Raw genomic sequence first — 41,114 nt, forward strand, 5'->3', positions numbered from 1 at the left:
GCGTGCGCCGGCCGATTGGCCAGTCCAGTTTCCCCGGCCGGATGCTCCCGACAGCCGTCCTGAGCCCGACGCATACCTATCCTGAACAGCCACCGACGCGCGAACCGCACCAGACTGCGCCACGTAGCCCCTGAACCTTATGAGATTGGGATGGGTTACAACTGCGTTGGTGATGTTGACCGAAAAGCTATAGGTCGGATCGCAGGTGCCTCTTTGAGTTACAAAGGTAAGATCCCATGATCCGTCGTAAGCCGTGCGCGCTTGCGCTGCCGAAGCAAACGCGACAAGGCTTGCCATGATGACGGCCACACGAGGCCAAAGCCTTTTCATAACAGCACCTCCGTGACAGATTGCGACCAACCGCGCTTTCGAAAACGGCTCGTGTTGCGTTGACAGCAAAACATACTTCGACTTGATGCGGTCGACATTCTCGCGCGATGTCACCGTGACACTCCTCGTTAAGGCGCATGTGCTTCCGTCGCGAGTAAAGCGCGGCAAATCTCGCCAAATTGCTGCTAGCCAGAAGGCGTGGCTCCGCGCATTTCAAGCACGGACGATCAATGGACGGCTGGCATTTCTCAGCCGATCGGATACGATTTGCCGGGGCCGGAGAAAGGCCGCGCGAATGACGAAAAGCTTGGCTTGGTGAATTCAATCGGGAGGCCGAACGCCGGAGGCTCATAAATGGTGCCGCATTCGGTGAATGTCGCGTACTCGGATGATGGCTCTCAGATCGTGTGGAAGGACGACGAACGCGTCTTTCGGCGTGGCTGGCGATTAGGCGATGATGGCGAGCAGCGCGCCGTGCTGATAGTTGCTCCTGTCGCCGACCACCCGTCTCGTTCAAGCCTCGAGCGCCTCACGCACGAATACGAACTGAAGGACGAACTCGATGGTACGTGGGCAGTACGGCCGCTGGAGCTTGTGCACGATGCCGACCGGACCATACTGCTGCTCGATGATGCGGGCGGCGAGCCGCTGGATGGCGTGCTCGGCGCGCCCATCGAGGCGGGACGCTTCTTGCGTCTCGCCATTCCCGTCGCGGCGGCCTTAGGCAAGCTTCACCAGCGCGGGCTCGTCCACAAGGACATCAAGCCGGGCAACATCCTGCTGAACGAGGCGTCCGGCGAAGTGCGGCTGACCGGTTTCGGCATCGCTTCGCGCCTCGTGCGCGAACGTCAGTCACCTCGCCCTCCAGAGACCATCGCCGGCACGCTCGCCTATATGGCTCCGGAACAGACCGGACGGATGAATCGTTCAATCGATTCCCGGAGCGACCTCTACGCGCTTGGCGTAACCTTCTACCAGATGCTCACCGGTGCATTGCCGTTTACCGCCACGGATCCGATGGAATGGGTGCACTGCCATCTCGCCAGGCGCCCGGCGCCCCCGATCGAGCGGAAGGAAATCCCCGGCGTCATTTCGGCGATCGTCATGAAATTGCTCGCGAAGCGAGCCGAAGACCGCTATCAAACGGCAGCCGGCCTCGAAAGCGACCTTCGCAGCTGCCAAACAGAATGGGACGAACGGCGTCAGATTGACGACTTTCCACTCGGCGAACACGACACGTCCGACCGGCTCGTGATCCCTGAGAAACTCTACGGGCGGCGACATGAGGTCGACACCTTGCTCGCCTCGTTCGATCGTGTCGTCAACGGTGGCGCCCCGGAACTGGTCCTGGTCTCCGGCTATTCCGGCATCGGTAAATCGTCGGTCGTCAACGAGCTGCAGCCGGTGCTGGTGCCGCCGCGTGGCCAGTTCGCTTCCGGCAAGTTCGATCAGCTCAAGCGTGACGTTCCCTACGCGACGTTGGCACAGGCGCTTCAGAGCCTGATCCGGCCGCTGCTCGGCAAGAGTGACGCCGACCTTGCGCCATGGCGTTACGCCTTGCAGGAAGCACTGGGGTCCAATGCGGGACTGATGGTGGAGCTCGTTCCTGAGCTGAGGGTTCTCGTCGGCGAGCCGCCGCCGGTCCCCGAGCTTCCGCCTCAGGACGCGCAGCGGCGCTTTCAGATGGTGCTTCGGCAATTGATCGGTATCTTTGCTCGGCCGGAACATCCCCTGGCACTGTTCCTCGATGACTTGCAGTGGCTCGACGCAGCGACGCTCGACCTTTTGGAAGACCTGTTGAACCGGTCCGAACTCCGTAATCTTTTCCTCGTCGGTGCTTTTCGCGATAACGAAGTCACGGCGGCGCATCCGCTCATGCGCAAGCTGGAGGCGATCCGGGCAACCGGAAGAGTGCAGGAGATCAAACTTGCTCCGCTCACAACCGAACATCTGGACGAACTCGTCGCGGACACGCTCCGCTGCGACGCTGAGCAGGCCGGTTCGCTTGCAAATCTCGTGCACGCGAAGACCGACGGCAATCCGTTCTTCGTCGTCCAGTTTCTTCACGTGCTCGCCGACGAGGGGCTGCTGGCCCTTGATCAAGCGCGGGGGCAATGGTCTTGGGATGTCGGCGGCATCCATGCCAAGGGGTACACGGATAATGTGGTGGAGCTTCTGGCCGGGAAGCTGACGCGGCTACCGCTCGACACGCAAGACGCGTTGCGACGGCTGGCGTGCCTCGGCAACGTTGCCGATTTCAATATCCTTTCGGTCGTTCTCGGAACGGCCGAAGAGCAGGTGCACGCGGCTCTCTCGGAAGCCATGCGTCAACAACTGATCGATCGCGCCGTGCGCTCATACAAGTTCATTCACGATCGGGTGCAGGAAGCGGCCTATGCGCTGATTCCGGAAAAGTCGCGCGCGGAGTCGCATTTGACTATCGGCCGGTTACTGCTGGCGCAGGCTTCACCGGAAAAGCGCGACGAGGCGATCTTCGAGATCGTCAACCAGCTCAATCGCGGGGCAACTCTAATCATATCCCACGAGGAACGCGAACGGCTTGCGGAGCTGAACCTGGCCGCTGGCAAGCGCGCCAAGGCGTCGTCGGCCTATGCCTCCGCGCTGACCTATCTGACCACCGGTGCGGCGCTGTTGCCGGGGGACACATGGGAGCGCCGGCCCGACCTCGCCTTTGACCTGGAGCTGCATTCGGCCGACTGTGAAGTCTATGCTGGTGCAGCGCAGCTTGCCGACCAACGTCTGGCGGCGCTGGCACAGCGCGCGCTCAGCGCAGTCCAAAAATGCCTCGTGGCCTACCGGCGGGTGGATCTATGCGCAATGCTAGGGGCGGGCGAAAGGGCGGTGACAATTGCCCTGGAGTGTTTGCGGCATGTAGGCATCGATTGGTCAGCGCATCCCACCGAGGCGGACGCACGTCACGAGTACGAGCGCATTTGGTCATTGCTCGGAGATCGCTCGATCGAGGATATCGTTGACCTGCCGCTGATCCAAGACCAGAAGGCAAGGGCGACGCTCGACCTGCTCAGCAGCCTGGCTCTGCCGGCCATGTACACCGACAAGAACTTGCACGCACTTAGCGTCTGCGCTGCCACAAATCTCAGCCTCGAGCACGGCATCAGCGAGGCGGCGCCGTTTAACTACGTGGCAGTGGCGATGCTCGCCGGCCCCCGCTTCGGCCAGTACATTGAAGGTTATCGGTTTGGAAAGTCGGCCTGCGATCTGCTGGAACGTCGCGGATTGACAGACTTCGGGGCGAAGACCTATGTCGCCTTCGCGATTGTGGTCCCGTGGACACGACCGCTAAGGGAGGGCATCGAACCGTCACGTCGCGCCTTCCAGTTGGCGAAGGATCACGGCGATCCGACATATGCCTCACTTGCCTCCCGGGGTCTCAGTAGCATCCTTCTTGCATCGGGCCATCCACTCGATCAATTCGAGCGCGAAGCTCAGGACGCGTTGGCATTCGTGCAGAAGTATGGGTTCTTCCTCGACAGGCTTTCCGCGCCGATCGCGCTTGCCCGGACCCTGCGCGGGAAAATTGCGAAGTTCGGTTCCCTCGACGATGGTGAATTCACGGAGCGCTCCTTCGAAGACCGCATCACGGGTCAACCCGCTCGTGCCTTTTTGGAATGTTACTACTGGATCCGAAAGCTCCAGGCGCGCTTCTTTGCCGGCGACTATGTTTCGGCGCTCGAGGCAGCGGAGAAGGCGGGGACATGGTACGCAACTTCCCGGGCGCTGTCGCTCTTTCCGGCCGAAAAAGCCGAATGGCATTTCTATGCCGGCCTGTGCCGAGCCGCTCGGTGTGAGCCCTTCGGCCCCGAGCCGTACGCCGAGCATCGAGACGCGCTTGGCGGCCACGAGCGGGAGCTGCAGGCCTGGGCGGCGAATTGTCCTGAAAATTTCGAGGATCGTGCAGCGCTGGTCGCTGCCGAGATCGCCCGGATTGAGGGACGCCCGGTCGAGGCCATGGACCTTTACGAGCGCGCCATTGCCTCGGCCCGCGCAAACGCCTTTGTCCAAAACGAGGCGCTGGCCTACGAGCTGGCTGCCCGCTTTTACGCGGCGCGCGGCCTCGAGGAGGTTGCACATCTCTACCTCAAAAATGCGCGGCATTGCTACTTGCGATGGGGAGCAGATGGAAAGGTGCGGCAACTCGACCAGCTCCATCCGCGGCTGAGACAGGACGAGCGTGCGCCGGGTCCAGCGGGCACGATCGAAGCACCGGTCGAACATCTCGATCTCGCGACGATGATTGAAGCCTCGCAGGCACTTTCTGGCGAGATGGTTCTCGAAGAGCTCATCGACAAGCTCTTGCGCGCTGCACTCAAGCACGCTGGCGCGGAACGATGTCTTCTGATTGTTCCACGAGATGAAGAGCTGCAGATAGAGGCGGAGGCGATCTCTAGTGGCGAGAACGTAACCGTGCATCTGCGGCAACGGGCCGATATCGCACCGGCGCTGCCGGAGTCGCTGGCCCGTTATGGAGCGCGTACTCATGAGACGGTAATCATCGACGATGCGTCATCTCGACACCCATTTTCTACCGATGCCTACTTTGTTCGGAGTCGTGTTCGCTCTATTCTTTGTTTGCCGTTGATTAGTCAGAGAAAATTCATCGGCATTCTCTACCTTGAGAACAGCCTTGCGCCGAACATCTTCACACCCGATCGCGCGGCGCTGCTGGAGGTGCTTGCGTCGCAAGCAGCCATCTCGCTTGAGAATTCACGGCTGTATCGCGATCTCGAGGATCGGGAGACGAAGATACGGCGTTTGGTTGACGCCAATATCATCGGGATCTTCGTTGCCAACCGCCAGGGGCAGGTTATTGAAGCCAATGACGCGTTCCTCCGTATGCTGGGATATGACCGTGATGACCTCGCGTGGGGCCGGGTGCGCTGGAACGAGCTGAGTGCTCCGGGATGGCACGAGCGTGACGCAATCACGCTGGAACAGCTAAACTCAATCGGGATAGTTCAGCCTTTTGAGAAGGAATATCTTCGGAAGGACGGTAGCCGCGTTCCCGTGCTTATTGGTGCCGCGCTCGTCAAGGAAGGCGGCGACGAGGGCGTCGCGTTCGTGCTCGATTTGACCGAGCGTAAACGGGCTGAGGAGGCGCTGCGCGAAAGCGAGCGGAGTTTACGCTCGGCGATTGACGGGATACCCGGTCTCGTTGCGAGCTTGGCCCCGAATGGCGACGTCGAAGCCGTCAATCGCCAAATCCTTGAGTATTGTGGTGCGTCACTGGAGGAAATGAAGAACTGGGGCACAAACGGAACGATTCATCATGAAGACCTTCCCCATCTCGCTGAAATCGTCACAAGGTCGATAGTCGCCGGCGTTCCATACCAGACCGAAGCACGCATACGACGCTTTGACGGTGAATATCGATGGTTTGACATCCGCGGCATTCCGGTTCGCGACACCTTCGGTGCCATTTCTCGCTGGTATGCACTATTGACGGATATAGAGGAACGAACGCAGGCGTTGGCGCGATTGCAGCAGATGCAGTCGGATTTCGCCCATGTGAACCGCGTGAGCATGATGGGAGAATTGGCAGCCTCGCTCTCTCACGAGATTGCGCAGCCAATCGCCAGCGCGCGCAACAACGCCCGGGCGGCCCTGAATTTTCTGAAGATGCAGCCGCCGGACCTAGGGGAGATCGGCGAGGCACTCTCCTGTGTCGTCGGGGACACAGATCGAGCCGGAGAAATCATCGATCGCATCCGAGAGCAAATCAAAAAAGCGCCGCCGCGAAAAGAGCGGTTTGATCTCAACGCGGCGATCAACGAAGTGATCGCGTTGGCGCAAAGCGCGATCGTCAGGAATGGCGTTTCGGTCCAGACCCGGCTTGCGGAGGGGTTGCTTCCGGTTCTGGGGGACCGCATTCAGCTGCAACAAGTCTTGCTGAATTTGATTCTCAACGCGGCTGAAGCAATGAGCTCGGTAGAAGAGGGAGCAAGAGGGATGTTGATCAGCACCGATCAGGACCAGGTAGGCGCCCTCGTGGCCGTGCGCGATTCAGGGCCGGGCATCGATCCTGCGCATCTCGATAGGATCTTCAATGCCTTCTATACCACGAAGTCGAGTGGGACAGGCATGGGGCTGTCGATATGCCGCTCTATCATCCAAGCTCACGGGGGCAAGCTGTGGGCGGGAGCGAACGAGCCCGGCGGCGCCGTATTCCAGTTCACCTTGCCAGATACCGAAAGAGAGCTCCCGACTATCCTTCAGGCGAGCCACCGGAGTTGAAAGCCGCGCTAACACATCGCATCAGTTGGTCCTCGTCCACTGGCTTGCGCAGGTAACACAAGACGCCGTCGCCTAGCGCGCGAGCCCGGTCGACGTCATTGGGAAATGCCGTCACAAGGATCGTCGGAATTGCGTGGCCCGCATCGATAAGGCGCCGACAGAGTTCGAGCCCGGTCATGGCGGGCATATGAATGTCGGTGATCAGGCATGCTGTTTCGGAGAGGCGCGGGGAGGCGAGAAATTCGGTTGCAGACGAGAAAACGTCGACCGTATGGCCCAGGGATCTCATGAGCCTGCACATTGACTCACGAAAGAACCGATCATCGTCGACGACCGAAACTAGTACCTTTTTCATCATGCGCTTATGCCATTCGCAGGCCCCTTCGTGCGGGCAGCTAACGGTGCCGTAGATCCGCGTGGGATGGCTTGACTTGCGTCAAGAATGCCATCGATGCAATGCCGATGCGCCTAAACTTTGGCTTATGCCGACGGCGATTGCGAGTCCTGGCAATCATCGGTCGGGATGGAGAATTCCCCGCTGGACGACGTGATCGCCGGGATCATACCCGGCGACCTCAGGACCACGTCCGGGCATTGTAAGCCTTCGTATCGCCGTCCCGCCCCTTTGGATGCCCGACTTCGACCTGCGCTCAATTGAGGTGCTGGTAACGATCCTAATAGTCTGCATGCGTCCGAAATGCGCAGGGGCGAAAAGGAGAAAACAATGGCTTATCGCTTGGAAACTCACAGGTCTGACAGGGCCACTCGATGCGCAATGTGCGACGGCAAGTTCGGTCTCGTCCGGCATTATTCGTGGCGAACCCCGCTTTGTTCCAGGGAGTGCGTCGATCGCTTCGCAACTCGCCGCCAAAGTGACCGTAATTGGTTGGGCTGGCTCCAAATGCCCTTCGACCAGTCGACCGAGCACCGCGCGAGGGCGTCATGACGCTTCAGATCTCACCACGAGGCAAACAATATCTGAAGACCGCGCAGACTTTGCTCCGTACCGCCAAAACCATGACTGACATGGCGATTGCAGGTCAGCTAAGGGCTCTTGCCGACGATTATGAACGGCGAGCTGAGAAGGCTTCCCGCGATGATGCGGACAAGGCACTCGCTCGATCGGCTGTCAGCGCTGAAGGTGAGTGGCTTGCATGAGGTGATGGGCGTCGCTCAGCCGCGATCGGGCGAGCCACAGATCCTAAAGTCGATCAGCGCGTTCGGGAGCGAGCTGGGTCAGGTCGTAAACTTTGGTGTACCCCGCACGCATGCTTTGGGAACAATGGGACTGTTCAGGTTCCGCGATTAGGACTAGAAATGCGCGGTCTGGCCGAAAACCAGGACACAGGCTCATTTTCGCGGTCCCTTCGAGCAGCAGCGATGCCTGATTCCACCTCCACCGTGTTGGTCGTCGACGACGACCCGGACCTCCGCGCGTCTGTCGGGCGGCTACTGCGATCGCTCGGCATCGATGTTCAGCTATTTGCGTCCATTTCCGAGTTCCTCAAGTCCGATCTCCCGGATTGCCCCACCTGCCTTGTGCTCGACATCAGAATGCCCGGTCAAAGCGGTCTCGATCTTCAGCGCGAGCTCGTCACGGCAAATAGGGAAATTCCGATCATCTTCGTCACAGGACACGGCGACATACCGATGTCCGTGCAGGCGATGAAAAGGGGCGCTATCGAGTTCCTGACTAAGCCGTTCCGCGACCAAGATCTCCTCGACGCGATTGAGCTCGGTCTCTCTCGTGATCGTGCACGGCGGGAAAATGAGAAGGACTTGGTCGCTCTCAGGGAGCGCTTCGGATCGCTGAGCCCCAGGGAGCGCGAGATCATGATTCAGGTCGCCCGCGGCCGTCTGAGCAAACAGATTGCCCATGATATCGGCATCGCCGAAGCCACCGTGAAGGTGCATCGCAGCAGGGCGATGCAGAAGATGCAGGCCGGTTCGCTTCCCGAGCTCGGCCGTATGGCCGATAAGCTCAAGCTCGTACCTGATAGGCCGCAACGCTCCTGAGCTGTGGAACGATCTGTACATTGGGGGACTAACAATCTGCCGTTCAATCGTCGAATCCATGGCGGATGCCTGTTGGTCAACCCGAGCCAGCCACGCCGGGCTCTGTTTCAGTTTGCGATCCCTGCCCGACCGTCATGATCAACCGATTGTCTAGCAACAATTTGCTGCGATTTGCTGCGCTTCACTCCCGGCGCCTCGGCGCATGCCGGTAAAGTAGCCCAATACGCCGTGCAATAGAACGACGCGCTCAAACTCGATGGTGATGCGAATGTTTGGAACTGTCGCAACGACCAAGATCAAGGAAGACAAAAGCGCAGAATTCGAGGAGCTCGCGACTGAGCTCGTCAAGAAGGTCAATGAAAACGAGCAGGGTTGTCTGCTATATCGGCTCTACCACGGTGAAATGCCGAATACCTATGTGTTCATGGAGCGCTACGCCGATCAGGCAGCAGTCGATGCCCATCTGAGCACAGAATATTTCAGGACACTCAGGGGGGCGATGGCTGAATTCATGGACGGAAAGCCGACCATCCACCGGTTGAAGCAGGTCGAGACGTAAGACGAACTACGAGGCGATGTCCGCTGGTGACTCTTCGCAACATATCGCGCGGCGCGCCAATTTGGTCGCGAACGGAGAAGCAGACGCGGCCTCGTCGTGTCGTTTATCGACGCGCGGCCTAGGATAGACCAGGTTGCTTGCCACGAGACGGCGCGCCTGCGCGTTTCCGAAATTGGGCTAACGAAGTAGTTCGCTGCTCAAGTAATGGCTCTCGCGTATTTTGTTGATCCGGCCCGAGCATCACAATGCGCGGCCCCAACTCCTCCACTCGGCTTGTAAATCTAGGTTTAGGCAACGCAACCAAATCTGTCAGTGCTCACCACCCGCGTGGAATAGCTCGCGGCGCTCCAAATCGTCAGATTACGGTCAGTGGCATCTTTGCGGGATTAGCCTGCCAAAGCACGCGAGGTCATAATGCGCGCATCAGCTTCGACTGCAGCTTTCGGACGCCTGGAGCAATTTCATCCCGAACCGGAATTTGACGCCGGACGCACCGCTCAGCCTTTTGAGGTGGTTGCACCACTCTCCCAGAAACGAAGTGGATCGGTCGGCGCCGCCCTAGCCGACGTTTCCTTCGGACCATTCCGCCTGCTTCCGACGCAGTTTCTTCTGCTCGAAGAAGACAAACCCGTGTGCCTCGGAAGTCGTGCTCTGGAGATCCTGATTGCTCTGCTTGAACGCCGCGGTGAGCTGGTCAGCAAGCAGGACTTGATGGCCCGGGTCTGGCCCAACGTCTTTGTCGAGCCTGCGAACCTCACGGTCCATATGTCCGCGCTGCGTCGCGCGCTGCGTGACGGTCGGGACGGGCATCGGTTCATCGTCAACATCCCCGGCCGCGGCTACTGTTTCGTCGCCTCTGTCGATGTGTCGGGACACGAGAACTGAGCGCGAGTGGTGAAGCATCTGCAGAGGCACGACCGTGATCGCGACAATGTCAGAGCAGCCGCACACAGTAGCGAAAATTCCGGTCAGCTCCTGGAGCTTCGCCATTCGCGTTTGGCTGGCTACGATCATCGCCTTGTTCGTGAGCTTTTGGCTGCAGCTCGAATCGCCGACGACTGCCGCGCTTACGATTGCTGTTCTCGCCGAACCAACCCGCGGCCAGGCGTTGGACAAGGCAGGTTTTCGATTGCTCGCCACTGTGGTGGGCGTAACGGTGTCAATCGCAATCACAGGCCTCTTCTCGCAGGCGCGAGATCTGATACTCCTGGCGTTCGCGGCGTGGCTTGGCATTTGCGTCTTTGTGGCAAAGCTCTTGGACGGCTATCGGGCTTATGCAGCGGTGCTGTCCGGATATACTGTCGCATTTATTGCGACACAGCAGATCGACAATCCGCAGCACGTGTTTGAATCCGGTATGGCGCGTGGCGCCGCAATCGTGGTCGGCATTTTTTCGATCGCCGTGATGAACACGTTCATGTTTGCTCCAGACCGTCAACCGCGCATGGTCGCGCAGTTGGCGGCGATCCATCGCCGCATCCGCGTCTATGCAAGCGCTGCCTTCCGCGGCGAACCAGACAACTCGATGACATTCCTGACGCTACTGCGAGAAATTGTGGCGCTGCGGCCGGAGATCGCAAGCCTGGCGCCGGAGTCGAGCAGCGGCTCGGTCAGGAGCGCTGCCGCCCGCAGCGCCGCGGTCTCGCTAATCGCCGAATTACAGGCTGCGCGGACCTTGAGCAGCGGTTCTGCTCGCGAGAACGCTCGAACGGAAGTTTCGGCACGGAACGAGTTTGTTCGACGGGACGAAGATGTTCGACAAGAACTGATCGCTCTGAGATCAGTCAAGTGGCCGCTGCGATTGTGGCGTGCACCCTTGTATCGCTCCTATCGAATTGCCGCCGAAAGCGGTCTCCGTGCCTCTCTATGGTTTGCAATCGCCTCGGCCTTCTACGTTTGGGTCGGGTGGCCTGCGGCGAGCGTTTCTCTGTCCTTCGTGGCGCTGATGGTCGGATTGGGGGCCACAACTCCGAACCCGCGCGGCTTCACCGCGGTTGCGCTTGTTGCTGCGCCGATCGCAATTGTTCTGACCGGTATACTCGAGTTCATCATCCTCGATGGCGCCGACGCCTTCCCCCTGCTGGCTATCGGTCTTGCTCCCCTCGTGGTCGGCGCAGCACTCCTCATCACCTCTAAAAATCTTCTGTGGTCATCACTTGGTCGCGCCATTCTACCTTTCACCATGCTCATCCTGGCGCCGAGTAATCCACAGACCTACAATCCGCAGGCGTTCCTCTTCACCTCTGTGTTCATTGTCGCGGCAGCCGTGTTCCTGTTCGCAACGCAAACACTGATTCCTCCCGTACCCGATGACAAACGCAGGAAGCAGCTTCTGGCGGAGGTCCGCCGCGAGCTGCAGGAGCCGTTCTTGCGGAATGGAGAGGCGTTGGAAGAAGCAACGTTCCGGGACGCTTCGCGGATAGGGCAATTTCTCGCCGCTGGGGGAGAACAGGACAGTCGCGCCCTCGCAGAAATGCTCTCTTGTTTCGATCAATCAGCAATATTCCGGCTTTGCGATGCGAAGCTGATGCAATTCGCCGATGGGCCACTTGCAGACGAAGTACGCGGGGCGATCGCCAAGCGAGATGCGGCCACCCTGCGCGCTATCGCGCACAGGCTTCGTGAACGGGCTACGCACAACGACTCGATCCAGGCAGAAATTGCGGCGTGCCTTTCCCTGACAAGCAACATCTTCGATCGGAGCCAAAATCGCGATTTGTCGGAGGCAACCTGATGGCGCACACCTTTGCAGAGCTGGTGGTCGGAGGCGTCTTGTTAGCGCCGTTTGTAACCTACCTGGTGGTAGCTCTTGTCGTCATCCTCGCACTCCGACCGCTTCTGCATGTCGTCGGCTTTGCGAAGGTGTTCAGTCACGCCGCAATCGCTGAGCTGAGCCTATATGTGACGGTTCTCGGCCTATTGATTCTGTTATTCTAGAGGAGGGCGCCATGGATTCTGTCGTTTATGATGAGGCTGTTCGGGAAGTCCCGATGCAGGAAAGCCTGGCGCGCTCGTCGTCGGTTGAGGCCGAGGAACCGGTTCATCAAACGAACCAGTTCGACGGGATCGCCCTAAGGGTATCGGAAGGGTACCCGGATGACGAACAGATCGTCCTGCCTCCACGTAAATCAAAGCCACCGCGGCGAAGTCATGGCTCGCGAACCGTGCGGCATCTGTTGCGCAAGCTGGCGACGGTCGGGATCGCCGCCGTTGCAGCGATCGCCGCTCTCGTGACTTGGGACCAGTACAATGCCGGACCATGGACGCGCGACGGGCGCGTGCGGGTGCAGGTCGCGAGCGTCGCGCCGGAGATTTCCGGAAGAATCAAGGAGCTGGGAATCGTGGACAATCAGTTCGTTCACAAAGGCGACCTTTTATACGTCATCGACCCCTTCGATTTCGACGTTGCGCTCCGCACCAACAAGGCGGTCTTGCAGCAAAGGATGGCGGACCGCAACGTGAAGGATTTGCAGTCCGAACGTCGGCGACGTTTGTCGGATCTGGCGAGCAGCACCGAAGAGAAGCAGGTCTACGAGGGAAATGCGCTACAGGCGAAGGCGGCCGTCGAGTCGGCTCAGGAGCAAGTCCGGCAGGCGGAGATCAATCTGCAGCGTACCGAAGTGCGCAGCCCGGTGAATGGGATTGTCACGAACCTCCTGCTTCGAGAGGGAGACTACGCGCATCAAGGCGCCGCCAATATTTCGATCATCGATAGGGACAGCTATTGGGTCGACGGCTATTTCGAGGAAACAAAGCTGGCCCGGCTGTGCGTGGGTGACCGTGCTGAGGCCAAGCTGATGGGCTACTCTGAGCCCGTCATAGGTCACGTCGCAACGGTGACGCGTGGCGTCAGCGTTTCCAATGCAGCGGCTGCGACACAGGGGCTGCCCAACGTCGATCCGGTCTACACCTGGGTACGGCTGGCCCAGCGAGTGCCGGTCCGGATCGCGATCGATTACGTGCCTGCCGGTGTGCCTTTGGTGTCGGGTTTGACCGCAACGGTCACGATCCGGGACGGCCAGGACGGCGGGAGCGGGACGCGTTTGCAAAGAATCCGCGCGGAACTCGAGACCAGCTTCTTCGGATTGATCGGCGAAGCTTCGGTGCGGCCGGGCTGCATTCCGAGCCCTTCATCTCCGTAGTCCAGAAAGCGGCTATTGCAGCGCACGTGACCGTGTCAGCTCTCCGCCGAGTGTGGTGCTGCCTCTCTCGCTAAGAGAGGTGGCACCTCTGCCGATTCTGAAATCGTCACTCTCGTTTTCTTTAAGCCAAGGTTTATGTGGGGCAACCACAGCCGTACTTGAAACGACCCGCGTGCAATAGAACGTAGACCTGAAGAATGTGAGTCTCCTCGCAACAACTCGCTTTATGGAGTGCGCCGATGAGGAGAATCGCTGTTCTCATAGTTTCAGCCGCGATTAACGCATCTACGATTCCTGCGGTCGCGGCGGGCTGCGCTTCAAACAACGACGACTCTTGCGCTCGCTTGGCGACGGTACAAAGCCAACTCGACAACGCCACCGACAAAGAGAAGCGCTGTCGCGCTTACGCCGCCTCATTTTATGAGTCGGTGATGTTGAGACATGCCGCTGCCAATCGCGTCGACGGCGCGCAAGTGTTGGCTGCAATCGATTCAGTGATCAACGCGTTCAACGACCTGTTGGCGACGAAGTGCGGCGGTTGAGCCTCACTATTCCTCGGAAAGTCGTGATCGGCGAGGTGCTCAAATGATCCTGTTTCCTTTCTTGGCTACCTGGATGTGGTTCCAGATCGCGGCAGCGTCACCCCCTTCATCTTCGTGCCCTCTCCTTGAGGACTCGAGCGACGCGAGCCTCTCGCTGATCCCCATACCATTCAATGGAGACTGAACATGACCCAGGTCTATTTCCACTGCTCCAACACGAAGAAGGTATTCGTCGATCGCCGAGGCGCCATGGTGGATGATCTTGCCGAGGCGCGCGATCATGCGACCCGCGTCGTGCAATGCTTTACCAATGAGAGCAGTCTCGAAGACTGGCGAGACTGGATCTTGCACGTCAGTGACGACCAGGGTGACGAGCTCTTTGTTGTCCCCTTCACGTTCGTGCTCGGCAAGCCGCACTGAGGTCCTCATGACAGTTCAGTCACTCTCCAATAGCGCGCTGTATTGCTCGTTCTGCGGCAAGAGCCAGCACGAAGTCAGCAAGCTGATCGCGGGTCCCACGGTCTTCATTTGTGACGAGTGCGTCGAGCTCTGCATGGATATCATCCGTGAGGAGAACAAGTCCTCGCTGGTGAAGTCGCGCGACGGTATTCCGACGCCGAAGGAAATCTGCAAGGTGCTGGACGACTACGTGATCGGCCAGAGCCATGCGAAGAAGGTTCTCTCGGTCGCGGTGCACAACCACTACAAGCGCCTCAACCACCAGACCAAGCACAACGACGTCGAGCTCGCGAAGTCGAACATCCTGCTGATCGGTCCGACCGGCGCGGGCAAGACGCTGCTCGCGCAGACGCTCGCCCGCATCCTGGACGTGCCCTTCACGATGGCCGACGCGACGACGCTGACCGAAGCCGGCTACGTCGGTGAGGACGTCGAGAACATCATCCTGAAGCTGCTCCAGGCCGCCGACTACGATGTCGAGCGCGCGCAGCGCGGCATCGTCTACATCGACGAGATCGACAAGATCAGCCGCAAGTCCGACAACCCGTCGATCACCCGAGACGTGTCGGGTGAGGGCGTGCAGCAGGCGCTGCTGAAGATCATGGAAGGCACGGTGGCTTCGGTCCCGCCGCAGGGCGGCCGCAAGCATCCGCAGCAGGAGTTCCTGCAAGTGGACACCACCAACATCCTGTTCATCTGCGGCGGTGCGTTCGCCGGCCTCGAGAAGATCATCTCGGCGCGCGGCCGGTCGACCTCGATCGGCTTCGGTGCCTCGGTGATCGCACCGGAAGATCGCCGCACCGGCGAGATCTTCCGCCACGTCGAGCCTGACGATCTCGTCAAGTACGGCCTCATCCCTGAGTTCGTCGGCCGTCTGCCGGTCGTTGCGACGCTCGAGGACCTTGACGAGACCTCGCTGAAGAAGATTCTGACCGACCCGAAGAACGCGCTGGTCAAGCAGTATCAGCGCCTGTTCGAGATGGAGAACATCGAGCTGACCTTCGCCGACGAGGCGCTTGGCGCGGTTGCCCGCAAGGCGATCGAGCGCAAGACCGGCGCGCGCGGACTGCGCTCGATCCTCGAGGCGATCCTGCTCGAGACCATGTTCGATCTGCCGGGCCTGGAAGGTGTGGAAGAGGTCGTGATCTCCCGCGAGGTCGTGGAAGGCACGGCGCGTCCGCTCTACATCCACGCCGATCGCTCCGATCGCGCCGTGGAAGGTAGCGCCCTGGCATGCTGACTCGACCGAACTAATCGAAGGCTGTCTCCGAATATCCGAAGGGATTTTCTCGTGATCAAGATCATCGCCGTGCTCTGCAGTCTTGCTGCTCCGGCAAGTTGCCACGAGCAGACCGTCACCACTTCTGACTTCGCTGATGTCTCCATGCAGTCCTGTCTAATGGGCGCGCCGCAGCTCGCTGCGTGGATGAATCAGCATCCGACCGAACGTCTTGCGGCGTGGCGCTGCGTGATCGGTCAAAGGGAGGGCAGGGGAGCTTAGGGAACATCCTGCGCAGCTAAATGCCGCGCTGCCATGTCGGTCCCATCGATCTGCCATAAGCGGGTCGACCTTCGACTGAACGTGCAGGAGCTGGCGGCTTATCGGAATGCAGCACTAACCTCATCGATGGCCAGCCTTGTCCGCAGGGGGAAATGCCCCATGCCCGGAAGAAGGGGCATCTCCGCGTGCAGTCGTTCGGCGAACTCTACTCCCATCTCCCCGTTGATGTAGAGATCTTTCTCGCCACAAATAACCTTCAGGGGCGTCTTGAGCTAGGCAAATTTCGATTCGAAGTGATCCTGGTCTCGCGTAAAGTGCGAGTAGTAGTGGGAGAGCGCATCTGCCGATGTCATCGCTCCCCGGATCCATCCTCGGAAAATGTCGTCCTTGAACTCACGCGCAACTTCAAAATGCTCTTCCTCGGGCAAACCTCTGCAGGATTTCGTTGCGATTGCTGCTCAGGTTGTCGCGGACCCGATCCAGGCACGACCGCGATCATTCCGCCTGCACCTGCACCGGCGAGCCCGGGCCGTCGACCATACCGGGCGCGATCACCAGATAGCGGCGCTGGACCTTGTCACCACCGCGCACGAGCTGCCGGATCGGTCCGATCGCAGTGACGACCGCCGCGCCCGCCGGATTGGTCATGAAGCCCTGCAGAGGCTGCAGCGCACCGCCGCCTGACGCCTCGTTCGCCAGCGCCAGCACGTAGGGCTTGCCGGGCTCAAGCCCGGTGACCGAAGCCTCGAGCACTTGCACCAGGCCTTGGTCGGAGAGCGAGACGCTAGTGGGCGCCTGGTCCGGTTTCTGCCCGGGCGGCGCGAGCCACAGCTGCGTCGACATCCCGGCTACGCCGAGTGGCTGCAGGTTCTCCGTTCCCGCACGATCAGGGGTTGCAGGCATCATCGTCATCGCGGCGTTGTCGCTCACGCTCATCATCGAGCTGGCATTTGGCACGTAGACCACCGCCTGCGCCGCCTGTCCGATCGGGCTCGTCGCGATCACCTTGTTCGTCAGCGTATCGATCGCGGCGATGCGGTCCTCGTTCTCGAGACCGACATAGACCCGCGTGCCGTCACCGGACGGCCAGACGCCGTGGGGCAGCTTGCCGACCGGAATGGTTGCCACCTTCGAGAAGTCGTTGGTGCGATAAACCTGGACCTCGTTGAGGCCGCCGATCGTGACATAGGCGAACATGCCGTTGGCGTTGCGCACGATGTTGACGTGGTTTGTGATCGGCCCCGTGTCGATCGTCTTCAAGAGCGCGAATGGCGGCTGGGCATCGAACACCTCGACCTTGCCGGTGTCTTTCAACGTGAACCAAACCTGGGCACCATCCGGTGTGGCGGCAATGTTCGGACAAAACGGACTCGCCTGCGGGACCTTGCCGACGATCTTGTGGTCGGCGACAGTGATAACTGCGGTCTCGGGCGTGAACGACGAGCAGACATAGCCGTACTTCCCGTCCGGCGAAAAGATCGTCATGCCCGGTCCGTTTGCCACAACGATCCGCGTCTTTTCCTGGTAGGTCGTGCCGTCGAGTACCGCGACATAGTTCTCGCCCCGCACCACCACCCAGACTTCATTGCCGTCCGGCGTGAAGAACGCCTCGTGCGGCGAGCGCCCGTGCTTGACGGTGTTGGTTGCGGTATCGATGAAATTCACGGCGTTCGAGCCGATTGCGACCGCGGCAAGTGTGCGATGATCGGGCGAAAAACCCAAGCCGTGCACCAGCAACTGGCCGCGATAGAGTGGGCTGAAGCTCGCCGGCAGCGGATCGCCGAGCCGGATAACGCCGAGCAGCCTGTTGTCGACGGGATCGGTGACCGAGACTGTGTTCGAGAACTGCTCGGCGGCGTAGACGCGATCGCGGTGGCTGATCGGGATATCGGGATTGGAGGCAGCGCCCGGGACTTGTCCGGCATCGGCATGTCGCGTCGCCACGAGAACGATCGATACCAGGAGGCTCCCCAGATAAGCGGCGCGTTTCATGTCACGGCTCCACGCTTCGATCGGAGGGTTGGCGCTGATCGACAGCGAGGCGCATCACCGCGATCTCCTGTTGCTGAGTCACGATGATCTCCTGGGCCAACCGCCTGATCTGCGGATTGCGGCCGTGGCGAAGCACGGCAAGCGCCATGTCGATGGCACCCTGATGATGCGGCACCATCATCGCAACAAAATCGGCATCAACGTCGCCGGTCGGCTTCACCGCCATATCGCCCATCATTCTTTTCATGGCGGTGATGGTCTCGGCCAGGAAGGAAGCTTCTGCACCAACGTCGGAGGTAGGCCTCGCGCAAATCTCCGGATGTGACGCCGGAAGCGATTGGGCGGACGCGAAGAAGATAGTTCCAACGGTGCACACGACCGCGAGCGTGGTCACCGTGAGCATGGCCGAACCGCGAGTGAGCGAATTCATCCCGACCTCCCGAGTTCATTTTCAAATCGTCACGGCGCAAGCCTGGCTCAGTGGCCATTCGGCGAAAACGTCCTTTAGTCACGTTGCCGTCATGTAGAGGGCGGCGCGACGGAGCAGCCACTGCACCGGGCGCGCCGGATCAGCTCTCGCGCGTCATGCGTAATACGACCGGGATCGTGGCAGCGCCTGGTCAGATGCAAAAAAAGTCGGCGAGGATAGCTTCACTGCATCCCTCCCTGCAACACCAAAGCTAGTCCAATTCCTGGCGGTAAGGGGTCACGATTTCGTTTCATGGCACTTTTCGGACGTCGTCGGTCCGAGGAATATTCGGTAGGTCGCCTGTCCCGATAAACTCTATCTCTCGATGTTTGCTGGACGGAAGCTTCGCGCGCTGCCCTTCCCTTTTTGACGATTCGCAGCATCGTTCGAAATCACCTGAAGAAATGCCTGCTCCGCGCGGCTGACGTATCGCTCCTTGTGTCGAAGGGCGACGAAGCGGCGATGCAGAAGAGGAAATTTGACGGGAACGAGGTTGCCTGCCTTGATCGAATTCGCAACCACCAATCTGGATATCACGGTGACCCCGGCGCCAGCCTCGGCCGCGGCGCGAACCGCTTCATTCGATGGGAGCACCAGCGCGACGTTGAGATCCTTGCTCGTTAAGCCAAGGCCGGGCAGCGCGCCCTCGAAGACCGATCGCGTACCTGAGCCTGGCTCGCGCAACACCCAAGGTCCGCGCTTCAATTCCTGCGCCGATCGCGGCGTTCTTGCCGTCCAGGGATGGGTTAGCGGCGCAACAAGGATGAGTTCGTCTTCCGCAACGGGAACCATGACGAGGGTTGGATCATCAATTGCCGCTTCGACCAAGCCGAGATCGGCGCTGCCTTCGCGAACCATGGCTGCGACATTTTCCGAGTTGCCAATCGTCGTGCTGACGATGACGCCGGGATATCGCAACCGATAGCTCTGGATCGCCACAGGCAGCCAATAGTTCGCCACGGTTTGACTCGCAGCCAGCGCCAACGAGCCTTGCGTGAGGTCGGCAAGGTCGGTCAACACCTTCGCGGCGGCGGACGCACGGGCAAGCACCGCCTTTGCTTCCTTCAGGAATAGCCGCCCCGCCTCCGTCAGCGCAATCCTACGACCGATCCGATCGAACAGCTTGGTCGCGTATCGCTCTTCGAGCGCGGCGACTGCGGCGCTCGTCGCCGATTGGGTCAGATTAAGCTGGTGCGCGCCTCGGGTGACGTGCTCGCATTCAGCCACGGCAACAAAAATGCGAAGCTGCTCAAGGGTCATCCGGCAATCCTGTTCCATCACCCAAAACCAACGCTCATTCCGAACAAGCGCGATAGGAAAAAATCTGTCTCGTTCAGCGGTGGCATTTCCGGTGGCCTCGCCGTGCTGGAGTTTAATCGATTTTATCGATTAAAACATCAAAAATTACTCGTTGGATCGATCGCTGGTCATGCGCCATCTTCGCTCGCATCGAAGCCGGACGAAGGAAACCTCGTCCAGGACGGACCAACACCCAGCGAGATTGACCAATGGATACGACCAGGAAGTCCGAAGAAATCAACCAGCCGCGCCGGCGCTTTTTCAGCACTGCAGCTCTGACGATCGCTGCCGCTCAGTTGGCCTTGAACAGCTTTGCCGAGGCGCAACCAAGCAGAGCGGAGCAGGAAGGTGCGCGCGCGATCAAGGCGGGGACCAACACGTCGTTTGGCCCTTTGAAGCAGATCGACGCTGGCCTTCTGAATGTCGGATACGCAGAAGCTGGTCCCGCCGACGGTCCACCGGTCGTTCTCCTGCATGGCTGGCCCTACGACATTCACAGCTTCGTAGATGTCGCGCCATTGCTGGCGCAGGTCGGCAACCGCGTGATCATTCCCTATCTGCGCGGCTATGGCACGACGCGCTTTCTTTCCAGCGAAACGTTCCGGAACGGCCAGCAAGCGGCGGTCGCGACGGATATCATCGCTCTCTTGGACGCGCTCAAGATCGAGAAGGCGACCCTCGCCGGTTTTGATTGGGGAGCGCGGACTGCCAACATCATCGCCGCGCTCTGGCCGGAGCGCTGCAAGGCCATGGTCTCCGTTAGCGGTTATCTGATCGGCAGCCCAAACATGGTGCCGTTGCCGCCAAAGGCCGAGCTCGCATGGTGGTACCAATATTACTTTGCCACGGAAAATGGCCGGGCCGGCTACGACAAATACCGGCACGAATTTGCGAAGCTCATCTGGCAGCACGCTTCGCCCAAATGGGACTTCGACGAAGCCATATTCGATCGCAGCGCAGCGTCCCTGGATAATCCGGATCAAGTCGCCATCGCAGTCCACAATTATCGCTGGCGAATCGGCCTCGCCAAGGGCGAGCCCCAATACGACGATCTGGACAGGCGACTTGCGGAATCTCCCGTCATCACGGTGCCTACCATCACGATGGAGGGCGACGCCAATGGTGCGCCACATCCGGAGCCGAGTTCCTACGCCAAGAAATTTTCGGGCAAGTACCAGCACCGGACTATCAGGGGCGGCATCGGACACAATCTGCCGCAGGAAGCGCCGCAGGCCTTCGCCAAGGCAATCGTCGAGGTCGCCGAGATCTGACCGGCGTAAGAGAGAACCTGCGGAGCGGACACATCCATCCCGCAGGGCATCGTCCCCAAGCACGATGAGCGTGGCCTAATCATTCAATGGTGCGGCGAAGGTCAACCAATCGTTCGCCACATGACCCAACAAATGGAGAATCGAAATGACCGTTCAAAAATCACGACACCCTGTTCTCGTCTTCGCAACAATGGCGCTCGGCATTGCGCTTGCCTCTTCCCCTGCTCTTGCAGCTCACCCAACGCATGCCGCGGCCAAGTCCCTGGAGCGTCCGCACGCTCAGGTTTACGGGTCGAACAGCATGTTTGCGCCGCGGGCGCTTAGGCTGCAGCCTCAAAATCATGTCGATGATCCATGGGCAGAGCTATGGTTGGGATGACGATGGTTGCGGCGGCGAAATTCTCAACAAGTTCGATGGAATAAGACGCGTCGCGATACGTCTCACGCTCATTGCAACACCACGGAGTTCAGAGTGTATTGGCCATCATTTCAGGGCATCCTGACGACGCTCTCCTGCAAGCTTCTGAGACCGGGTCTCGCCACGGCGATCTTCGGTGCGGCTGACGATGGGCTGCGGTGCAGTCTGGTGGATCAAGCCGCTCCGGAATCATTGAGGTCCATTGCTAACGGGATTCGCAGGCGGGCTCGTCCGATCTAACACTGCGATCGTTCCGCCCTACATTCATCATCAGTACCAGCGTCAACTTCGGCGAGGTCAAAAAGCCGACGCCTGCAGATGCATCTAAACGGCAGACAAGGTCTGCCTGCGATCCCAATTTTCCCGAGTCTCAAAGAGACGACGCCGCTTTGGCGATGAATTCTGCAACGACATCGGGCTGAGAAAGCATCGGCACGTGCGAGCTTTCCAGCACGAGGGTCTCGGCACCCATTCGCTTCGCGGAATCGCGCTCGACTCCAGGAGGAATGGTCTCGTCTTGGGCTGCGACGATGTACCAGTTTGGTTTGGAGCGCCAAGCTGCCTCGGTGACCTTGTCGCCGAAGCACTTCACGGCCAGCGGGCCTTGGGTCGCGTACACGATATCGGCCTCGTCCGACGGAATGTCCTGTACAAAGTGCTTGCGAACCCCCTCGGGAGTCAATGCGACATAGCCTTCGCCGTAAGGCTTGATTTCGGCTGCGCCCGGCGCGGGCGTATAGTCCTTCCACCAATCAGCGAACGACTGACCGCTATCTGGCGCGCCAGCCGCGACATAGACAAGACCCTTCACCTGAGCATGGTTGCCGGCTTCCGTAATGACGGCGCCGCCCCAGGAGTGACCGACCAGGATAACCGGACCTTCCTGCATCCCGATGACTCGGTGAGCAGCAGTGACATCGTCAGCCAAGGAGCTGAGAGGATTTTGAACGGCGATCGCCTTCAGCCCGCGCTTCGTGAGCAACGGAATGACCTTTGCCCAACAAGAACCGTCGGCAAAAGCGCCATGCACAAGAACGATGTTTTTGATTGCCATGATACTACTCCTCCGCGTTGACCGTCATTTCCAAAGCATGCCGACCAATGTGGCGGTCGTGTACCGGCACTATCGAACAGCAGCGAGCATTCGGGCAGTTAAAAAAAGTAAAACGTCGCAGGCCTGGTTCAGGCCGCCTAGTCCGGGCGGCAGGCTTGGCAATGTCCGAGTCATTCGCGGCTGAAGCGATCCAGCAACCTAATTCGGTCACGTCCGCTGTGCCGCCGAAAGCGGAAGTAAGCTGGCATTCGCCAAGCGCGCATCAATCTGCATTGGCTACGCGCCAATGAGCTCCGCGCCTTAGACAGGCGGCTGGAGCTCCGCGAAGACTTTCTTCAGTCTCGGCGCCGCAAAGTCGAGGAAAGCACGGACCTTGATCGGCAGAAACCGGTTGGCTGCGTACACGAGATTAACCGGCAGCGGTGCCGGCTGGTATTCGTCGAGCAAGCTCGTGAGGGCTCCGCGTTCAAGCGCGGTCTGGAAGTGATAGGTGAAGGCGGAGGTAATTCCGATGCCGGCGCACGCGGCGTCGCAGGCGGCCTCGGCGCTGCCGACCACGAGCCGCGCATGCACGGGCACCGCGACCGCCACTTTGTCCTTGAAGAATGTCCAAACATCAGGGGACATGAAGCCTGCATAAGTGATGCAGTCATGCCCGGCGAGATGGTCCGGCGTGCGCGGTGTTCCGTGCGCTGCGAGATAGGCGGGACTGGCGCAAACCATGCGACGCATCGTACCCAGGCGCACCGCCATCAGGCTGCTGTCGGGAAGAGTGCCGATGCGGAGCCCGATGTCGATCTGCTCCTGAAACAGACTCTGCACGCGATCTGCGAGGAGAAGACTGGCCTTGATATCGGGGTAGGCCTTGAGGAAATCCGCCAGGATCGGGATGAGGTAAGCGCGGCCAAGTCCGACCGGAGCTGTCAAGATCAGCTCTCCGGTCGGAGCAGAATATTCGCCGGAGGCGGCGCGCTCGGCCTCGGTCACATCCGCCAGAATGCGCTTACAGGCAGCAAAATAGGAGCTGCCCGCGTCGGTCAAGACCAGTTTGCGGCTCGACCGGTTGAACAGCTTCGTCCGCAGATGGGACTCGAGCTCGGAGACCTTGCGGCTGACCGTTGGCAATGGCGTTTTCAATTGCCGCGCCGCGGCCGACAGGCTGCCGGTTTCGACCACGGCCAGGAAGGTCGACATCGCGTCCAGACGGTCCATCGGCTCCTCTTCCATATTTTGGAAGGATAGCTCTCGATTTTGCCAGATGGCGTCAGATTTCGGAAGGCCTTAGGTGTGGACGGCATAACGGAGAACGTCCATGAGCACCACCAACAAAGGCACCGCCCTCATCACCGGCGCATCGGCAGGCATCGGCGCTATCTACGCCGACCGTCTGGCCAAGCGTGGTTACGACCTGATCCTGGTCGCCCGCGACAAGACTCGTCTCGCCGGCCTGGCGCAACGCTTGAGAAACTCGACCGGCCGCTCCGTCGACACCGTCGCAGCCGACCTCAACGACAAGGCGGATCTCGCCAAGGTCGAGGCGATCCTGCGCGCGAATGCGGACATCACGCTCCTGGTCAACAATGCCGGCGTCGGAGCCACGGCACCGCTACTCAACGCCGATATCGAAAAGATGGACGACATGATCCGTCTCAATGTCGGTGCGCTAACCCGATTGACCTATGCAGCGGCTCCGGGCTTCGTCACGCGCGGCAAGGGCACGATCATCAACATCTCGTCGATCGTCGCGATCTCTCCGGAAACGCTCAATGGCGTTTACGGTGGCAGCAAAGCCTACGTGCTGGCTTTCTCGCTCTCGTTGCACCACGAACTCACCGAGAAAGGCGTGCGCGTCCAGGCCGTGCTGCCTGGCGCGACTGCGACAGACTTCTGGGACGCCGCCGGCGTGCCGCTCCACCATCTCCCTGCCGCGATCGTGATGTCCGCCGGTGACATGGTCGACGCCGCATTGACCGGTCTTGACCAGGGCGAGGTCGTCACCATTCCGTCTCTCGCCGACAAGGTCGACTGGGACAGCTACGAGACCGCGCGCCGCATGATGTCCGGCAAGCTCTCAAGCGCGGTCCCGGCTCCCCGATACAACGTCGGCGCCACCACCCCCACGTCGAAGGCTGCTGTCACATCGACGCACTGACCCAACGCCCACCGTAACCAGGAAGTAGAACCAAAGGAGATGCACCCATGAAACGTCTAGTCTTGTTTGCCGCCCTTTCGGCCGCCATCGCAAACGGAGCCGATGTGGCTGCGGCTGCCGAGCTTCCGACTTATGAAAGGGCGGGCTTTCCGATCACCGCGCTCCAGATTTCCATTCTGGGCTCCGCACACGTTCAGGAGACCCCCTCCGTCCCCACGCTGACGCTGCGTGGCATGCCTGCCTCTCCCAATCAGATCGCGGTCTTGACGGCGGGTAAAGGGAGCAAGCCGCAAAGCCCACAACAGAGAGCCGAGGCGACGCGCTAGAGCCCGCCGGATCGGAGGGCAACCAGGGATCGGGAGAGGGCCGTGCAGTTTGATTTCGAAATGCCGGCGATCGCGCTCGAGGATTGGAAAGGAAAGCCATGAACGAGCTATTGGCGAAAGTTCTGGATGCGCATGGCGGCCTTAAGCGCTGGCGCAGCTACGACAAGGTTGAGGCCACCATTGTCAGTGGCGGCGGCTTCTTTCCCTTGAAAGGCGTACTACAGGATGCAAATCCGCGCCGCATGACCGTATGGCTGCACGAGGAGCGATCGTCAGTCGCCCCTTATGGGGCGGCGGATCAGCGGACCATGTTCACTCCCGATCGCATCGCCATCGAGAAGCTCGATGGTGCAGTCGTTGCCGAGCGGCGCATGCCCAGGGATTCCTTTGCCGGGCACCAGATGCATACGCCCTGGGACGCTCTGCACCGTGCCTATTTCAACGGCGAAGCGCTGTGGACCTACCTCGCCACACCCTTTGCCTTTGCAATGGACGGCTTCCACGTCGAGGAGACTGTGCCCTGGCAAGAGAGGGAGGAGACATGGCGAGTGCTGCGTGTCCATTTTCCGGGCTCGATCGAGACGCATTGCCAAGTTCAGGATTTCTTCTTCGACGAAAAATTCGAGCTTCGCCGCCACGACTACAGCGTCAATATCGCCGGCGGCTTTCCCGCCGCACAGCTGATGCTGGAATATACTGAGGCGGGCGGCATTCGCCTGCCGAGCAAGCGTCGCGCATACACGCGCGGTCCCGACCGGCGCCCGATCCTGGATATGCTGATGGTGTCAATCGACATTAGCGAGGTCGCCTTCTCTTAGGCTGCTCTTAAGCAATCTCGGCCGACCCGGATGTCACGCGCTTTTTATCTCTTCGTTACCTCCTGAGGGGCTTCAACGTCGGCGCCAGGGACACCAAGTCTCCACAAGAAATGATGGCCATAATTCAATAGGAGCATGCTATGGGTGAGGTTATTCGATTTGTTTCAAAATCCGAGCGCGAGCGTATCCGCCTCATTCGAGAAGCTCGTGCGATATATGAAAGCGTCTTCCCGTCAGATGCTCCCGACAGCGAGCAGGGCGACCAAAGGCCGGCGGTTCACGCGATCAGTGGCGGGGATCTGCTGTCGTGATCAAGATCATTGCCGTGCTTTGCAGCCTGTCCTCTCCGACAAACTGTTACGAGCAGACCGTCACCACCTCGGACTTCGCTAACGTCTCCGTGCAGTCGTGCCTGATGGGGGCACCGCAGCTTGCCGACTGGATGAAGGAGCATCCGGCCGAGCGCCTTGCCGGATGGCGGTGTGTGATCGGCAAACAGGGAGGCCGGGGAGCTTAGGGTGAAAAGGCGGATCACGTCTCATAACGGATGTGATCGATGCACCGGCCTACGCATTCGCTAAGATTTGCTGAGATTTACATTGCTTCACTCGCGTCGACGTTCCTTGTCGGATACCAATTTGCCTCGCGGAGACAGACAGCTTCGCAACTGCTTGGCCTCGGCGCCCCCGTCCCTTCGCCGTGGCTCGCCGCGGCCGGTCCTTCCCCTCCCGAGGACCGGCCGCCCCCTTCGCAAGGCCTGGATAGGTGACCGCGCCGGATCGGAGAGAGGCACGGCGGCTCGTTGGATCGGGGAAGTCCCGATCGCCGAGCACAAACCGGACGGAGATTTTGCTCCATGACCCATGATCATTTCTTTTCCGCCGCGCTTGCTCGCTTACACACCGAACGGCGCTACCGCGTGTTTGCCGATCTCGAGCGCACCGCCGGGCGTTTCCCGTATGCGATATGGCATTCCCCGGACGGCCCACGCCCGGTCGTGATCTGGTGCTCGAACGACTACCTCGGCATGGGCCAGCATCCTAAGGTAATCGGCGCCATGGTCGAGACCGCGACCCGCATGGGTGCTGGCGCGGGCGGCACCCGCAACATTTCCGGTACCAGCCATCCGCTGGTCGAGCTCGAGCGGGAACTCGCCGACCTGCACGGCAAGGAAGCGGCGCTGGTCTTCACCTCGGGGTACGTCTCCAACGAGACCGGCATCCCGACGATCGCCAAGCTGCTTCCAAACTGCGTAATCCTGTCGGACGCCTGGAACCACAATTCGATGATCGAGGGCGTGCGGCGTGCCGGGGTGGAAAAGAAGATCTGGCGCCACAACGACATCGGTCATCTCGAAGAATTGCTTGCGGCGGAGGCACCTGAGCGGCCGAAGCTGATCGTATTCGAGGCGCTCTACTCGATGGACGGCGACGTCGCACCGGTGAGCCGCATCTGCGATCTCGCGGAGCGCTATGGCGCCATGACCTATATCGATGAGGTCCATTCGGCTGGCATGTACGGTCAGCGCGGTGCCGGCATCGCCGCGAGGGAAGGGGCCTTGCATCGCATCGACGTGGTCGAGGGCACGCTGGCGAAGGCCTTCGGCTGCCTCGGCGGTTACATCGCGGCGAGCGCCGACATCATCGATGCGGTGCGCTCCTATGCGCCGGGATTCATCTTCACCACCGCGCTGCCGCCGGCGGTCTGCGCCGCTGCTACCGCTGCAATCCGGCACCTCAAGACGTCGCAATGGGAACGCGACCGCCATCAGGACCGTGCCGCGCGGGTCAAGGCTGTGCTCAACGCAGCAGGTCTGCCGGTAATGCCAAGTGAGACACACATCGTGCCTGTCATGGTGGGTGATCCGAAGAAGTGCAAGGAAGCGAGCGACCTCCTGCTCGCCGAGCACGACATCTATGCGCAACCGATCAACTATCCGACCGTTCCGCGTGGTACCGAACGGCTGCGCATCACGCCGACGCCCTACCATGATGACGCACTGATCGATGCGCTCGCTGAAGCGCTGGTCGATGTATGGGAACACCTTGGCTTGCCGCTGCGACACCGCGCGCTCGCGGCGGAGTGACTCCCCATCGGGAATTTCGCGAAATGTCTGGGCTCAGCGCCTCAATTTCGCTGCGCGGTCCACTAGCCCGAGCATCGCGCGTTTCCTGAATAGCCACTCCACGTCCCGCGGCCAGAATTGCCCGAGAGCCTGCCCGCGCCGGAGGCGAATTTATCCTGAACGGTCACCGACGCCCGGACTATGCCGGAACGCGCCACGTAGCCTCTGAACCCGACTAGATTCGGATGTGTCACTATTCCATCCGTGATGTTGACCGTGAAATCATAGGTCGCGTCACAAGCGCCTCTTTGCGTCACGAAAATGATGTCCCAGGATCCGTCGTATGCGGAGCGGGCTTGAGCGACGGAGACGAAGGCGACAAGGCAGCCCGCGGCTGCCACACAGGTGAAAAGTTTTTTCATTGTTTGCTCCAAGTTGTCATCGCCCACATGGTGGGCCGCATCGTATCGCGGCAGGTCCGAGTCGGATCAAAAGCGCTTGTCTGAAAGCCGGCCAAGTCTCGGGTGGGCAGACCTAAACTTAGGTGTGCTCTTCTGAGCCATTGGGCTGTACGCGATCGACCTCTGTGCAATGGCTTGCTTCTCCTCTCGTGCCTACGCTCCGGGTGTTAATCGCCCGATCCATCGAGCGGCAAATCGAGGAGTCACAGCGATGAGAATCATGGACGCAACCGCATTGTCAGGTTGGGCTCGCAGGACGGCTGAGTCAGCCTCCGACCTCGCCAGCGTCGTTCGCAACCTGATTCTGGACGTGCGCGACAGTTACCGGCCCGAGCTGCACTACATGCGCGGCCCTGGTCCGAAATGGCGCGCCAAGCATCAGCCCTGGCTGAAATTCGATCCTCTAGCAGTCCCGCCAGGCGGGCAGCACCACGTGTCGCTGTAGGTACGCCGCCGCGACGCGGCCCCGCCCGACTCGATAGTCAGGCCGAGGTTACGGTATCATGCTCATCTCGCGGGCCGAATCCTCGGAGCGCCTCCGCATCTCCGATCCAATCTCCGCTCGCGCTCGTTGGGCGGAAATCCGAGGTTGGATGCTGCTCATTGGCGCGGCTCTTTGCATCGCATTGGTGGCTATGCTGAGCGGTTCGGCGCATGCCGGCGAAGACCGCAAATTGCCAATGAAGTTTAGCTGGGTCGCCTGCCAGCCGAATTGCCGGGGCTGGATCAGCGCTGTCGGCATCGTGACCTCCGCCAGTCCAAGAGATTTCGATGAATTCGCGCGCGGCCGACAGCTCGGCGGCGTGGCCATCGTGCTGGTTTCCAGCGGCGGTTCGGTCAACGACTCGATGGCGCTTGGTCGGCGCTGGCGCAGTCTCGGGGCGCTGACCACCGTCGGCGTCAGCGTTCAGACCAACACCGCGCAGAGCGATCCTGTCAACATGACGCCCGTGGCCTATTGCGAGTCGATGTGCGTGTTCCTGCTTCTGTCGGGCAAGACGCGTTACGTGCCAGAGACTGCCCATGTTCGCGTGCATCAGATATGGATGGGCGACCGCGCCAACGACGCCAGGGCCGCGAGCTACAGCGCAGATGATCTAACAATCGTGGAACGCGATATCGGGCGTCTCGCCAAATACACCTTCGAGATGGGTGGCGCGGGCGACCTGTTGTCGCTTTCGTTGAACGTGCCGCCCTGGGAGGATCTGCATGAGCTGTCACGGGACGAGTTGCGACTGATCAATCTCGTCAACACCAATATGGTTGACCAGCCGGTCAGCCCCAGCGCCGCGGCGGTCGAATTCAAGCCCAAGCCAGTGCAAGAGCGCTTCACAAGCGGTGCCGTTGCGACTGAAACATATTCGGAGGCGGCGAAATCGATCAACTCGGCTGAACCCGCCGGGCGGATGGGCGGCGTGAGGGCGGCAGCTGTCGTGCCCTGGCAAGAGTAGCACGCAGCCCGCAAACCCTAGTGAATCTTGATCACTTCCAGAGGAAGTCGCAACTCTGCGGCCCGCTCGTCGCGATCCTTTTTCCGGTGTGAGCCGCTTCAAGAAGGCGGTCACGTGGCGTCGTTCCTGGTTGATCGCGTTCCGTCATATTTTGCCCCGTCTCCTTATACCTAACCTAAGTCATGAGGTCGGGCCCGCAAAGGCTCAGTGACGTAAGATTACGGATTTATGACGGCGATCAGAGGAAATCCTTGCCCTGTGCAGGGCTTCGTTCGCGGTCCGTTCGGTGGGATCATCCCCTTGAGGACTCGAGGAAGCTTCGCCGGGAGAGAGACTGCGGGCCTGGCGAGTTCGGAAGTGTTGGGCGGCGGTGCGCGATAATAAGGGCCCAGCGCGGCGGTGTTGGAGACTCTGGGGGCGGCGTCATCTCTTGCTACCGCAATCAGCGAGCCTCCCGGCACATTCAAACTGCACTCCGACGACGGGCATCGCGAATTTCAGTCCTCGAATGGGACGTCAGAAGTTTTTCGACGCAATCGGTGCAGACCGAACATCGCCCGGACCCGTTAGCAAGGATCGTGGGATCCGCAAAAAACGCCCTTGCTGATGCTCTGCGCTGTTTGGGCTCCTGCGCTCAGAACCGCTCGAAGCCGAACGACGAGTTCGCAAGCTCGCTTGCCGTCCACGGCGATACTGTTGAGGATCTCTCGCACTTCTTCCAGATCCGGCGGTTGAACGCGCAACCATCGTGACCCAGCCTGTGCACCCATGACCATCGCCGCGATCGCGTCGATGATCTCGTGCAGCTCTGCATCAAAGGGCCGCGCGATATTCGCCGGTGTCTGCAAGGGTGTTTCGTCTTCGGCGCTTACCCTTTCCTCTAACGGGATGTCGCGTTGGACTATTGGTTGTGTGATAGTCATCGGCGTGCTCCGAAGTTTAGTCCTTGAACTGCCATTGGACGTCAGGTTGCGGTCGTTGCCTTGCTTGCGATCGCCTGCAATGCGGCAGCCATGGCGTTGACGGTCGTATCGTTTGCACCGTCCACGCCATGGTGGTGCGCAAGAAACGCTGGATCGTTGTAAGACAACCACGTGGTGCCCGATGCGTCCTGCCAGACCAGGGTCTTCAGCGGCAGATCTATGCCGATCATCTGATTCGACTGCATCAGCGGTGTGCCGGTCTTTGCATGGCCGAAGATCAAGAGTTCCGTGGGCCGCAGCGGGAGCCCCGCGGCGGTCGCGCCCGCGGCGTGATCAATATGGGCAAAGACGGTCATTCCCCTGGCGCGGACCTCGGCCTCGAACCGATTCATCGTTTCCTCGGGTCCGTTGCGACTTTCGATCGTAATCAATCCATTTGTGGTCATGGCTTTGCGGCCCAGAGAATGTTCGATGACTGACCCTATCCTCACGGACTGCATTTCTCCTTGAGCCAGTTCTGAAAAGTCCTGAAAAGCACTGTGCGGGAACCGCAGATTGTCCGGCAAAGCCGTCCGAAATGGCCTTAAAATGCCCGAAAGGAGTACAGATGCGAGGCCAGGACCGACAGCCCGTTTACAGGTCGGGCGCTTGGGAAATCGATCTCGCTCGCCGCGAGATGCGGCTGAACGGCGTTCCGGCTGACCTTGGGAGTCGGGCGTTTGAAATCCTTGAGACGCTGGTCCAGTCGGCGGGCGAGCTGATCGATAAGTACGATTTGATGAATCGTGTGTGGCCCGGAGCAGCGGTTGAGGAAAATACGCTGCAAGCTCAAATCTCCGCCATACGCAAAGCGTTGGGTCCCGACCGGGGACTCCTGAAAACGATCGCGGGTCGCGGCTACCGATTGCTGGGAGATTGGGTCATTCAGCAGGAGGCCGTCGCCGCGGTGGGCATGCCGACTACCGAACCAATTCAAAGCCATGTAACAAATCTCACGGCCCCAACCAATGCATTGATCGGCAGAGCGGCTGCCGAAATCCAGCTATCGGAGCTCCTTTCGACCTATCGAATGGTCACCATGACGGGACCAGGGGGTATCGGAAAGAGTGTCCTCGCGCATGCGGTTGCGCGCAGCCTGCTCGCGACTTTCGGAGGCGATGGTCTGCTCGTGGAACTGGCCTCGCTATCGGACCCCGCGATGGTGCCGCTCGTGGTCGCGGCAGTTCTAGGCCTCACGCAACGTGGCGACGAGGTTTCCGTCGAAACGATCACGCGTGAAATTGGTACAAAGAAACTTCTGTTGGTGCTGGATAATTGCGAGCATCTCATCGAAGGGGCTGCGAGGCTGGCGGAAGCGCTCGTACGTTCCTGTCCAAATACAACGATACTGGCGACGAGCCGCGAGGTACTGCGCATCGATGGCGAGTACGTCTATCGCGTTCCTCCACTCGATATTCCGGGACAAGAGAAAGGTGGAGATCGGGATGTCCTCGGATATAGCGCAGTGCAGCTTCTGGTGGCGAGGACAAAGGCGTTGAATGCCGACTTCTCGCCGAGCGCGGAAAATCTTCAACTAGTCGCGTCGATTTCTCGTCAGCTCGATGGCATCCCACTTGCCATCGAATTCGCGGCGGCCCGCATCGCGACGCTTGGATTGCAGCAGGTCGCGGCGCGCCTGCACGATCGCTTCAATCTCCTGACCAGCGGCTTTCGAACGGCACTGCCGCGGCATCAGACTCTGCTCGCGACCCTCGACTGGAGTTATGAGTTGCTTTCGGAGACCGAGGCCCGAGTGCTACGCCACCTCGCGGTATTCAATGGCAATTTTTCCCTCGATGCTGCTGCCGCGGTGACGGCAGATATGGACGCGACGGCCGCAGACATGCTGGCTGGACTGGTCGTTAAGTCGCTCGTCGCCGCAGACTTTCAAGCCGGGGACGATCACTATCGTCTCCTGGACACGACGCGCGCCTACGCGCTCGAGAAACTGCGGGCTGTGGGCGAGTATCGGGAAGCCGCACGTCGTCATGCGGAATATTTCCGGGCTGCCCTCCTTCGGGCCGAAGCCGAGAGTAATTCCTTGCCGCAAGCCGATTGGCAGAAACGCTACGGCCGATATCTCGGCAATGTCCGTGCGGGCCTCGACTGGGCATTCTCTGCGGACGGCGATTTGCAGGTCGGCGCTGCGTTGACTGCCGCGGCAGTACCTTTATGGGTCCACCTGTCACTGTTCGGCGAATGTCGCGAGCGTACCGAATTGGCGCTCGCGCGGCTGGATGATGGCGCTACCGGCGCAACACGCCTGCGCATGCAGCTCTCGGCGGCGTTAGGCTGGTCGCTGACCTACAGCCAGGGACGTGCGAGAGAGACGGGTCCGGCCCTGGCGAACACCCTCGAATTGGCGGAACGGCTCGACGACAAGGACTATCGCCTGCGTGCGCTGTGGGGCCTGTGTGTCGATCAGTTCAACAATGGCGAATTTCTCAAGGCGCTCGAATTCGCTCAGCGCTTCACCAGGGCGGCAGAGGACACGGCCGATCCGACCGACTCGATGCTGGGCGATCGCCTTCTCGCCGTCTCGCTGCACTTTCTCGGAAACCAGAAGGATGCCCGCAATCACATCGATCGAGTGGATGTGTCTCTCGATCGCCTGGTAGGAAGGCCCAGGATTTTCCCCCTCGATCTTCGCATCTCGACGCACTATTTCCGTGCCCGCATCCTGTGGCTGCAGGGTTTTGCGGGTCAGGCGCTACGGCTTGTCGAGCGCAACATCGAGGAGGGGCGCGCGAACGGCCACGCCTTGACTTTCTGTAGTGTGCTGGGACAGGCCGCGTGCCCGATCGCTTTTTGGGCCGGCGATCTCGACGCGGCGGAGCACTACGGTGACGTGTTGTTCGAGCACACCGAACGCCACGCGATACGACTATGGCGGCTTTGGGCTGGTTGTTTCAGGGGGATGGTCATGGCGAAACGGGGTAACGTCGACGCCGGACTGGCGCTCTTGCGCAGTGAAATCGGTCGTGCGGGTGACGCCAGGCTCCTGCCGCGCTTCCTGCTTCCGCTGGGCGAGCTCGCGGTCTGTCTCGGTGAAGCAAATGAAATCGATAACGGACTTGCAGCGGTCGATGAAGCCTTGGCGCGCTGCAAAGCCAGGCACGAAGAGTGGTACGTCCCGGAGTTGTTGCGCATCAAAGGCGAACTGATCCTGAAGGGGTCACCACACCGATCCGCCTCGTCAGCAGAAGCATACTTCTCCGACGCGCTCCATCTGGCAAGGCAGCAGGGCGCGCTCTTCTGGGAGTTGCGAAATGCAGTTAGCCTCGCGCGTCTCTGCGCTGCACAGGACAGGAAGGCCGAGGCGAGGCAAATCATTGCACAGGTATGCGAGACGCGCGGAGACAGCCTCCAGATTGCCGACGCTCGCGAGGCAAGAGCGCTGCTTGATGGACTTGATACCAAGTAACGATCGGGCAACGTCGGGTTCGAGGTTTTCCGCCAAGCCTCGGCAAAACTCGCCCGACATGGAGCGGTTGTGCCGGCAAGCTAGACGGGCGCATTCGCGCTGTCAGGCGCTTCGTGGGGAATGGGAGACCAGCAGCTCTTGGGGGAAAGCGGACACTAGGCCGGACCCGCAAGCTGGCATTCTCAGATCACGGGACTGATAGCGCTCTCAAAGGAGAGTCAGCGTTGTTGTCCATCCGCAACGGCGTCACTCAACAAGAACCTTTGTAGCACCGGCACTCGTTTCGAAAGCAACAGGCCGCGACCGTTCGCCGCATTCGATTGCAATTCGGTTGGACAGGGGCGTGTGATGGCGGCTTGAGCATGATCAGGCAAAGCACAGCCGTTTTGGGAAAGACGTCGAACCTGTTGAGCGGGTAGAACGTGCGCCGAACGCTCAACGAAATGCCCCTCAACGGTGAGGACAGATCCATGGGCAGCAAGCCAATCCTGCGCGATCGTTCGCAGAACAATCACCCAGACAGGTCCCAGCCACAGCAAAGCGATATCCCGATCGGCGAGTGTCCGCATGCCGATGCGGAAATGACACGCGTGCTCAAGATGGTGCCACTGCGCATGGCTTCAGACCCATCCAGCGGCGTGATCACCTTCTGGAGGCATGATCCCCTGCACGACGTCGTCCGGCCCATGGCCGACCACGTCATCATGACGTTCCCTGCCGAGCCGGTGAAGTTCGAGCGCCGTGACGGTAGAGCGTTTGTGCACGGAATGACGCGTCCCGGGGCCGTGACGGTCATTCCGGCCGGTTCAACTTCACGATGGGACATCTACCAGCCTTTGAGTGTCCTTCAGCTCTATCTTCCGCAGACAACGCTCAATCGCGTTGCCCACGAAGCCGGCACAACCGCGCCCGGCGACCTTGTCGAGCGAACTGCACATCCTGACCCCATCACATCCCGCCTGCTCCTGAGCGCGGCCGACGCCCTGGAAGGCTGTGCAGCGCTGGATACGCTGTTCAGACACCAGCTGACGGATCTTCTGGCTACGCGCCTGCTCACGGCGTACGGCGGCTCACCCGCAACGATCCAGCCGGTCATGGGCGGACTGTCGCCCAAGGTGCTGGGTCGCGCTCTCGAACGCCTGCGTTCGGACAGCGATGCGGACCTATCGCTTGCCGCGCTGGCTTCGGATGCAGGCTTGTCGCGCTTCCACTTCTGCCGCGCTTTCAAGGAAAGTACCGGGCTGTCGCCGCATGCCTGGCTGCGCCAGCACCGGCTCGAGCAAGCCAAGAGCATGCTGCGTGACACCGACGTGTCGGTGGTCTCGGTCGCAGTAGCGCTCGGCTATTCCTCCCAGACCGCCTTCGCCGCAGCGTTCAGAAAGCTGACCGGTGAAACGCCGAGCGACTGGCGAAGACGCATGCGGTGAACACCTTTTTGCGCCGACGCTGGGCTGGTGAATGGCAAAGGCGAGGTGCTTACAAAAAGGAACAAGAGATGAAAACATTTCTCAGCATCGGAGCGGGCCCGGGAATGGGCTTCGCGACCGCCGAACGCTTTGCCAGAGAGGGTTTCCAAGTGGTTTTGGCCGCTCGAAACGTCGCTAAGACACAGGAGTTGACAGAAAGACTAATAAACAGGGGGTACAAGGCCAACGCTCGCAAAGCGGACGCAGGCGATCCGAGGAGCGTCGCGGAACTGATCGCTGAGGTTCAGCAGCAGCACGGCTCAATCGACGTCTTGCACTACAATGCCGCATCCGCGCGCAAGGCGACCCTCTCTGAACAGTCGCGCGACAGCTTCAACAGTGATCTTGCCGTGAACATCGGAGGGGCGCTTGTCGCTGCTCAGGCGGTCGCTCCGAAGATGGGGGAGCAGGGGTCCGGTGCGATCCTGTTGACGGGAGGTGGCTTCGCGCTCGCTCCCAGCCCGGACTATCTCTCGGTCAGCATCGGCAAGGCCGGGATTCGTGCTTTGGCTCGCGGACTTTTCGAATCGTTCCGAGAAAAGGGAATTCACGTCGCGACGGTGACCGTCTGTACCTTTGTTTCCCCGGACTCGCAGGAGGCCTCATCGGTGGCCGAACAGTTTTGGCAGCTGTACAGCCAGCCGAAGGACTCCTGGACCGTCGAAGCGAGCTACCCCCCTGCGAGCGCATGACAGGAAGGCGATTCCAGGTGTTGCGACATCACCACTAAGGCCTGCCGGCAAGAGGCCAACACATCGCGACGTAGGATCACGCGAGAGCGGTCGCACAAGCCGGGATCATGCGGGCAACCCCGCGTTCCGAAGGCCCTCCAACACAAGCGTCGAGTTTGTTTGGCCGCCCCGGGCGATCCAAGCCGATATCGTGAAGTCGGGATCGACTTCGAGCAACTGCGCCGCCGCCTCGCGAGCTTCAGCGTCACGCCCGAGATGGGCTAAAGCGGACGTGAGGCAACAGTGAGCCCCCGAAAAGGAGGGGCACTGACGAAGGGCTCTCTTCCCTGCGGCGATAGCCTCGTCAAAGCGACGCAGCTCAATCAGGGCCTGCCCCATACCAGCAAGCATCAGGTGCAGCCGCGGGTCTACTGGGCTCATGCGAATGGCCCGTTCAAAGCTGGGAATCGCTTCCTCGGGCAACCCTGCAATCCTATAGACTTGGCCTCTGCAGCTCCATGCCACAAATGAATTTGGGTTGAGTACAACCGCGCGGTCAGCCATTTCAATTTCACTTTCTCGATCGCCGACCATGTAGGCCGATGTCACCGCGGCCACTGCCACCACATCCGGATCATCATCGTTGATGCTCAATGCCAAGCGAAGCAGCCGAATTGCTTCCTCCCGGTCGAATTGAGCATCGACCGCATAGCCCAAAAGGACGTTTTGCATGTGACCGGCACCTGCGAGGGCCGCGGCCAGGCTGCACCCAGGGTCCAGCTCCAAAGCGCGATGAGCCAATCTTATCGCCTCTGCCAACCCTTCACGGGTCGTCAGGTAGAATTGCGACATCGCTCGCAGATAAAAATCATAGGCGGTGAGGTTTTCCGGTCGCCGCCGCGCCGCCATTGCAATTTCTGTCTGTAGCAATTTTGGCTGAATGGCCGAGACAACGGCGACGGTCACTTCGTCCTGCAGAGCGAAAACGTCGGTCAGGTCACGCTCGAACCTGTCGGCCCATAGGTGCGCGCCCGTCACAGCATCAATCAACTGGCCTGTGATGCGAACCTTCCCTGCCGCCTTGCGTACCGACCCCTCAAGGGTGTAGCGCACGCCGAGCCTGCGTCCGACCTCCTTTATGTCGACGGCTTGGCCCTTGAAGGTGAAGCTCGAATTGCGGGCGATTACGAACAACCATTTGAAACGCGACAGCTCTGTGATGATTTCCTCAACCATCCCATCGGCAAAATACTCCTGCTCCGGATCTCCGGACATGTTCTCGAACGGAAGCACTGCAACGGAAGGCCTGTCGGGCAGTGGAGGCGCGCTCTCAGCCTCGACAGCACGCGCTGGAGCAGCCTCACTCGTTTCAATCGACGCACCCACCTGATAGGCCCTGATTGGCTCTTGAATGTTCTTTACCTGTTGAACGCCGAGGTCCGTAAAGGTGATCGGCAGGACCTTGCGTACCTGTTCATATGTCGCACCGGAGATGCACGCCGCTCCGGGCCTTGCAATGGACTGCATCCGAGCGGCGATGTTCACGCCGTCTCCAAACAAGTCGCCAGCCCGGACCATCACGTCGCCAATGTGAACCCCCATGCGGAAGGCGATGCGGCTATCAGGCGAGAGGCTTGCGTTGATCTCTGCCAGGGCGGCCTGCGCATCCACGGCACACTGGACGGCATCCACCGCACTCCGAAATTCGGCGAGCACACTGTCACCCGCCGTGTTGGCTATGCGGCCCCTGTGCTCCTCAATGAGTCTATCGAGGATCGCCCGTCGCTCGGTGAGTCCCTTGAGCGTCCCGACCTCATCGACACCCATGAGCCGGCTGTAGCCCTCCACGTCTGCTGCGAAGACAGCCACAAGCCTCCTGGTGATGTCTGAAAGGTCTGACATACGGGGCCCCAATGCCACCTGTAGGGGCAGTCTGGGGTGGCGAACGCACGTCCGTCAAGCGGCCGTAGTGATCCAAGCGTGCGACATGTGCTTGCGGTGCGCCTCACAGGCTCCCGGTCGCAACCGGACGGCATAGCCGCTTGCCCGCCTAGCGGAGGCGCATGCGTTAGCAGCAATCGCTCTATAGCGACGGCAATCGCTCTGGCGCAGTCGCAGGTCAAGTTCGATAGACCATCTCGGTGACAGACCAGCAATGAGCGTGTCACCGGTCTCTGAACACCTCTCCAACATTGACCGCGCTTCCCACGCGGGAAGCGCGGTCCGCCTAGGATCAAACGCCAAGATCAAACGCAGGAGTTTTCAAGGATGAACGAGATGATCCGCAATACCCAGGACGAGACAAACATGAGCCTGAATATCACCTCACACCCCGGTGGACCGGCGCCCGACGAGTTGGTTCCGTCGCGCTACGCGCTCAAGGTCGGCGAGATTGACGTACTGGTGGTCAGCGATGGGGTGCTAACGCTGCCGGGCGCGATGTTGGCCCACAACGCCGAGCCGGCCGTCCGGGCAGCCTGGCTAAAGGACAATTTCCTGCCGCCGGACGCGTTCGATTGGGCGCTGAACGTGGTCCTGGTGCGTAGCGGCGGCCGGACCATTCTCGTCGACGCCGGGATGGGGGTGGAGTTCCCATTGCCGAGGGCCGGGCAATTGGTCCACCGATTGGAGGCCGCTGGGATCGATCTTTCGTCCGTGACTGACGTGGTGCTCACCCACATGCACATGGACCATGTTGGCGGGCTGCTCATCGAAGGCGTGAAGGAGAGGCTGCGTCCGGACCTGCGGATCCATGTGGCCGCCGCCGAGGTGAAGTTCTGGGAATCGCCCGATTTTTCCCGCGTCTCCATGCCGCCGGGTTTCCCGGACGCGCTTCGGAAGACGGCCAAGCGGTTCTTGAACGAATACCGCAGCAAATTTCACACGTTCGAGGCGGAGTACGAGGTGGCGCCGGGAGTCGTCGTCTGTCGCACCGGCGGCCACACCCCCGGGCACAGCGTGGTCCGCCTGGCGTCCGGCGGCGACCGGCTGACGTTCGCCGGCGACCTCGTGTTCACGGTCGGATTCGAACACCCCGACTGGTACAACGGCTTCGAACATGACCCCGAGGAGGCGGCCCGCGTTCGTATCAGTCTGTTGCGGGAGCTGGCGGCGAACCGCGAGCTGCTGGTGGCCACTCACATGCCGTTCCCGTCCGTCGGCCATGTCGCGGTCGCTGGCGACGCCTTTCGTTGGGTACCGGCCACCTGGGACTACTGACCGCTTGCAGGGCTAGGGCCGGGCTACCAACTCAGAAGCCAAGCGCATCTAACGACAATGGAGGATCAAACATGAAGATCGTCGTGATCGGCGGCACCGGCCTGATCGGCTCGAAGACCGTCGCCATTCTGCGCCAGGGCGGCCACGAGGTCCTGGCCGCCTCGCCTCAAAGCGGTGTCAACACCATCACCGGCGAGGGGCTCAAGCAGGCCATGGCAGGCACACAGGTGGTGATCGACCTCGCCAATTCGCCCTCATTCGAAGACAAGGCAGTGCTGGAGTTCTTCGAGACCTCTGGCCGTAACCTGCTCGCAGCAGAATCCGCAGCGGGCGTCAGGCACCATGTCGCACTATCGATCGTCGCAACCGACCGGACAGACAATGGCTATTTCCGCGCCAAGGTCGCCCAGGAGAATCTGATCAAGTCATCCGGCGTCCCATACACGATCGTCCGCGCAACCCAGTTCATGGAATTTCTCCGCGGTATCGCCGATTCAAGTTCGGATGGAAACAAGGTCAGGCTCCCGCCGATCCTGTTCCAGCCGATCGCGGCGGACGACGTTGCTGCCAATGTTGCCGACGTGGCACTCGCGCCGCCGCGAAGCGGTATCGTGGAGATCGCCGGCCCGGAGCGAGCGCCGTTCAACGAAATCATTGCCCGCTACCTGAAGGCGGTTGGCGATCCGCGCGAGGTCCTGAGCGATCCCGAGGCCCGATACTGGGGCGGCCGGGTCGACGAGCACTCGCTAGTGCCATTGGGCGAGGCGCGCCTCGGCCGCATCGGTTTGGACGAATGGGTCCGCCGCTCACAGGCAGCAGCCTGATGCCGCATCGCAACTACAGCATGATCCGGAAAAATGCGCAGCGGTTTTCCCTCGCGACAAACGCGGAACGTGTTTGCGCGGAGATCATGCTCAAACAACAAACTAAAGCGCGATGACGATTCATCCCATCTCATCGCGCCTTAGGCCCGCTCTGCTACGAGCGGGCCTCGGGCGACGAACGAAAGAGGCGACTATGACAAACAAACTCGTTGCGTTGGCTCTGCTGTGCTTCATGACCGGCACTGCGGTTGCTGAGGAGGCTAAGGTCACGCCACTCATGTCCAAGGATCTTCCGGAAAGCCCCGGCAGGGAAGCCCTGATGATCACGGTCGAGCATGCGCCCGGCGGATCAAGCGCTGTTCACCGACACAATGCCCATGCGTTTGTTTACGTGCTGGAGGGCTCCGTCGTGATGCAAGTGAAGGGTGGACAACCGGTAACATTGACACCAGGACAGAGCTTCTATGAAGGCCCTGGCGACGTTCACGTCGTCGACCGGAACGCAAGCGACACAAAGCCAGCGAAATTCCTGGTGGTTTTGATCAAGGACAAGGGCGCGCCGGCGCTCGTGCCTGCACAGTAGTCGGCGGCGCATCATGATATTGGGTGTGACCTTGGCGACGTTCACGATGGTCCATGTGATCATCAGCCTGATTGCAATCGTGGCAGGCCTGGTCGTGATGTTCGGGATGCAGGGCATGCAGGAGAAGTTCGTGGTCGGTCCGATGATCAACAGGACGGGCTACAACAAGGTGGTCGAGCTGGTGGAGAGCGCGAGGAGGAGCGGAGCCAAGGTGGTGCTTGGCGGCAGGGCTCACGCCAAGGGTGGCCTGTTCTATGAGCCGACCATTCTCAGCGGAGTGGATGATGGCATGAGGGTGGCCCGGACCGAGACCTTCGGGCCCATCTTCCCCATCTACCGCTTCGAAACAGAGGAAGAAGTGGTGAAG

40 protein-coding genes are annotated in these 41,114 nt (G+C 60.5%); 29 read left to right on the forward strand and 11 right to left on the reverse strand.

The genetic code is table 11. From position 1 onward, the window contains the following. Window positions 1–444: hypothetical protein (locus SO139_RS33355; protein WP_498541298.1), on the reverse strand; the 444-nt coding region annotated here is incomplete at its 3' end. A 240-nt stretch (window positions 445–684) separates the two neighbouring features. Here SO139_RS33355 and SO139_RS33360 point away from each other — a divergent pair. Continuing rightward, the gene (locus tag SO139_RS33360) at window positions 685–6,603 is read left to right on the forward strand and encodes an AAA family ATPase (protein WP_449379667.1); all 5,919 of its coding nucleotides are present in this window, start codon (window positions 685–687) and stop codon (window positions 6,601–6,603) included. Here SO139_RS33360 and SO139_RS33365 read toward each other — a convergent pair. Next, the gene (locus SO139_RS33365) at window positions 6,575–6,961 is read right to left on the reverse strand and encodes a response regulator transcription factor (protein WP_449379668.1); all 387 of its coding nucleotides are present in this window, start codon (window positions 6,959–6,961) and stop codon (window positions 6,575–6,577) included. The two genes, SO139_RS33360 and SO139_RS33365, sit on opposite strands and share 29 nt — an antisense overlap. 584 nt (window positions 6,962–7,545) lie before the next feature. Between SO139_RS33365 and SO139_RS33370 the strand changes: the two genes are divergently transcribed. The 11 genes from SO139_RS33370 to SO139_RS33420 all read left to right on the forward strand — a co-directional run bounded on the left by SO139_RS33370 (window position 7,546) and on the right by SO139_RS33420 (window position 15,822). Further along, the gene (locus SO139_RS33370; protein WP_449379669.1) at window positions 7,546–7,761 is read left to right on the forward strand and encodes a hypothetical protein; all 216 of its coding nucleotides are present in this window, start codon (window positions 7,546–7,548) and stop codon (window positions 7,759–7,761) included. A gap of 222 nt (window positions 7,762–7,983) precedes the next feature. Continuing rightward, window positions 7,984–8,619: a response regulator transcription factor gene (locus tag SO139_RS33375; RefSeq protein WP_027526655.1), complete on the forward strand. Its 636-nt coding sequence runs from the start codon at window positions 7,984–7,986 to the stop codon at window positions 8,617–8,619. Between the two features lie 268 nt (window positions 8,620–8,887). Continuing rightward, window positions 8,888–9,178 (forward strand): putative quinol monooxygenase, encoded by a 291-nt coding sequence (locus tag SO139_RS33380; RefSeq protein ID WP_498541299.1) that lies wholly within the window; start codon window positions 8,888–8,890, stop codon window positions 9,176–9,178. Window positions 9,179–9,592: 414 nt separating this feature from the next. Next, window positions 9,593–10,063 carry a winged helix-turn-helix domain-containing protein gene (locus SO139_RS33385; protein WP_449379671.1) on the forward strand — a complete coding sequence of 157 codons (471 nt, stop codon included), beginning with the start codon at window positions 9,593–9,595 and terminating at the stop codon, window positions 10,061–10,063. 46 nt (window positions 10,064–10,109) lie between these two features. Continuing rightward, window positions 10,110–11,912 (forward strand): FUSC family protein, encoded by a 1,803-nt coding sequence (locus tag SO139_RS33390; RefSeq protein WP_449379672.1) that lies wholly within the window; start codon window positions 10,110–10,112, stop codon window positions 11,910–11,912. Continuing rightward, the gene (locus SO139_RS33395) at window positions 11,912–12,115 is read left to right on the forward strand and encodes a DUF1656 domain-containing protein (protein ID WP_449379673.1); all 204 of its coding nucleotides are present in this window, start codon (window positions 11,912–11,914) and stop codon (window positions 12,113–12,115) included. Before SO139_RS33390 ends, SO139_RS33395 begins: the two co-directional genes overlap by 1 nt. A gap of 11 nt (window positions 12,116–12,126) precedes the next feature. After that, a complete protein-coding gene (locus tag SO139_RS33400; protein WP_449379674.1) occupies window positions 12,127–13,320 on the forward strand; it encodes an HlyD family secretion protein in 1,194 nt (397 codons plus the stop codon). Window positions 13,321–13,559: 239 nt separating this feature from the next. After that, window positions 13,560–13,862, forward strand: a complete 303-nt coding sequence (locus SO139_RS33405) for a hypothetical protein (protein ID WP_449379675.1) — start codon at window positions 13,560–13,562, stop codon at window positions 13,860–13,862. Between the two features lie 186 nt (window positions 13,863–14,048). Further along, a complete protein-coding gene (locus tag SO139_RS33410) occupies window positions 14,049–14,282 on the forward strand; it encodes a DUF6894 family protein (RefSeq protein WP_449379676.1) in 234 nt (77 codons plus the stop codon). A 7-nt stretch (window positions 14,283–14,289) separates the two neighbouring features. Then, window positions 14,290–15,561, forward strand: coding sequence for an ATP-dependent Clp protease ATP-binding subunit ClpX (clpX, locus tag SO139_RS33415; RefSeq protein ID WP_449379677.1), 1,272 nt, complete (start codon window positions 14,290–14,292; stop codon window positions 15,559–15,561). Between the two features lie 51 nt (window positions 15,562–15,612). Continuing rightward, entirely contained in the window at window positions 15,613–15,822 is a 210-nt protein-coding gene (locus tag SO139_RS33420; RefSeq protein WP_449379678.1) for a hypothetical protein, read from the forward strand. A gap of 495 nt (window positions 15,823–16,317) precedes the next feature. On the opposite strand, the gene SO139_RS33425 is transcribed toward SO139_RS33420, so the two are convergent. The 3 genes from SO139_RS33425 to SO139_RS33435 all read right to left on the reverse strand — a co-directional run bounded on the left by SO139_RS33425 (window position 16,318) and on the right by SO139_RS33435 (window position 19,543). Continuing rightward, on the reverse strand, window positions 16,318–17,814 hold the full coding sequence (locus tag SO139_RS33425) for a YncE family protein (RefSeq protein ID WP_498541300.1): 1,497 nt from the start codon (window positions 17,812–17,814) through the stop codon (window positions 16,318–16,320). A gap of 1 nt (window position 17,815) precedes the next feature. Further along, a complete protein-coding gene (locus SO139_RS33430) occupies window positions 17,816–18,244 on the reverse strand; it encodes a DUF305 domain-containing protein (protein ID WP_449379680.1) in 429 nt (142 codons plus the stop codon). Window positions 18,245–18,598: 354 nt separating this feature from the next. Beyond that, window positions 18,599–19,543 carry a LysR family transcriptional regulator gene (locus SO139_RS33435; RefSeq protein WP_474799207.1) on the reverse strand — a complete coding sequence of 315 codons (945 nt, stop codon included), beginning with the start codon at window positions 19,541–19,543 and terminating at the stop codon, window positions 18,599–18,601. Here SO139_RS33435 and SO139_RS33440 point away from each other — a divergent pair. Next, window positions 19,457–19,861 carry a hypothetical protein gene (locus tag SO139_RS33440; RefSeq protein ID WP_498541304.1) on the forward strand — a complete coding sequence of 135 codons (405 nt, stop codon included), beginning with the start codon at window positions 19,457–19,459 and terminating at the stop codon, window positions 19,859–19,861. The two genes, SO139_RS33435 and SO139_RS33440, sit on opposite strands and share 87 nt — an antisense overlap. Further along, on the forward strand, window positions 19,792–20,853 hold the full coding sequence (locus SO139_RS33445; protein WP_449379682.1) for an alpha/beta fold hydrolase: 1,062 nt from the start codon (window positions 19,792–19,794) through the stop codon (window positions 20,851–20,853). Before SO139_RS33440 ends, SO139_RS33445 begins: the two co-directional genes overlap by 70 nt. Window positions 20,854–21,641: 788 nt before the next feature. Here the strand turns inward: SO139_RS33445 and SO139_RS33450 are convergent. Next, the gene (locus tag SO139_RS33450; RefSeq protein WP_498541301.1) at window positions 21,642–22,325 is read right to left on the reverse strand and encodes an alpha/beta hydrolase; all 684 of its coding nucleotides are present in this window, start codon (window positions 22,323–22,325) and stop codon (window positions 21,642–21,644) included. A 300-nt stretch (window positions 22,326–22,625) separates the two neighbouring features. After that, a complete protein-coding gene (locus SO139_RS33455) occupies window positions 22,626–23,537 on the reverse strand; it encodes a LysR family transcriptional regulator (protein ID WP_449379728.1) in 912 nt (303 codons plus the stop codon). 100 nt (window positions 23,538–23,637) lie between these two features. Between SO139_RS33455 and SO139_RS33460 the strand changes: the two genes are divergently transcribed. From SO139_RS33460 to hemA, 6 genes are all read left to right on the forward strand, one after another. Further along, window positions 23,638–24,477, forward strand: a complete 840-nt coding sequence (locus tag SO139_RS33460; protein ID WP_474799203.1) for an SDR family NAD(P)-dependent oxidoreductase — start codon at window positions 23,638–23,640, stop codon at window positions 24,475–24,477. A gap of 47 nt (window positions 24,478–24,524) precedes the next feature. Beyond that, complete coding sequence (locus tag SO139_RS33465; RefSeq protein ID WP_449379685.1) at window positions 24,525–24,803, forward strand: hypothetical protein; 279 nt, start codon at window positions 24,525–24,527, stop codon at window positions 24,801–24,803. Window positions 24,804–24,901: 98 nt separating this feature from the next. After that, window positions 24,902–25,621, forward strand: coding sequence for a hypothetical protein (locus SO139_RS33470; RefSeq protein ID WP_474799201.1), 720 nt, complete (start codon window positions 24,902–24,904; stop codon window positions 25,619–25,621). A 140-nt stretch (window positions 25,622–25,761) separates the two neighbouring features. Then, entirely contained in the window at window positions 25,762–25,932 is a 171-nt protein-coding gene (locus tag SO139_RS33475; RefSeq protein WP_474799199.1) for a hypothetical protein, read from the forward strand. Further along, window positions 25,929–26,138 (forward strand): hypothetical protein, encoded by a 210-nt coding sequence (locus SO139_RS33480; protein ID WP_449379688.1) that lies wholly within the window; start codon window positions 25,929–25,931, stop codon window positions 26,136–26,138. The genes SO139_RS33475 and SO139_RS33480 overlap by 4 nt, the downstream gene beginning before the upstream one ends. 339 nt (window positions 26,139–26,477) lie before the next feature. Then, window positions 26,478–27,707 (forward strand): 5-aminolevulinate synthase, encoded by a 1,230-nt coding sequence (gene hemA / locus SO139_RS33485; protein ID WP_474799197.1) that lies wholly within the window; start codon window positions 26,478–26,480, stop codon window positions 27,705–27,707. Between the two features lie 62 nt (window positions 27,708–27,769). Here the strand turns inward: hemA and SO139_RS33490 are convergent, their stop codons facing one another. Continuing rightward, window positions 27,770–28,108: a hypothetical protein gene (locus tag SO139_RS33490; RefSeq protein ID WP_474799195.1), complete on the reverse strand. Its 339-nt coding sequence runs from the start codon at window positions 28,106–28,108 to the stop codon at window positions 27,770–27,772. Window positions 28,109–28,358: 250 nt separating this feature from the next. Between SO139_RS33490 and SO139_RS33495 the strand changes: the two genes are divergently transcribed. Next, a complete protein-coding gene (locus SO139_RS33495) occupies window positions 28,359–28,592 on the forward strand; it encodes a hypothetical protein (RefSeq protein WP_449379690.1) in 234 nt (77 codons plus the stop codon). A gap of 235 nt (window positions 28,593–28,827) precedes the next feature. After that, on the forward strand, window positions 28,828–29,598 hold the full coding sequence (locus tag SO139_RS33500) for a COG3904 family protein (protein ID WP_449379691.1): 771 nt from the start codon (window positions 28,828–28,830) through the stop codon (window positions 29,596–29,598). Window positions 29,599–30,164: 566 nt separating this feature from the next. Here the strand turns inward: SO139_RS33500 and SO139_RS33505 are convergent. Together SO139_RS33505 and SO139_RS33510 are read right to left on the reverse strand one after the other, a co-directional pair. Next, window positions 30,165–30,521 carry a hypothetical protein gene (locus tag SO139_RS33505; RefSeq protein WP_449379693.1) on the reverse strand — a complete coding sequence of 119 codons (357 nt, stop codon included), beginning with the start codon at window positions 30,519–30,521 and terminating at the stop codon, window positions 30,165–30,167. A 41-nt stretch (window positions 30,522–30,562) separates the two neighbouring features. Beyond that, a complete protein-coding gene (locus SO139_RS33510) occupies window positions 30,563–31,087 on the reverse strand; it encodes a DUF302 domain-containing protein (protein WP_449379694.1) in 525 nt (174 codons plus the stop codon). A gap of 41 nt (window positions 31,088–31,128) precedes the next feature. Here SO139_RS33510 and SO139_RS33515 point away from each other — a divergent pair, with 41 nt between their 5' ends. From SO139_RS33515 to SO139_RS33525, 3 genes are all read left to right on the forward strand, one after another. Further along, entirely contained in the window at window positions 31,129–33,984 is a 2,856-nt protein-coding gene (locus SO139_RS33515; protein WP_449379695.1) for an ATP-binding protein, read from the forward strand. Window positions 33,985–34,583: 599 nt separating this feature from the next. Then, window positions 34,584–35,411 (forward strand): helix-turn-helix transcriptional regulator, encoded by an 828-nt coding sequence (locus SO139_RS33520; RefSeq protein WP_498541303.1) that lies wholly within the window; start codon window positions 34,584–34,586, stop codon window positions 35,409–35,411. 68 nt (window positions 35,412–35,479) lie between these two features. Then, complete coding sequence (locus tag SO139_RS33525; RefSeq protein ID WP_449379696.1) at window positions 35,480–36,142, forward strand: SDR family NAD(P)-dependent oxidoreductase; 663 nt, start codon at window positions 35,480–35,482, stop codon at window positions 36,140–36,142. A gap of 105 nt (window positions 36,143–36,247) precedes the next feature. Here SO139_RS33525 and SO139_RS33530 read toward each other — a convergent pair whose 3' ends face one another. Continuing rightward, a complete protein-coding gene (locus SO139_RS33530) occupies window positions 36,248–38,023 on the reverse strand; it encodes an adenylate/guanylate cyclase domain-containing protein (RefSeq protein ID WP_474799187.1) in 1,776 nt (591 codons plus the stop codon). Between the two features lie 366 nt (window positions 38,024–38,389). On the opposite strand from SO139_RS33530, the gene SO139_RS33535 reads away from it, so the two are divergent. From SO139_RS33535 to SO139_RS33550, 4 genes are all read left to right on the forward strand, one after another. Further along, window positions 38,390–39,340, forward strand: a complete 951-nt coding sequence (locus tag SO139_RS33535; RefSeq protein WP_449379699.1) for an MBL fold metallo-hydrolase — start codon at window positions 38,390–38,392, stop codon at window positions 39,338–39,340. Window positions 39,341–39,411: 71 nt separating this feature from the next. Beyond that, window positions 39,412–40,164 carry an SDR family oxidoreductase gene (locus tag SO139_RS33540; RefSeq protein ID WP_449379700.1) on the forward strand — a complete coding sequence of 251 codons (753 nt, stop codon included), beginning with the start codon at window positions 39,412–39,414 and terminating at the stop codon, window positions 40,162–40,164. 193 nt (window positions 40,165–40,357) lie between these two features. Continuing rightward, on the forward strand, window positions 40,358–40,747 hold the full coding sequence (locus SO139_RS33545; protein WP_449379701.1) for a cupin domain-containing protein: 390 nt from the start codon (window positions 40,358–40,360) through the stop codon (window positions 40,745–40,747). A 25-nt stretch (window positions 40,748–40,772) separates the two neighbouring features. Beyond that, the coding region (locus SO139_RS33550) for an aldehyde dehydrogenase family protein (protein WP_498541302.1) at window positions 40,773–41,114 on the forward strand (342 nt) is incomplete at its 3' end.

The organism is Bradyrhizobium sp. UFLA05-89 (assembly GCF_059803475.1).

Bases quoted from the DNA above. Each gene is read 5' to 3' on its own strand.
- SO139_RS33475 (WP_474799199.1), top strand. From the start codon at position 25,762: ATGGGTGAGGTTATTCGATTTGTTTCAAAATCCGAGCGCGAGCGTATC.
- SO139_RS33370 (WP_449379669.1), top strand. From the start codon at position 7,546: ATGACGCTTCAGATCTCACCACGAGGCAAACAATATCTGAAGACCGCG.
- SO139_RS33460 (WP_474799203.1), top strand. From the start codon at position 23,638: ATGAGCACCACCAACAAAGGCACCGCCCTCATCACCGGCGCATCGGCA.
- SO139_RS33520 (WP_498541303.1), top strand. From the start codon at position 34,584: ATGGTGCCACTGCGCATGGCTTCAGACCCATCCAGCGGCGTGATCACC.
- SO139_RS33425 (WP_498541300.1), bottom strand. From the start codon at position 17,814: ATGAAACGCGCCGCTTATCTGGGGAGCCTCCTGGTATCGATCGTTCTC.
- SO139_RS33405 (WP_449379675.1), top strand. From the start codon at position 13,560: ATGAGGAGAATCGCTGTTCTCATAGTTTCAGCCGCGATTAACGCATCT.
- SO139_RS33470 (WP_474799201.1), top strand. From the start codon at position 24,902: ATGAACGAGCTATTGGCGAAAGTTCTGGATGCGCATGGCGGCCTTAAG.
- SO139_RS33395 (WP_449379673.1), top strand. From the start codon at position 11,912: ATGGCGCACACCTTTGCAGAGCTGGTGGTCGGAGGCGTCTTGTTAGCG.
- SO139_RS33380 (WP_498541299.1), top strand. From the start codon at position 8,888: ATGTTTGGAACTGTCGCAACGACCAAGATCAAGGAAGACAAAAGCGCA.
- SO139_RS33385 (WP_449379671.1), top strand. From the start codon at position 9,593: ATGCGCGCATCAGCTTCGACTGCAGCTTTCGGACGCCTGGAGCAATTT.
- SO139_RS33445 (WP_449379682.1), top strand. From the start codon at position 19,792: ATGGATACGACCAGGAAGTCCGAAGAAATCAACCAGCCGCGCCGGCGC.
- SO139_RS33535 (WP_449379699.1), top strand. From the start codon at position 38,390: ATGAACGAGATGATCCGCAATACCCAGGACGAGACAAACATGAGCCTG.
- SO139_RS33430 (WP_449379680.1), bottom strand. From the start codon at position 18,244: ATGAATTCGCTCACTCGCGGTTCGGCCATGCTCACGGTGACCACGCTC.
- SO139_RS33375 (WP_027526655.1), top strand. From the start codon at position 7,984: ATGCCTGATTCCACCTCCACCGTGTTGGTCGTCGACGACGACCCGGAC.
- SO139_RS33390 (WP_449379672.1), top strand. From the start codon at position 10,110: ATGTCAGAGCAGCCGCACACAGTAGCGAAAATTCCGGTCAGCTCCTGG.
- SO139_RS33435 (WP_474799207.1), bottom strand. From the start codon at position 19,543: ATGACCCTTGAGCAGCTTCGCATTTTTGTTGCCGTGGCTGAATGCGAG.
- SO139_RS33400 (WP_449379674.1), top strand. From the start codon at position 12,127: ATGGATTCTGTCGTTTATGATGAGGCTGTTCGGGAAGTCCCGATGCAG.
- SO139_RS33465 (WP_449379685.1), top strand. From the start codon at position 24,525: ATGAAACGTCTAGTCTTGTTTGCCGCCCTTTCGGCCGCCATCGCAAAC.
- SO139_RS33450 (WP_498541301.1), bottom strand. From the start codon at position 22,325: ATGGCAATCAAAAACATCGTTCTTGTGCATGGCGCTTTTGCCGACGGT.
- SO139_RS33490 (WP_474799195.1), bottom strand. From the start codon at position 28,108: ATGAAAAAACTTTTCACCTGTGTGGCAGCCGCGGGCTGCCTTGTCGCC.
- SO139_RS33545 (WP_449379701.1), top strand. From the start codon at position 40,358: ATGACAAACAAACTCGTTGCGTTGGCTCTGCTGTGCTTCATGACCGGC.
- SO139_RS33515 (WP_449379695.1), top strand. From the start codon at position 31,129: ATGCGAGGCCAGGACCGACAGCCCGTTTACAGGTCGGGCGCTTGGGAA.
- SO139_RS33410 (WP_449379676.1), top strand. From the start codon at position 14,049: ATGACCCAGGTCTATTTCCACTGCTCCAACACGAAGAAGGTATTCGTC.
- SO139_RS33500 (WP_449379691.1), top strand. From the start codon at position 28,828: ATGAAGTTTAGCTGGGTCGCCTGCCAGCCGAATTGCCGGGGCTGGATC.
- hemA (WP_474799197.1), top strand. From the start codon at position 26,478: ATGACCCATGATCATTTCTTTTCCGCCGCGCTTGCTCGCTTACACACC.
- SO139_RS33525 (WP_449379696.1), top strand. From the start codon at position 35,480: ATGAAAACATTTCTCAGCATCGGAGCGGGCCCGGGAATGGGCTTCGCG.
- clpX (WP_449379677.1), top strand. From the start codon at position 14,290: ATGACAGTTCAGTCACTCTCCAATAGCGCGCTGTATTGCTCGTTCTGC.
- SO139_RS33505 (WP_449379693.1), bottom strand. From the start codon at position 30,521: ATGACTATCACACAACCAATAGTCCAACGCGACATCCCGTTAGAGGAA.
- SO139_RS33540 (WP_449379700.1), top strand. From the start codon at position 39,412: ATGAAGATCGTCGTGATCGGCGGCACCGGCCTGATCGGCTCGAAGACC.
- SO139_RS33455 (WP_449379728.1), bottom strand. From the start codon at position 23,537: ATGGACCGTCTGGACGCGATGTCGACCTTCCTGGCCGTGGTCGAAACC.
- SO139_RS33530 (WP_474799187.1), bottom strand. From the start codon at position 38,023: ATGTCAGACCTTTCAGACATCACCAGGAGGCTTGTGGCTGTCTTCGCA.
- SO139_RS33495 (WP_449379690.1), top strand. From the start codon at position 28,359: ATGAGAATCATGGACGCAACCGCATTGTCAGGTTGGGCTCGCAGGACG.
- SO139_RS33365 (WP_449379668.1), bottom strand. From the start codon at position 6,961: ATGATGAAAAAGGTACTAGTTTCGGTCGTCGACGATGATCGGTTCTTT.
- SO139_RS33360 (WP_449379667.1), top strand. From the start codon at position 685: ATGGTGCCGCATTCGGTGAATGTCGCGTACTCGGATGATGGCTCTCAG.